This is a genomic window from Paenibacillus sp. AK002 (genome assembly GCF_053903045.1).
This window is the reverse complement of the sequence record NZ_CP096377.1, coordinates 3531095-3588765: the sequence shown is the minus strand read 5'-3', so window position 1 is coordinate 3588765 and position 57671 is coordinate 3531095. Positions and strand designations below refer to the sequence as shown.

42 protein-coding genes and 3 pseudogenes (1 of these 45 cut by a window edge) are annotated in these 57671 nt (G+C 45.7%); 37 read left to right on the top strand and 8 right to left on the bottom strand.

What is annotated here, in order from left to right:
• Positions 1–302: 302 nt before the first annotated feature.
• The 4 genes from M1D70_RS15750 to M1D70_RS15735 all read left to right on the top strand — a co-directional run bounded on the left by M1D70_RS15750 (position 303) and on the right by M1D70_RS15735 (position 3063).
• Complete coding sequence (locus M1D70_RS15750; RefSeq protein WP_036673026.1) at positions 303–509, top strand: DUF6366 family protein; 207 nt, start codon at positions 303–305, stop codon at positions 507–509.
• A 408-nt stretch (positions 510–917) separates the two neighbouring features.
• Positions 918–1106 carry a luciferase domain-containing protein gene (locus M1D70_RS15745; RefSeq protein ID WP_456287246.1) on the top strand — a complete coding sequence of 63 codons (189 nt, stop codon included), beginning with the start codon at positions 918–920 and terminating at the stop codon, positions 1104–1106.
• Positions 1103–1474 (top strand): VOC family protein, encoded by a 372-nt coding sequence (locus tag M1D70_RS15740; RefSeq protein ID WP_009593881.1) that lies wholly within the window; start codon positions 1103–1105, stop codon positions 1472–1474. Before M1D70_RS15745 ends, M1D70_RS15740 begins: the two co-directional genes overlap by 4 nt.
• A gap of 506 nt (positions 1475–1980) precedes the next feature.
• Positions 1981–3063: a nucleotidyltransferase domain-containing protein gene (locus M1D70_RS15735; RefSeq protein ID WP_456287245.1), complete on the top strand. Its 1083-nt coding sequence runs from the start codon at positions 1981–1983 to the stop codon at positions 3061–3063.
• Positions 3064–3230: 167 nt separating this feature from the next.
• Here the strand turns inward: M1D70_RS15735 and M1D70_RS15730 are convergent, their stop codons facing one another.
• Positions 3231–4100 carry an AraC family transcriptional regulator gene (locus M1D70_RS15730; protein WP_456287243.1) on the bottom strand — a complete coding sequence of 290 codons (870 nt, stop codon included), beginning with the start codon at positions 4098–4100 and terminating at the stop codon, positions 3231–3233.
• A 159-nt stretch (positions 4101–4259) separates the two neighbouring features.
• On the opposite strand from M1D70_RS15730, the gene M1D70_RS15725 reads away from it, so the two are divergent.
• The 11 genes from M1D70_RS15725 to M1D70_RS15675 all read left to right on the top strand — a co-directional run bounded on the left by M1D70_RS15725 (position 4260) and on the right by M1D70_RS15675 (position 18890).
• Positions 4260–5420, top strand: a complete 1161-nt coding sequence (locus tag M1D70_RS15725) for a Gfo/Idh/MocA family protein (RefSeq protein ID WP_456287242.1) — start codon at positions 4260–4262, stop codon at positions 5418–5420.
• A gap of 22 nt (positions 5421–5442) precedes the next feature.
• Entirely contained in the window at positions 5443–6516 is a 1074-nt protein-coding gene (locus M1D70_RS15720) for a Gfo/Idh/MocA family protein (protein ID WP_456290448.1), read from the top strand.
• Positions 6517–6687: 171 nt separating this feature from the next.
• The gene (locus M1D70_RS15715; RefSeq protein ID WP_456287241.1) at positions 6688–8085 is read left to right on the top strand and encodes a catalase; all 1398 of its coding nucleotides are present in this window, start codon (positions 6688–6690) and stop codon (positions 8083–8085) included.
• Between the two features lie 556 nt (positions 8086–8641).
• Positions 8642–9247, top strand: a complete 606-nt coding sequence (locus tag M1D70_RS15710; protein ID WP_009593856.1) for a hypothetical protein — start codon at positions 8642–8644, stop codon at positions 9245–9247.
• A 22-nt stretch (positions 9248–9269) separates the two neighbouring features.
• Positions 9270–9674 carry a hypothetical protein gene (locus tag M1D70_RS15705; protein WP_456287240.1) on the top strand — a complete coding sequence of 135 codons (405 nt, stop codon included), beginning with the start codon at positions 9270–9272 and terminating at the stop codon, positions 9672–9674.
• Positions 9675–9762: 88 nt separating this feature from the next.
• Positions 9763–11754, top strand: coding sequence for a DUF2207 domain-containing protein (locus tag M1D70_RS15700; RefSeq protein WP_456287239.1), 1992 nt, complete (start codon positions 9763–9765; stop codon positions 11752–11754).
• Between the two features lie 307 nt (positions 11755–12061).
• On the top strand, positions 12062–13402 hold the full coding sequence (locus M1D70_RS15695) for an erythromycin esterase family protein (RefSeq protein WP_456287238.1): 1341 nt from the start codon (positions 12062–12064) through the stop codon (positions 13400–13402).
• 506 nt (positions 13403–13908) lie between these two features.
• Positions 13909–14496 carry a sensor domain-containing protein gene (locus tag M1D70_RS15690; RefSeq protein ID WP_456287237.1) on the top strand — a complete coding sequence of 196 codons (588 nt, stop codon included), beginning with the start codon at positions 13909–13911 and terminating at the stop codon, positions 14494–14496.
• A 120-nt stretch (positions 14497–14616) separates the two neighbouring features.
• Complete coding sequence (locus M1D70_RS15685) at positions 14617–16407, top strand: response regulator (RefSeq protein WP_456287236.1); 1791 nt, start codon at positions 14617–14619, stop codon at positions 16405–16407.
• A 511-nt stretch (positions 16408–16918) separates the two neighbouring features.
• Positions 16919–17845, top strand: a complete 927-nt coding sequence (locus M1D70_RS15680) for a copper amine oxidase N-terminal domain-containing protein (RefSeq protein WP_456287235.1) — start codon at positions 16919–16921, stop codon at positions 17843–17845.
• A 379-nt stretch (positions 17846–18224) separates the two neighbouring features.
• A complete protein-coding gene (locus M1D70_RS15675; RefSeq protein ID WP_456287234.1) occupies positions 18225–18890 on the top strand; it encodes a carboxylesterase family protein in 666 nt (221 codons plus the stop codon).
• A gap of 394 nt (positions 18891–19284) precedes the next feature.
• Here the strand turns inward: M1D70_RS15675 and M1D70_RS15670 are convergent, their stop codons facing one another.
• Positions 19285–20136 carry an aldo/keto reductase gene (locus M1D70_RS15670; RefSeq protein ID WP_456287233.1) on the bottom strand — a complete coding sequence of 284 codons (852 nt, stop codon included), beginning with the start codon at positions 20134–20136 and terminating at the stop codon, positions 19285–19287.
• Positions 20137–20307: 171 nt separating this feature from the next.
• On the opposite strand from M1D70_RS15670, the gene M1D70_RS15665 reads away from it, so the two are divergent.
• The 5 genes and pseudogenes from M1D70_RS15665 to M1D70_RS15645 all read left to right on the top strand — a co-directional run.
• Positions 20308–20757, top strand: a complete 450-nt coding sequence (locus M1D70_RS15665) for a MerR family transcriptional regulator (RefSeq protein WP_456287232.1) — start codon at positions 20308–20310, stop codon at positions 20755–20757.
• Positions 20758–20918: 161 nt separating this feature from the next.
• Positions 20919–21008 (top strand): annotated as a pseudogene (locus M1D70_RS15660) (ATP-binding cassette domain-containing protein); the annotation flags it as partial.
• A gap of 139 nt (positions 21009–21147) precedes the next feature.
• Positions 21148–21312: a hypothetical protein gene (locus M1D70_RS15655; RefSeq protein ID WP_456287231.1), complete on the top strand. Its 165-nt coding sequence runs from the start codon at positions 21148–21150 to the stop codon at positions 21310–21312.
• A gap of 139 nt (positions 21313–21451) precedes the next feature.
• Entirely contained in the window at positions 21452–22279 is an 828-nt protein-coding gene (locus tag M1D70_RS15650) for a copper amine oxidase N-terminal domain-containing protein (protein WP_456287230.1), read from the top strand.
• A gap of 152 nt (positions 22280–22431) precedes the next feature.
• A pseudogene (locus M1D70_RS15645) lies at positions 22432–22566 on the top strand (DUF2277 domain-containing protein); the annotation flags it as partial.
• 644 nt (positions 22567–23210) lie between these two features.
• Here the strand turns inward: M1D70_RS15645 and M1D70_RS15640 are convergent.
• Complete coding sequence (locus M1D70_RS15640) at positions 23211–24077, bottom strand: sigma-70 family RNA polymerase sigma factor (RefSeq protein WP_009593864.1); 867 nt, start codon at positions 24075–24077, stop codon at positions 23211–23213.
• A 385-nt stretch (positions 24078–24462) separates the two neighbouring features.
• Between M1D70_RS15640 and M1D70_RS15635 the strand changes: the two genes are divergently transcribed.
• The 4 genes from M1D70_RS15635 (at position 24463) to M1D70_RS15620 (ending at position 28012) form a co-directional block, all read left to right on the top strand.
• A complete protein-coding gene (locus M1D70_RS15635; RefSeq protein ID WP_456287229.1) occupies positions 24463–24747 on the top strand; it encodes a carboxymuconolactone decarboxylase family protein in 285 nt (94 codons plus the stop codon).
• 17 nt (positions 24748–24764) lie between these two features.
• On the top strand, positions 24765–25406 hold the full coding sequence (locus tag M1D70_RS15630; protein ID WP_456287227.1) for an NAD(P)H-dependent oxidoreductase: 642 nt from the start codon (positions 24765–24767) through the stop codon (positions 25404–25406).
• A gap of 734 nt (positions 25407–26140) precedes the next feature.
• Positions 26141–26764: a hypothetical protein gene (locus tag M1D70_RS15625; RefSeq protein ID WP_036673017.1), complete on the top strand. Its 624-nt coding sequence runs from the start codon at positions 26141–26143 to the stop codon at positions 26762–26764.
• 378 nt (positions 26765–27142) lie between these two features.
• Entirely contained in the window at positions 27143–28012 is an 870-nt protein-coding gene (locus M1D70_RS15620; RefSeq protein WP_009593862.1) for a deoxyribonuclease IV, read from the top strand.
• A 1017-nt stretch (positions 28013–29029) separates the two neighbouring features.
• Here M1D70_RS15620 and M1D70_RS15615 read toward each other — a convergent pair.
• The 3 genes from M1D70_RS15615 to M1D70_RS15605 form a co-directional block, all read right to left on the bottom strand.
• Positions 29030–29740 carry an ABC transporter permease gene (locus M1D70_RS15615; protein WP_009593890.1) on the bottom strand — a complete coding sequence of 237 codons (711 nt, stop codon included), beginning with the start codon at positions 29738–29740 and terminating at the stop codon, positions 29030–29032.
• Positions 29737–30663, bottom strand: a complete 927-nt coding sequence (locus tag M1D70_RS15610; protein WP_456287226.1) for an ABC transporter ATP-binding protein — start codon at positions 30661–30663, stop codon at positions 29737–29739. Before M1D70_RS15610 ends, M1D70_RS15615 begins: the two co-directional genes overlap by 4 nt.
• 99 nt (positions 30664–30762) lie before the next feature.
• Positions 30763–32331: an FAD-dependent monooxygenase gene (locus M1D70_RS15605; protein WP_456287225.1), complete on the bottom strand. Its 1569-nt coding sequence runs from the start codon at positions 32329–32331 to the stop codon at positions 30763–30765.
• A 121-nt stretch (positions 32332–32452) separates the two neighbouring features.
• On the opposite strand from M1D70_RS15605, the gene M1D70_RS15600 reads away from it, so the two are divergent.
• From M1D70_RS15600 to M1D70_RS15585, 4 genes are all read left to right on the top strand, one after another.
• Positions 32453–33112, top strand: a complete 660-nt coding sequence (locus M1D70_RS15600; protein WP_456287224.1) for a TetR/AcrR family transcriptional regulator — start codon at positions 32453–32455, stop codon at positions 33110–33112.
• Positions 33113–33555: 443 nt separating this feature from the next.
• Positions 33556–34116, top strand: a complete 561-nt coding sequence (locus M1D70_RS15595; protein ID WP_456287223.1) for a helix-turn-helix domain-containing protein — start codon at positions 33556–33558, stop codon at positions 34114–34116.
• Between the two features lie 209 nt (positions 34117–34325).
• Positions 34326–35558, top strand: a complete 1233-nt coding sequence (locus tag M1D70_RS15590) for a CynX/NimT family MFS transporter (protein WP_456287222.1) — start codon at positions 34326–34328, stop codon at positions 35556–35558.
• A gap of 5 nt (positions 35559–35563) precedes the next feature.
• Positions 35564–35995 (top strand): universal stress protein, encoded by a 432-nt coding sequence (locus M1D70_RS15585; protein ID WP_456287221.1) that lies wholly within the window; start codon positions 35564–35566, stop codon positions 35993–35995.
• A gap of 478 nt (positions 35996–36473) precedes the next feature.
• On the opposite strand, the gene M1D70_RS15580 is transcribed toward M1D70_RS15585, so the two are convergent.
• Entirely contained in the window at positions 36474–37070 is a 597-nt protein-coding gene (locus M1D70_RS15580) for a TetR family transcriptional regulator (RefSeq protein ID WP_009593888.1), read from the bottom strand.
• A gap of 186 nt (positions 37071–37256) precedes the next feature.
• Here M1D70_RS15580 and M1D70_RS15575 point away from each other — a divergent pair, with 186 nt between their 5' ends.
• The 9 genes and pseudogenes from M1D70_RS15575 to M1D70_RS15535 all read left to right on the top strand — a co-directional run bounded on the left by M1D70_RS15575 (position 37257) and on the right by M1D70_RS15535 (position 56821).
• Positions 37257–38075 carry an SDR family NAD(P)-dependent oxidoreductase gene (locus tag M1D70_RS15575; protein WP_139084038.1) on the top strand — a complete coding sequence of 273 codons (819 nt, stop codon included), beginning with the start codon at positions 37257–37259 and terminating at the stop codon, positions 38073–38075.
• A gap of 614 nt (positions 38076–38689) precedes the next feature.
• Positions 38690–39967 (top strand): MFS transporter, encoded by a 1278-nt coding sequence (locus M1D70_RS15570; RefSeq protein WP_009593847.1) that lies wholly within the window; start codon positions 38690–38692, stop codon positions 39965–39967.
• 354 nt (positions 39968–40321) lie between these two features.
• Positions 40322–40916, top strand: a pseudogene (locus tag M1D70_RS15565) (histidine phosphatase family protein).
• A 303-nt stretch (positions 40917–41219) separates the two neighbouring features.
• Positions 41220–42272 (top strand): ArsR/SmtB family transcription factor, encoded by a 1053-nt coding sequence (locus M1D70_RS15560; protein ID WP_009593883.1) that lies wholly within the window; start codon positions 41220–41222, stop codon positions 42270–42272.
• Positions 42273–42382: 110 nt separating this feature from the next.
• Positions 42383–44125: an ABC transporter ATP-binding protein gene (locus tag M1D70_RS15555; protein ID WP_456287220.1), complete on the top strand. Its 1743-nt coding sequence runs from the start codon at positions 42383–42385 to the stop codon at positions 44123–44125.
• Between the two features lie 329 nt (positions 44126–44454).
• Complete coding sequence (locus tag M1D70_RS15550) at positions 44455–45093, top strand: L,D-transpeptidase family protein (RefSeq protein WP_456287219.1); 639 nt, start codon at positions 44455–44457, stop codon at positions 45091–45093.
• 655 nt (positions 45094–45748) lie between these two features.
• Positions 45749–46915, top strand: coding sequence for an epoxide hydrolase family protein (locus tag M1D70_RS15545; protein ID WP_456287218.1), 1167 nt, complete (start codon positions 45749–45751; stop codon positions 46913–46915).
• A 1472-nt stretch (positions 46916–48387) separates the two neighbouring features.
• Positions 48388–52593, top strand: a complete 4206-nt coding sequence (locus tag M1D70_RS15540) for an S-layer homology domain-containing protein (RefSeq protein WP_456287217.1) — start codon at positions 48388–48390, stop codon at positions 52591–52593.
• Between the two features lie 34 nt (positions 52594–52627).
• Complete coding sequence (locus M1D70_RS15535; RefSeq protein WP_456287216.1) at positions 52628–56821, top strand: DUF4855 domain-containing protein; 4194 nt, start codon at positions 52628–52630, stop codon at positions 56819–56821.
• A 209-nt stretch (positions 56822–57030) separates the two neighbouring features.
• On the opposite strand, the gene M1D70_RS15530 is transcribed toward M1D70_RS15535, so the two are convergent.
• On the bottom strand, positions 57031–57671 hold the 3' portion of the coding sequence (locus M1D70_RS15530; protein ID WP_456287215.1) for an aminoglycoside N(3)-acetyltransferase. Its footprint extends 166 nt past the window's final position; the window shows 641 of its 807 coding nt (coding positions 167–807); its start codon lies beyond the right edge, outside the window; it ends in the stop codon at positions 57031–57033.

Sequence of the window (57671 nt, the reverse complement as noted above, 5' to 3'; positions counted from 1 at the left end):
CTGCGAAGATTGCAAAGACAGGATCGAGCTTGAAGCACGACTACAGTTAGGGAGACGACTGTTGACCGGCAGAGATTAGGTTTCAAGACAAAAATGACAAGAGCATGAGCCGATTACCGATTAGATATGTATCCAACCATGTTTCATGCAATTGCTTTAAGCAAAACGGGCAGTATAGTTTAAGATCCATTCAACATTCAATCAAATCCCATTAAATAACATAATTATGTTATAATTATAATACTCCATCAATTTGGTGATATTGGATATCTAATTTAAATTTTTTATCTAGGGGGCAAATAATGAGAAATGATTATGAAACTCCTGAAAAAACAAGAGAAAGACTAAGACAAGAAGAACTGGAAAACAATCCATTTGGTCATATGAATCACGGAAATGGTAGGTCTCAGTATGGTTTAGTCGATTTAGTAGGTAGTTTAGGTTGGAAAGGCACTGTAGTATTAATCATTGTTATTATTGTTGGTCTTATAATTGCCCAATATTTTTAAGTAAGAGAATTTTATTAATGGTTTTTGTTTTTTGAGAAAGCCTGTCTATGAATGCTCAGACTTCTTTTTCTTAATAGGATCGAGTCATCATCTTATGTTTGTACTTCTTATGTGAGTAAACCAATAAGTTTTAGCCCGCAGTACTGAATACTGGGAAGACTAGAAGCTGGCTTATTTGCCAGCTTTTTTGGTTTACTACTATGGTGGAATTTTACATAAAAACAGTTGCAATAGCATTCTATATGGAATCTGAGCGAGTAGTAGGAGATGAAAGAATGAGTGGGAACGGAGGGGCAGGCTTGAGCGAAGAGCTGTTGACATGGTCTGGCGTTACTATGCCTCTCATCGATTCGGGGGGGTAGAATTTCAGTTGAACGGCAATGAAATTGGGCATCTTCACGGCAACCGTTGTTTGACCTGTTCATCCCGAAAACGGAACGTGATCGATGGATTGAAGAAGGGAAGGCAAGGCCGCATCATATGTATCCCGATTCGGGCTGGGTATCCGTTTATTTAATTACCGTGCAAGATGTTGCACATGCCATTGAAATCGCACGTTCTAAATATGATCAAATAAAATTAGGAGGATGTAAATGATGATAGCAAATCCGTTCATTGTAGTGGAGAATTGCAAAGACGAAATCAAGTATTATCAAAGCGTGTTTGGTGGTGAGATTGCCATTCTTCGCAAGCAAGGGGAAGAGGTGCTTAACGCGGACCTGCATGTAGAGGGGGTAACCCTTAAGTTTGCTGATACTCAAGCGGCAAAGCCGGTAATGAAAGGCGATTATGTGAGAGTTTTCTTAAGAATCGAGACGGAGGAAGCGTTCCAAAGGATCTACGGAGAATTTGCGGCCGAAGGGATTATTAACTCGGAAGCATATGAAGCTCCGTTTAACGGACTATTGGCTATCGTTACCGACCGAAACGGCGTGTGCTGGGTGCTGTCCTATTATCGAACATAATGCTGAGAAGTCGAGATGCGGAGTCGTCCTATTGGGCGACTCGTAGACTCTTTAAGAACAGTAACAAGTATTGTTTCCTGTCGAGGGACAAGAACATGGTCCCGTAGAAAGTCGCTAAATTAGCGGCTTTTTTTGTTTTATCGGTACAAGTTCTTGTCCCGAGTCCAGGACATGAACTTGTACCGATTGCCAAAAGGACAAGAACATGAGCCGATTACCGATTAGATAAGAATCCAACTATGTTTCCATGCAATTTCATTAAGCTAAAGTGGAGGGTGGTTAAGATCAAGCTCGGCGAACCGTATCACACATAGAGGCAATTTCTCTGAAATTATTAATAAAAAGAACTACTGTAATCCGCTAAATCGTCATATCGACGGTTTAGCGGTTTTGTGCAAAGATGAATTAAATCAACTTATACATAGCAACCGCACCTCTAAATCGGTAGACTCTAATTGAGGTTGTTGTGATGAAGGACGGCCGGCTCATACGAAGGGGTGTAACGAATGAACGAAATCATAAAGAAGAAGCTGCTGGACAAAAATGAACTGCTGATCAACATGGTGATCGAACGCGCAAGAAGAGATTTTCTAGACGATATCGCAATTATTGGGCTTACAGGTTCGTTTAGCACCGGGGACTTTCACGAAAAGAGCGATCTTGATTTAATTATCATAAATAATACAGAAAGAGGATGGGGAATATCCGATTGCTTCATCTTAGAGGACGTTGGCTATGACATCTATTGCACACCATGGGATACAAGAATACACGCACAATCCATTTTAGAGAGTCCCAACGTATCGAGCCTAACCGAGCTCAAAATTCTCTATTATGGAAAGCCTGAGGATTTGGAGAAATTGAACGACTTTAGGCAAAAAGCTCTTGATGCGCTTGCGGAGCCGATAGGAGAAGCGTGTCTTAATCGAGCAAAAAAATGGATCGATCTGGCTAAGCAAGCGTACAGCGATACGATGCTGGGTGATAATATCGGTTCAGTGAGACATGCATCTGCCGACGTTCTGTACAATCTGGTCAATGCCTTGGTCAGTATGAATAACACGTGCATCAAACGAGGAATCAAGCGTTATTTAGAAGAAATACGCTCGTATCGCTATGTTCCAGATGATCTCGAATCCTTATACATGTCAGTCATCGAAGCTCATACCATTGAAGATATCCGAATTGCCACATTTAATATGTTGAACAGCGTTACGAGGTTACATACAAAGATGTGTGATAACTTCATTGTTAAACCCGCTCCGACTTTTGATAATCTGAGGGGAACTTACGAAGAATTGTGGTGCAACTACCGCAATAAAATCTTGAACAGTGTTAAAACGAACGATGCCTCTTATGCCTTTCTTTCGGCCTTTGGAGCACAAGGATATCTTGATGAAATGGCTGCGGAGAAAGGAACCAAGAAATTTGATCTCATGCAGTACTTTGATGCAAGTGATTTACCAGTAATGAAAGAGAAGTTCCTTGAAATGATGGATGAATATGTAGACGAATATGGTAAGGTCGGTAGAGAAGTCGAACGTTTTACAACCTTCGAGCAATTATATGACCATTATATCAATCATTGATCTTATATCTCTTAAATCCCAGTTCGTAATAAGTCCGGCGGAAACGTGACTGTTGACAATCTATCCAATAAAATGGGATTTTTGAGTGTTACTATCTTCGATCATGCTTGACACGGCCTTCCTTTCTTATATATGGTCCATATAATTATCAGGCGCATTCCCGTTATTTAAGTACTCGTCCATTTTTTTCGATATTGATGCGGCGTGATTCCCATTTGCGTCTTAAAGAATTTGCAAAAATAAGAGCTATTCGTTAATCCGATCTCCTCCGCAATAAGCGAGATCGGTTTTTTTGTCGTTGTTAGGAGCTGTATGGATTGATGAATCCTTCGGGCTGCTATGTATTCCGTGATGCTGATCCCTGTCGCTTCTTTAAAGAGATGTGACAAATGGTAGGGAGATAGATGCAGCGACTTCGCCATATCGTCCAATCGGAAAGGAATCGTATAATTCGTTTCAATCCAGGTTAAGATGTGCTCCACCCGATGATTTTTACGGGTTTGGTAAGTTGAACTCCGTTCTCTCCGCTTATCCCAGATTGGTTTCAAGGAGCGAAAAAGTGCAACAAGAAACAGCGAAATTTCTTCATATTTTTCCGTGTTGGACAGCGTCGGGAATCGATCGTTCATGCTCTTGTATGCACCGTCCAGGTAAGGGTCGTCGACCTCATATAAACAAGGGAAAGGAAGATTGCCTAGATAAATATAATTGTAAAATTCATGGAGAGCGGGCCACTGTTTAAAATATGCCTCAAACACGGTCGGTTCAAAAATCGCAATCGAACGTTCGAAGCATTGATGATCGTCGTATTCAAGCTTTAGGTGGTGGAGTTGACAGGGCTGAAATATACAAAGCATGCCCGGCTTAATCTCATAGCTGTTGTTGTTAACGATCATGGTTCCCCTTCCTTGATGAATGAGCAACACTTCAAGGCCAAGATGGGAATGGAAAGTCTCTTTATGCTCGTAATTTTCGCTTTTACGTCTATAGGCAAAGTACAAGGGAGAGATACTGTAGTTGCTTGCAACCAATGACAACTTGTTTGCCTCCTTCTTCCTCGTCTTCGTACATGCATTGAATATACCATACAATCCGCAATCTAGCGTTATTTTTCCCCCATAGCCAAACACATTTACAAGGCTGCACCGGATATAATTTTTATATAAAAAATAAAGTGGGGAGGCAAAAAATAACGTATGTTAACGGTTGCGATTATAGGTACGGGTGCAATTTCGCCCAGTCATATCGAAGCCTATCTGCAGTTTAAGGACCGCTGTAAAATTGTTGCCTTATGCGATCTTTACCCAGAGAAGGCTGAAGTGAGGCGGGAGCAGTACGGACTGGAAGCTAAAATCGTACACGATTATAAGGAACTGCTTCAAGACGGAATCGATCTCGTGTCCATTTGTATGCCCCCGTACGTTCATGCGCAGGTTGCGGTCGATTTCCTGAATGCAGGAAGCCATGTCATTGTAGAGAAACCTATGGCAGCGTCGCTTAAGGAATGTGATGACATGATTGAAGCGGCACGGAAAAACGGCAAGGTGTTGTCCGTGATCGCCCAGAATCGATTCAGAAATCCGATTATGAAGCTGAAACAAGTGCTGGATAGCGGTCTGGCCGGCAAGATTCTGCATGCCCAAGTGGATTCTTACTGGTGGCGGGGCCATTGTTATTACGATTTATGGTGGCGCGGCACTTGGGAGAAGGAGGGGGGGGGCCCTACGCTGAATCATGCCGTACATCATATCGATGGATTGCTGTGGATGCTTGGTCGTCCTAGCCACATACAAGCTTACATGGCTAACGTCGCGCACGACAATGCCGAGGTTGAGGATTTATCCATCGCGATGATGAAATATCCGAATGGAGCTTTGGGACAGCTAACCAGCTCGGTCGTCCACCACGGAGAAGAACAGCAATACATCTTCCAAGGAAAGTATGCACGGATTTCTGCCCCGTGGCGGGTAACGGCTTCCACTTCCTTGCCGAACGGCTTCCCTGAACGCGATTTGGAACTGGAAGAAAAAATTCAGAAATACTATGACGAAATGCCGGATTTGCCGTACGAAGGTCATACTGGTCAGATCGACAATGTGTTGAGCGCGATCGAGCATGGAACGCCCGTGCTCATCGACGGAGAAGACGGTCGCAGCACTTTGGAGTTGATCATGAGCATCTACAAATCCGCAAGCATGGGAGAGAACGTGCAGCTCCCGCTACAAAAGAATGATCCCTTCTATACGCAAGAGGGTGCTCAACAAAACGTTCCTTATTTTTACCAAAAGGGCAAGAGCATTGAGAATTTTGAGGATGGGAAGATCACGACAGGAAGCAATTATGGCGAAAAAAAATGATATGGGTGGGAGGCTTATCATGATGCAGAAAAGCGACGGAATGAACTATGCCCCGAAGGGGAAGCCCAGTCCGGTGGTGAAGCCGGGCGAATTTATCATCGCCGCTGTTGCGCTCGACCATGGACATATTTACGGTATGGTGAACGGGTTGATCGAAGCGGGAGCAACGTTAAAGTGGGTATATGACCGCGACCCTGCCAAAGCCGAGGCATTTGCGCGGACCTTTCCTCAAGTCAAAATAGCTTCATCCGAAGACGAGATATTCTCCGATGATGACGTTCACCTGATCGCAGGGGCGGCTGTTACATCGGAACGCTGCGCGCTCGGACTTAGGGCCATGGATGCAGGTAAAGATTATTTTACGGATAAAGCGCCGTTTACGACGCTTACGCAACTGGAATCGGCCAGAGCAAAAGTTCGCGAAACCGGAAGAAAGTATATGGTGTACTACAGCGAAAGGCTGCATGTGGAATCGGCGGTTTATGCCGGACAGCTTATCCAGCAAGGCGCGATTGGCCGAATAGTCCAAGTGACAGGGTTCGGTCCGCACCGCCTGAATGCACCTTCCCGGCCGGAATGGTTCTTCCAAAGGGAACGCTACGGAGGAATCCTGTGCGATATCGGCAGTCACCAAGTTGAACAATTCCTCTTTTATGCCGGCTGCGAGAAGGCGGAGGTGCTCCACAGCAAAGTCGGTAATTACCATAGTCTTGAATACCCGGAGCTTGAGGATTTCGGCGACGCTACGCTGTTAGGGGATAACGGAGCCACGCATTATTTCCGAGTTGACTGGCTCACACCGGACGGGTTAGGTACTTGGGGGGACGGTCGTACGCTCATTTTGGGTACGGAAGGATACATCGAGTTAAGAAAGTATATCGATATCGCTCGCGACCGAGCCAGCGATCATGTTTATCTAGTCAACAAAGAAGGAGAGTATCATTTTCAAGTGTCCGGTAAGGTTGGATATCCCTTCTTCGGCGAACTGATTCTCGACTGCTTGAATCGAACTGAGAACGCCATGACCCAAGCGCACGCTTTTATGGCGGCAGAACTGTGTCTGAAAGCGCAACAGAAAGCTATGCGGATAACGTAGTGGAAGCATCTGCATTATTACATTTCAAGACTATGTGTTTACATGATTTCTCTCCTGTGTGATGGAATGCACATTTACTCATTTCGATTCAATATACAATTTGACATGCTGTCATACCCATACATAGCCATGCATATATATCCCCGAGAATGTAGGTATGGGAGGCGGATCATGGACGGTAACAAAGCTAACAATCAGGCAAACGGTCGAAGCTGGCAGAGAGACAATGCTCAATCACAATGGAGCGTTATGCAGTCGCCGGAACACCATTCGCAGACGGTGGGTGAACGGGGACCGATTCTGGAACAGGACAGCATGCTGCATGAAACACTTGAAACCTTTGTCCACGAAAAGATATTAGAGCGTCCGGTCCACGTGAAGGGGTTTGGTGCCATGGGTTATTTTGAAACCCTTCACTCGATGGCCGCTTATACGAACCTGTGCTTCTTGCAGCAGCCGGGACAACGGGTACCCGTTACAGTTCGTTTCTCACTTGCAGTCAGCAATAAAGGGACACCAGATACATCCCGCAACGTGCGTGGATTCTCGACGAAATTTTATACCGAGCATGGCGTATTCGACCTGCTCTGTAATCATATCCCTGTGTTCCTCGTACGAGACCCGATCCGGTTCCCTGAATCAATTCATGCTTTCCTGCCATCACCAGTTAACAATCTCATCGATCCGAATCGATTCTGGGGTTTCATTGCTACAGCGCCAGAGGCAACCCATTTCGTTGTACGTCTGTACTCGGACGAAGGGACGGTCAAGAGCTTCCGCCATACGCCAGGACACAGTGTTAACACCTATGTTTGGAAAAACGCACAGAACGTTCGCTTCTACGTCAAATATCGCTGGATTCCGTTGGCTGGAGAGCAATATATCGATGCGCAAGAAGCAGCTCGTTTGGCCTGCGAGAACCCGGATTATTCGGGTAAAGATCTGTATGACACGATTGCCAAAGGCACACCAGTCCAATACGGGCTGTATGTGCAGTTGATGAACCCACAGGATGAGGCGATGCTGTCGTTCGATCCGCTGGATGACACGAAAGTGTGGGATGTGAATCTTTTCCCTCCGTTGCCAGTGGGTCGACTCGTATTGGATACGAACCCTACTAATTATCAGGAGCAGATCGAGAAGCTGGCATTCTCCCCGTCAAATCTTCTGGATGGTGCCGAGCTGTCCGATGATAAAATGCTGCAAGGTCGCAGCAATATTTATTGGGATTCACAGCGGCATCGCCTTGGATCGAATTTCCGCAAAATTCCGATTAACCATCAAGCAAACTGGTCACCGACTGAACAGGTAACGAGCGGGGCAGGTCGCTATGTAGCCGGACGGCTCGTTCGATCCGATATTCCGAAAGCCGATAATTTCACGCAAGCGGGACAATTCTACCAATCGCTCACACAAGTTCAGCAGGATCATCTTGTTCAGAACCTCGCTGGTGACTTATCGGCGGTTTCTCATGAGATTCAGAGGGTTGTGTTAGGCTATTTATTCCAGGCAGATGCAACATTAGCCGATAGGGTAGCTCGTCAGATCGCCGCACCGAAGAAGGGATGATTCACGCAATTACGTGAAGGAGAATGAGGTCAACCAATTCATTCGGCTGCCTTTTTGGATCATAGCTATAGGTATAAGTGCCAAATAAAGAAATCATGTCGAGGGACAAAAACATGGTCCCATAGAAAGTCGCTAAAATAGCGGCTTTTTTGTTTTATCGGTACAAGTTCTTGTCCCGAGTCGAGGACAAGAACTTGTGCCGATTGCCGTAATGGACAAGAACATGAGCCGATAACCATTTAGATAAATGTCTAACTGGTTTCCATGCCAATTCATTAAGCTAACGGGCAGTTTTGCGTAATGGGTGGCCATTATTATCAGACAGATGGGGAATGTTTCCTTTATAATATTAGGTGACACTCCATTGCACTAACGAGACATGTTAGTGCAATTTAACACAAGGAGATCAAGATGAGTGATTGGCTATTTTTATCCTCAATTTAATCCAATGGGTCAGTGAATATTTAACTAGGTTTAAGAAGTTAAAAGGATAAGGGTGAATGATGTGCCAATAGGGTAAAGCCAGAGAAGAGAAGGAAATGGTGGAGGGATTCAAATGATAAACATAATTGAAGAGCTTAAGAAGATGTCCCAAAAAAGAGGGTATGAAAATAAAGACGATTTTCAACAGCTGCTGGAAAGATGTAAGGATATAACGTTGTCAAATGAAGATGTTGAATTTTTAATAGAACTGTATTTTAAGGCTAAAAATTTGTACATTCGCAACACAATATTGAAAGCACTTGTGTTCTGTGAAGATATTGATTTAAAGGAATTCTTCTTAAAAGCGTTTAAAAAAGAGCGCTACCTGGATATGAGATTGACTGCAATTCGAGGCTATGCAAAGTATGCAACTGAGAAAGAAGTAGAGAAACTGATGACTAAATTCATAGAAATTCTGATGAAGCGTCCTGAAAGCACGCCTTATAACTATCAAGAATATGAACTGCTTCGTTCTGCTTTTGGGCTGCCGTATTTAGTAAATCAATATGGATATGCTTGTTTTGTCCAGGCATATGAGCAGGAAGAAAAACAATATAATGCCATGCCAGATGCTTTCAAAGGTCATTTTACTTTAAATGAAAGAGGGGATATTGTCCAACTTCGCTCATTAGGAGAAAGCAAGAAGACGCTTGATGATTTTTGGAGCAGAGGTAATTGAAGTTTGAAAGGAAGTGACACTAATGATAAAACAACAACTGTTATTTAAATTCAACAGATTCTCAGCAAATGAAGTTTTGAAAGCATGGGAAAACGCGGATAAATCAAAAGATGTAATACTATTAGAATCCGCCCATTCGGATTGGTCAATAGAAGTAGACGGTATCCAAAATATCTCTCATCAAATGTTTGAACACTTTCTATCTAAATTGGATGTATTTGATAATGGAGTGCAGCTTTATTGTAAAGAGGTCTATGAAAACAGTAATTTTAAAATAGAACATTTTATCGTGTCATTGCAGTGGATTTCATTACATGAAAACTCAATTACACTGGGATATTGGGGAGATTATGTAAACGTAGAGTTAAGATCCATCATAGAGTGTGACAATGGAATCTGGAAGCAGATAGACATCTATTATCAATAGAAGCATGATGCTTATCTCAACGTGATCAGCTGCCTTCTTGTTCAACAAATGGACAGTGAGACCCTGGTATATTAACGGGAGGTTTACTTTGAAAATAAGGATTAAACATGTGATGCTTTTGGCAGTTAGTATTGTTTGGGTTGTTATCTTAGTCGGGTGTGGCAACGACAATGAGTTAACGATTGATCAAGTAGACGTTATGGCCAAGGTAATGGCGGACGGGGATTTATATGTGGAAGAGCTATTCACTTACACAGTACAAGGAGAGTATGAAAGAATTCCTAGATATATGGATAATTTCGGGGGAGCGAATATTGAATTTTTTGAAGCTTACGTACCACCGAATGACCGAGAGCTCGGTAATCTTGGTTATGTTAATTTGGAGCGTTATCCGGTCTTTTTAAGAACTAAATCAGGTTCTTATTACATCGAATTACAAGTTAAAGATGAAACGAGGCAGATCTATTATCGCTATAGGCTTGATCGAGAAGCTGTGAAATATGACGATCGTGGAGAGCTGGATTGGACCGTACTCAAAGATAACAGGTTTGATCATCACAACGTAACCGTTAGGGTATATACAGAACAGCCTGCAAAAGAGAATTTAACTGGATTTGCTTACGATCGCTCAAGAGGCAGCTTGACAGAAGTAAACAATCGTTGGATCAGGTACGAAAACACGCTATTACCTGAAGGGGATAGTGCGAGGCTGAAGGTGTATTTCCCCCCAGAGGTGCTGACGGAGAGGGAAACAGAAGAGCCCTCAGCCTCACTCTCGGAACGACTATTAGATGAACAGAAGCTTCAGCAAAGATTCGAAAAGCGTGAACATTTACTGAATGCGGGTCAACATATCAGCCGCTGGCTGACCTATGCAGCCATAGCAGGTATCGTTTATTATGCCCTTTCGCTGCGAAGGATCTCATCCTGGTGGAGTGGTAGGCGGATCAGCTTCGAAGATCTCTCAGCGATGGATCCAATCGATATGATTTACCTTTTCCGGAAAGGAAAGCTCCGACTTGCAGATGGGCTGGCCGGTGTATTTTCGCTGCGCCGTAAAGGCATGGTGAGTGTTTCCTTAGTGCCATCAGGTATGCGATTCCAGGAAGATTCGAGAGCGCCGAAGAGGCTTCCCGAGTTTACATTCAAGGGTAATCGTACAGCCCTGAAAAAACCAGACCGTTACTTGCTTGGTTGGCTGTCTCACGGTACGACTGTCCTGAACCTGGATAAATTTTCTGGCCCTACGAAAACAGAGCGCAGGAATAAAGCGACTATGGGTAAGTACATAAAGCGCATGAGAAGTCTTAAAAAGGGACTGAACCGCTGGCAGGAGCTTGTGGAGACTGAGAATAGCAAAGGGATCATCTACAAGGAATACGCGGCGAGAAAAGTCATCATACCGGCTCTAGCTCTCATACATCTGGTTTTGCTCATTTATCTGTACATTGCAGACGTAACAACTTGGGGATGGGTAGGAGTATTGGCCATTATTTTGGGCGGCGGACTCTTGTTGGCTTCTTTTCGCTGGCGCCTCAAAAGATACATCATCATCTTTTTGGTCGTTTGCTTTTTCGTTGCAGCTCCAATTTTGTATGGTCCCTTGGTAGACGAATACTTGAACTTCGTAATTCTTTCGTTTTTACTTGTTGGGTTTTTACCCCGAGGAGCATTAGATCGGCGTTCGGCAGCTTACCGAAGCGCTATAAAGCGGTATCGACGAAAGCTGGCTAGAGGCGGACATGACGTAGGAAGGGCTGGTAATAACATCAAATGGCTGGAAAAGATGAGGGAAGATGCGCTATTACTTGGTGTAGGAGAACGTTTTATGAGGAATGTAAGCAAAGAAAACCCGGATTTTACTTTCTCAGAGGCTTCTTCTCTGTTTGATAACGATGTGGATACCGCTATCGATTATGTCTTTAATCGTTCTTGGAAGGGAATACCTGGGAGGACATCTTACGGGAGAACTTGGAGCAGTAATAGTGACAGTGGAGCAGACGGGGGGAGCTCATACGACTACAGTAGTGACGGTGGCAGTGATGGAGGTTCGGGAGATGGCGGTGGGGGAGGAGATTGACTAAGTTAGTAAAAATTGTCGGGTGACAAAAACATAGTAACATTAGAAGCCGCTGATTATGCGGCTTTTTATATTTAGGTTATCAAGTTCTTGTCAAAATGCAATGACAAGAACGTTGTTACATTTCCGATTTGATTTCATTGTGGCAGCAGAAGTCTTTTTATTAAGTTAAGGGGGAAGGGCGTGTCATATGACATTTTGACACTGTTGTACATAACAACGAGTGCAGTAGGATACAGAAGAGAGTTCTGGGAACTAGAATATATCTCATCAAACCAAATCACATAGTATTTAAGGAGAGGATTTTATGAAAAAGAAAATGGGTATCGCAATTGCTGCTTCGATGATCACACTGGCTGGTTTTACAGGAAATATTCATGCAGCTTCGAAAGTAGGTGCTTCTCTTATAGCTCACTACAACTCAAATCAAAATGCCGAGCAGATAAACTGGTTAGAAAAGCATGCCATGCCATTAAAGTCAACGGATCCAACAGCATCTCTTCAGGATTTAAGACCGCTTAAGGATATGATCGGATCAGCTACAATTGTTGGTTTAGGCGAAGCGACGCATGGAGCTCACGAAGTTTTTACCATGAAACATCGCATTGTTAATTATTTGACAGCTGAAATGGGCTTTAAGGCCTTAGTGTTAGAAGAGGGATGGGACAGAGCATTGGGACTCGATCGCTATGTTCTTACGGGTAAAGGGGACCCAAGCCAATATCTAAATCCTGTATTTAACACGAACGAAATCATAGATCTGCTTCAATGGATACGCCAATATAATGCTGATCCAAAGCATAAATCCAAAATACGGATCATCGGAATGGATATCCAAACCGTAAACGAGAGTGTTTATAACAATATCCTAGCGTATGTAAAGAAATACGATCCAAAACTTGTCTCTCGCTTCGAACAAAAGATGAAAGGCCTTATTCCTGTAACCAAGGATTTAGATACCTTTGGCGGTCTTAAGAAAGAAATGAAAGCACGGTATGTTTCGGATGCGAAACAAATCAGCGCTTTATTAGAGCAAAATAAAAATAAACTGAATGGAAAATCCCCAGAGTTCGCATGGATCAAACAAAATGCCCGTATTATCGAGCAATTTACGACAATGACAGCCGCATATCCTGATAACCTGGAAGACTTTTATTTGAAACACGATATTGCCATGTATGAAAATGCAAAATGGACAGAAGAACATATAGGAAAAACAATCGTGTGGGGCCATAATGGGCACATATCGAAAACAAACATGATCCCTTTCGTATACCCTAAAGTAGCTGGGCAGCATTTAGCAGAACATTATGGAAAACGGTATGTATCCATTGGAACATCCGTCTATGAGGGACGTTACAATGTTTACAACAGTAACCAAGAATACGGACCCTATGGAACATTAAAATTAGATGACCCGAATAGTTTCAACTATACCTTTGGACAAGTAAAATACGACCAGTTTTTTGTTGATTTACGTAAGGCAAGCGGAGTGACTAAAACTTGGCTAAACGAGCAACATCCCATTTTTGCCGGAGTAACAACGGTAGGTCCAGATATCCCAACAACTGTTGATTTATCATTAGGTAAAACATTTGACATCCTCGTTCAAATTCAAAAAGTGAAGCCATCTCAATTGAATCAATAAAATTCTAATTATGTATGCTTAAAAGTCGCTTAGTTGCGGCTTTTTTGTTTTAACGATATATGTTTGTCAAATGGCGTCAAGGATCCATCTTGAATATATGGCTCCATGAAATGGACTGCTGATATGGCATAGTGCTTTATTACTTTTTTCCTTGTAAGATAAGAATGCTTGGGGATTGTACATATTATTTTAGGTTAAAGTGTGACTTAAAGAAAAGTGAAGTATGTGGGGAAGATACGGATTTATTCTGGTTAATTGAAATCTCGAAAAAGGTGCAGGTAAGCGTAGCGTAATAGCATCGTATAAGAAAAGACATAATGAGTTGTTTGTACCTGTATTACTGGCAAACAGGGGTCATCCTGAGTTTGAACAATTCTACTGTGCAGTTGGTCATGACCGTAGCTCACACTCCGTTCATTTTATGTCATATGACATTTTGACACTGGCAGATTTGACATCAAGAGCAGTAGGATACGTTTACTACTTGCAAAGGATGTGAGCTCTTGATGGCAAGAACCGTCGCCTGTTTTGTTCAAAACGGCTATTTCCTGCTGTTTGCTTTCGTCACCGGATTGTTTTACTTCTGCTTTTATCTGGTTGCCATTATTCTGGGTTTGAGTCTTTCGTTTACTGTCGTGGGCGTTCCTCTCCTGGCTAACCTTTTGCGAACGACAACTGCCTTCCTGCAATTCGAACGAGTACAAACCAAGATCTATATGGATATCACGACCGAGCCTTGTATTAAAGCCGTCAACCCGAAAGTGTCCAACTGGCTCCAAGCGAAAAAGGAATTGCTGAACCGACGCAACTGGATCACTATTGGCTGGCTGATGTTGAAGTTTCCGGTAGGGATTTTAAGTCTGATCAGTGCGGCCTTACTCTATGTGGCGCCGCCTGTATTGATTGCGGTCCCGTTCCTCTATTCGTTTATCGACCTTTCCTTTATGGGCGCAACGGTAGACACGTTTGCCAAAGCTATGATGGTATCGGGCACAGGGGTCGTACTGATGATGATGAGCTACTGGCTTGCGGACCGCTTGGCACGCTGGATAGGCGGCTACACGCGTCTAATGATCAAGCATGTGAACCGGTAGACGAATGCCCGGCCTCCCCTCATAAGTCGGCAGAGTAGAGTGTACTCTATAGCAGTTTACTTTATAATAGTTACGTAATGTCATACTGAAAGTCTTTAGGGGATGATGGTTTTGTTCGATATGGTCAAGCAATGGTACTGGTACGACTGGCTCATGTTCATAATCCGCCTGATAACCAGCATTTCTCTCGCGTTTACGACAATAAGTCTGCAACAATATTTCACGCTGCCGATTATGGTCCTTGTACTATGGCAGTTGATTGCTTTTTCCGTTCCATGGCTTTGCTTGCAGCTCGATTATAAATACTACCTGTTTACCGAAATCGTGATCTCGGGCGGGTTGTGTTTGTATCTGGCTTCATTTTTTCCGCAAGCCTACATAGCATTCCTGCTGTATGCATTTTTTATTGCTGCCCACAGCGCGCATAGGGCCTATCTCTGGTCAGGGCCTGTATCGATATTGCTCCTGCCCGCCATAATCAAGCAGCTTGCAGAGCAGAGTGAATACTTGGTCATGGCCGTTCACATCGGGATGGCGTATATCTTCGGGTTCTCCTTTCATTTACTCGTGCTCAACCATCGTCAAGGCGAAACGATTCGCGAGCAAAATGCGGTGTTGGAGCAGTACCTGTCCCAAATCGAGCGTATCACGCTTGCCGAAGAACGGAGCCGGCTGTCCAAAGAGCTTCATGATACCGTCGGTCATGCCTACACTTCGCTCATTATGGGACTGGAAACGTTGCGTCCTCAGATGGCAACGGATACGGGAACCGAAAGTCTCGATTCCCTATTGAACCTGGCCCGCCAAAATATGGAGGAGGTCAGAGGCTACGTGCATCAAATCGAATCGCCGCATGAGGCGCTCCCGCTGCTTCAATCTTTGAGGAAGCTGGCGGTGGAGTTTCAGGAACATGCCAAGGTGCGGGTTACTTTTCATGCCTACGGGGAGGAATACCCTGTAATGAAGCAAGCGAAGACAGCACTCTACCGCTGCCTGCAAGAGTCGTTGACGAATGCCGTGCGCCATGGACACTCGACAGAGATTAAGGTTTCCATGCAATTCGAGCCCCAGCAGACGAGACTGGAAATTCATGATAACGGCCGCGGGATGGAGCATGGAAGGGAGGGCTTTGGCCTCAGCGCCATGAAGGAGCGGGCGATGGCTTTGCAAGGTCATGTGGCCGTCTATACGGAGCGGGGAAAAGGCACTCTCGTTACCTGCACGCTACCCAGACAAACGGAGCTTAAGGATGAAGTCATCCGCCTGTTGGTCGTCGATGACCACTCCGTAATCCGTGAAAGCTTGCGGACATTGCTGGAAGAGCAGCAGGATTTTCAGGTTGTCGGGACGGCAGAGGATGGCGAGCAAGCGATCGAGCTGTGCAGGCAGGTTAGGCCGCAGCTGGTGCTTATGGATGTTGAAATGCCGAATGTGGATGGAATCTCCGCATCCCGTGCGATAAAAGAATCGTGGCCCCACATCCGGATTCTGATTCTCACCACGTTCGAGGATACCAAACAGGCTCTGGAGGCAATGCGAAGCGGGGTGGATGGATACCTATTGAAGTCCATGCAGCCGTTAGAGCTGGCTGAAACGATTCGCACCGTCCACCGCGGGGGCACGCTGATCGATCAGGGCATGTCGCACAAATTATTTGCCCAACTGGAAGCGGACAATGGCGGTGATGATCCTTCGTCAATCAAAGTGTCCTCGGCCTATGATTTAACGCCGCGGGAGCTTGAAATTTTACAGTTCGTGTCCGAAGGGCTGCGATATAAAAGCATTGCTTCCAAATTGTATTTATCCGATGGTACGGTTCGAAACTATGCGTCATCGGTTTATATGAAGCTGGGGGTTCGCAACCGGGAGGAAGCGGTGCAAAAAGCCAGGGAGGCTGGGCTTCTGGAATAACCCCAAGTTATGTATCCTGGTGGCGGGTGTCGATCATAGGGAGTGATTTACTCCTTATGATCGACACCCGTCATTTCAATTTTTAAAGGCCATTTTTACTTTAACATGAGCGATAAGCGATTAGATAAACATCTAACTATGTTTCCATGTAATTCATTAAGCTAACGGGGCAGTTTAGTTCCAATATGTGGTATTATCTATTTATTAACTTAATGACCGCGTTACTTTAATATCAGTACGGATGGGGGCGTGAAACATTAAACAGAAAAAACTTGTTGGATTGTTCGCATCAATATTTCTCATTGTCTATGGTATATGGAAACTTAATCATTTTTTCGAACCAAAAGTTGGTCCAGTAGGTAACGGTCTTAGTGATACTGATGTGAAAATAGTGTGGATATTGTTTGGGATATCAATGATTTTAGGTGTTGGTGGAGTGATATATTTTTCATATTCTATTTTTAAAAGAAATGATTAATATAAGGACTGTAAAATATAGGAGGTTTTAGCGATGAAGAAATTGGTATTACTTTCTTTTGCTGTTCTATGTTCTTCGCTTTTGTTACTTCCAACCAATGAGGCAGCCGCAGCAGTAAAAAGTCCAAAAGGAACACAAGTTGTTGTGAATAATATTGACTTAGATTCAAAAGATATTCTCATTATGAACAATCAGGTATTTTTTAGTCTGACTTCACTCAAAGGTTTAGGTGGCTTAACGTTTGCCTGGAATAATACTACTAAGCAAGTGACAGTGAAGGGGGGCGACACAAACTTGCAGTTGACTATGAATAATAAAGTAGCACAAAAAAATGGAACTTCAGTTTCATTAAGTACTGCTCCATTTATTCAAAACGGTAAAACAATGATTCCCTTACGTTTTGTTGCAGAAGCGTTGGACGGTTCGGTAACTTGGAATCAAAAGACCCAAACGGCGTTTGTTTCAAAACCAAGCACGAAACTGCTGACTGACTTTAAGAGTAGTGCATTAAGCACGGCCAGAAATGCTGCAATCAATCTTCCTAGAGTTTCACAGCTCACGGAGGACTTTGAACCATTTATGGAAGCATCCAGTCTTCAGTATTATTTTCCGGAAAACACCAATGACCGATTCATCGAGGTCAATAATAATGTAATCCGCTATTATAAAATTACGAAGAACACAGCTTACCTTAAGTGGCAAGCATTCATTAGCGAAAAGACCACTACGCAAAATAACCTTTATTTCATAAACCGCGCCTTTTCAAAAGAGAATGGTTCCCTACCAAATTTTAAAGATACGACATTCGCCAACTTTCGCTGGATGCCTCATATTACTTCTACTGGATATGGTTTAATCACTAAGGAGAATTGGAATGATGTTGTTTTTAAACAAGCCGAACTGCCTCAAGTAAATCTAAAAGAAAACTATATTATTGTTGACATTCCAGAAGAAAAATAATTAGAAGTTGTCATAAAAAGGAGTTTGCAGTTGACGCAATTATTATCGTAACGCCGCATGTCAGTATCGGTCCTTTTCGGCTAGGGATGTGCAGGGAAGAGGTGGAGCAGGCTTTCCAAAATATGGGGCGTCGGAGAGCTGATGATGGCATACCCGGTTATCCTAGCTTTTTAGAAAGATGGTATCGCAGTGACCGATGAAATCGGTTGGAGCAGCTCCTATTTTTCGTTAGTAAACAATCTATACAATTCAGAATTATATTTAGGTGACACTCCATTGAACTAACGGGCGGTTTAATGCAACTGAAGGAATTTCGGGAAATATGGGGAATTCTATTTTTACCCCCTATGGGAGATATTAGTAAAGTGAGGGAGATACGATGAGTCAAACCGTAAATAAATTTGAAAAAGAAATAACAAAAAGAGTACGGATGAAATACCTCTTACATTTACCAGATCATCATGAAAAAGAATCCTCAATTAAGTGGCCTTTAATCTTATTTCTTCACGGGGCAGGTGAACGTGGAGATGATCTGGAGTTGGTAAAAGCACATGGAATTCCTATGATAGCAGAACGCGATCCTTCTTTTCCATTCATTACGATTTCTCCTCAATGCCTGGAGGATTCTTTTTGGAATGCTGAACAAGACGGATTGATGGCATTAGTAGATGAGATCATTGCAAACTATAACGTAGATCCAGATCGGATATACTTGACGGGGCTAAGCATGGGTGGTTATGGGACGTGGCACTTAGCAGCAGAATATCCAGGAAGGTTCGCAGCAATCGCTCCAATATGTGGTGGAGGTAACCCCAACCGGGTACATGAACTAATAGGAACACCCACCTGGGCATTCCATGGCGCTAAGGATGATATAGTGCCCATTGCGGAATCAAAAAAAATGGTAGACGCACTTCGCGAAAACGGTGGAAATGTCTCTTTCACCATTTATCCTGAGTCGAATCATGACTCCTGGACAGAAACATACAATAATCCGGAACTATATAGCTGGTTTCTAGGTCATTCTTTAATGATAAGGAAATGAAGTTGTTTTACACTAACGGGACACGTTAATTTAAAATAGCATGGAGCAGTTCGCCTGTTGGCAGCTGCTCCTTTTTTTAGCTAACGGGCAGGGTGATTGAAGATCAAGCACGTTGAACCTTACCATAAGTAGGGCAAAATTTTTGACCTGAAACGCACAAGGGAACAGGCAAGGAATTCAGAGTGGAGAGAAAGATTTAGAGGGAGTTAATTTCCTCATGAAAAAGTCATTTGATCTGATGCTTTTTGTTGCATCATAAGTGATATCAGAATGCGGCTTTTACCGACCTCTCATTTACGTACGTTAAGCGAGCGATTAGGATAAGCAAGCGAATGAGTTTAAAGGACAGGAGCTCCGGTCCTGTCCTTACTTAATGGAGAAGCCGGACCAAGATTTACAGTTCGACTCTCCAGTTGCCCATCATCTTGGCGACTCCCGGATCGCGGTACGATAAGAATAGGCTCTCTCGAGTATCGAGAGTGGAAATGTGTTCCATATCGACCGCGCCCAACTCAAAATCAAAAATGTTGAAATTTTCGACGATCCGCTCTTTTCGTACTGACTTTGGAATGACAACCACTTCTCGTTGAACAAGCCATCGCAATACGATTTGGGCGACGGATTTGTTGTGTTTTTCCGCGATCGAGGTCAGCACTTCGTTGCCGAACATATTGTTTCGTCCTTCAGCGAACGGCGCCCACGACTGATGTTGCACGCCCTGCTCCTTTACGAAAGCAGCGCTCTCTGTCTGCTGGTAGAATGGGTGCGTTTCAATCTGGTTGACGGCGGGCACAATTTCGTTATGCACAATGAGGTCCATCAGACGATCGGGCATGAAGTTGCTAACCCCGATGGCCTTGATTTTGCCGTCACGATACAGTTCTTCCATCGCGCGCCATGTGCCGTAGTAATCGCCGAACGGCTGGTGAATCAGGTACAAATCGAGATAGTCAATCTGCAGCTTCTTCAGGGATTTTGCAAATGCAAGCTTGGCACTCTCGTAGCCGGCATCCTGAACCCAAATCTTGGTCGTAATGAACAGCTCCTCACGCGGTACGCCACTGCGCTTGATCGCGCGTCCGACCGCTTCCTCGTTAAGGTAACCGGCGGCGGTGTCGATCAAGCGGTAACCGACCGACAGCGCTTCGTACACCGCGTTTTCGCACTCATCAGCATCGGGAATCTGGTAGACACCGAAGCCTAGGATCGGCATTTTCACACCGTTGTTCAAAGTTACAGTTTGCATTGCGATTCCTCCAATTGTTCAAATGTATAACAGCAACCGGCGCGTATCCCCAACATCGGGGACTGGAGCGGGAATTCCGATTACGACACAGTTGCGTTACAATAAGCATAGTACCTTCGTGTTACACGAAGGCAAGAGGCTCTTATTCTTTTTATCCAAGGGGGATTCCACATGTATACGGTCAAAGAAGCCGCTCAGATCACGGGGCTCACTGAGCACGCCGTGCGCTTTTATACGGATAAAGGTCTGGTGCCAAGCGTACAGCGCAATGAGAATAATATTCGATTATTCGACGAAGAATCGATCAACTGGCTGCATGGCATCAAATGCCTCAAGCAATCCGGGATGCCGATCGATGTCATAAAAATGTATATCGATTTATGTCTCGAGGGGGATTCTACCATTCCACAACGCTATAGACTCATGATGGAGCATAAAGAAGCAGCGCTCGCTAAGCTCGAAGAAGCCAAACAGCACGTTGCCCATTTGGAAGAGAAGACAGCACTGTATCAGGCCATTCTGGAGAACCGCTCTCCAGACACGATGAATCCCGCCCACTGGGGCAGAATTCAGCATATGCATGGGGACGTGTTTTACTCGCGCTCTGCTCGTAAGGCGTGAGATCGTTATGACGCCTATTTTATTGGTAGGTATTGACAAATTCACTTCCTACGGATTAATTGTGAATGCACGATACACACAATTTTTCGGGGAGGGGGATGTATGAATTGCTTGCATTAGCAATTTGAAACGTATATAAGAGTTACCCCAATTTTCAACTTATAAATGTATCGTTTCAATTGGAGAAAGGCTACATTATGGGTTTTATTGGTGCGAACGGCGCAGGGAAGACAGACGCAATGAAGAAACTTGGTGGTTATTCCATGGAAACAAGACAAGATCAACACATCAAGAAAACAGGCAGTCTGGGATTGTCGGTCAACCATGCGCTTGGCCGAAGCGGTATTTATGGATTGAAAAGGTAGGAAAGGGTAGAGCTGGTATATCCGAATGCCAATACAAATGTACTATATCCCTGAGCAGTCCTGCCGACTCTGCTGGCAGACCCTGAGCCGGGAAGCCATCTGCTTCTATCGGCGGTATGCGGGGAGACGGCAGGCAGCAGAGCTGCCCATTCTCCGGAAGAAGCTTTGCGTGAACTTGGCATCGCGATAACACAAGGCGGAATTTCTATCTCTCGCAAGGGAGAGGCGGAAATAGGTATTCCGTTCATTTTGGGCAACTTTTTCATGGAATAGGACGTCTAAATGAATAGGACTGGAACAAATTAGGGCTGATTTGAGGGGGAGAGCATTTGAAAAAGTTATTGATTAGCATATCGACGGTCATGATCTTTTTTCTTGCGAACGTCATTCCAACACAAGCATCAGGCAATGAAATAATCGAGCATGGTATTCTAAAGAACAATCGAGTGCTGATCCCTATACGGGCAGTATCTCAGAACTTGGGTATCGATGTGAAATGGAACCAATTTCAAAAAACAGCTCAATTGACCAAAGGCGAGACCGTAATCACACTTGCGGTTCAATTCAAAAGGGCCTTAGTAAACCACGACCGCGTTGATTTTGATGCTCCGGTTGAGCTCATCCAAAACACAACTTATGTACCTTTAAGGTTCGTTAGCCAAACCATGGGAGCAGATGTGAAGTGGGATCAGAAAACCAAAGAAGCCACCGTTATCCTCGATGGCAAGCAAGTCGTCGTTAAGTTGATGAAGCCGAAGTATCAAGTACCTACCAACCAACGACTAAGTGATTCTCGTATTGCGCGGTTATCGGAGAAATTGAACGAGGCATCTGATCTATCGAAAGTGAAACAGGTTCGCACTTACTTCAAACCTTTTTTTACGGATCGTCTAATTCAGCAAATCATAGAGCAGGAAGGGCTTCACTTTAAAGAAATGAATTTTGATATGAATACGGCAACGGTAAACTATGCAAGCAATACTAGCGCGATCCTTATTCAATCCTATATTCCAGGAAATATATTAACGGGCGAGCTGCATTATGTTTTTGATCGGGAAGCGCACATTATTTATGCTAATGGAGCTTGGAAGGTGGACAAGGTAAGCGATCATTTGAGACAGATCCCTAATATGAGCCTGGAACCCGATCATCAGTAGTGATATCTAACCCAATCATGCCCAGCTCAATGGATAGAGAATCTGACTTAGTCATTATCCATGTAAACGAAAGAAGCTGCAATATGAGAGGTTGAAGAACTACTGGAATGAACAAACTATGTAATACTGGATACAACAAGGTGCGTTCATTTCAAGCGGTGCAAGAGTTTACCGTCGTTGCACGGCAGCTGCTGGATTCTCTGGTGACTCAAGCCGAACCCCGCAATCGAGAGGTCGAGATCGCTCGGGCCCGGACACGAGCCGCTAAGCGATTCGGGGAATCCTAAGCGGGTATAGACGGAATCGCATTAGAGGTGCCTAAGTTTTTTGGGAACTCGATCGTTTTGACTCCTGAACGTATAAACGCTGTCGAAATATTGAAACTCCGCCTAAAGCTTCATTGTTTCCACGGACAAAAGAAGACGTTCAACATAAAAATGCCAGACGGGGGTTAATTGTTACCATTCGGGATCTCTCAAGTATTGTATGGGTGGAGAATGTTATCAAGTTCTAGTCATCCGACTAGCCCTGTCGGGGGACAAGATCATACTCCCATAGAAAGTCGCTAATTTAGCGGCTTTTTTGTTTTATCGGTATAAGTTCTTGTCCCGAGTCACCTTTATGGTTGTGTCAGGTGAACCGATTCCAGATGGTAAGGAAGTTGATGAAATTAGATTATTCCCCATAGACGAACTACCATCACCTGTCAAATTTCACTGAATAAAGGATAAAAGATGCAGTCCAGTTCCAAGGTAAGGTCTTTACGAGACAAAATATCCGTACGTAATTATGTAAAAGACGATACAAACGGACATTAAAAAGAAAATGGCACCCTTTGGGTGCCGCTTGAGCGTGTTATGGTTTTAATAACTGTTATATTTTATCCGGGTGATTATGTCTTTAACACCGTCGAAGACGTTGAGTTTAAGGCTCAATTACTCAACACCGCCAGATCAAGCTGGCGTACGCGTTTTGGATCGGAGATTAGGTCGACCTCGGCAATCTTCCCGTGACTTATCGTAAATTTGAGTACATAAAGCAATTTTCCTTGAGGGGCCGCAATGATTCCTACGGTTCCATTCACCAAGGCTAGTTGGGCTGCTTTCTGTGCACGTCCCGATACTTGTTTGGCTAAAGCGATCGCTCCTCGCGTTACTCTTGAAGATTCAGTTTGACGATCGTCACGAAGTATAACGTCCGGATCAAGCGCAGCTATTAGCGTATCGAAATCGCCTGCATGCGCAGCAGCAAGAAAAGCTTGAACAACTTTGCGTTGATGAGCAATGTCGACTTCCGATGCTTTCACCCCTCGAACCCGGTGACGAGCCCTGCTCGCAAGCTGCCTTGTCGCGGCTTCCGATTTTCCTACAATAGGAGCAATTTCATTAAAAGGCATGGCGAAAACATCGTGCAGCACGAACGTAATGCGTTCCGCAGGTTTCAAATTATCGAGCACGACTAATAGTGCAACACCGATAGAATCAGCTAATATGGCCTCTTGTTCAGGGTCGCTTATATTCTCTTGGCTGTTGAAAGAATCGGGCAAATGAGCTTCGATCGATTCTTCGCGCCTAGATTTACGCAATCGTAACATATCGAGACATACACGCGAAACAACGGTGGTCAACCATCCCCCTAAGTTCTCAATGCCTCTTGCATCCACACGACTAAGACGCAACCAAGACTCCTGTACCGCGTCTTCCGCCTCGCTTAATGATCCAAGCATTCGATAAGCAACAACCTGAAGGTTCTTCCGATGCGTTTCGAATGTATTTGCCAACCAATCCTGTTCGCTCATCCTCAAACTCCCTCGTACAAAAATAATAAACCACTATAAGTACTGACGAATGAAAGCTGAACAATGTGACAAGACGTCGCATTCAACTGATTTTTACGTTTCTCAAGAAATATTGTCACACATCCCCAGGTCAGATCCGTCAGCATATTGGAGAGCCAAAACCGGTTCTACTCTTAATTAAAGGAGTGTTTCATTTGAAATCAAGAATAGATAGTCCTGCCACGATCGTACCCGATGCGACTCAAGCCTTACAAGCCCTTGGCAAAGCCCTATTTGAATCCGCAGAGCAAACAGGTATTCCCAAGCGCACGCTTTTTCTCGCATATCTTCGGCAAACCCAATTAATGGGGATAGTGTATGCGTCGAACTTCATTCGCGTAATGCATTGGCGACAGGTGAATCTGCAGAGCGACTTTTGGCCGTGTCGGCATGGCGTGAGACGCAATACTTCAATGACTCCGAGCGTTCTACACTTGCGCTCAGTGAAGCTGTTACCCGACTCAATGACCGAGTGGACCCAGTGTCGGATGAGATCTTTAACGAGGCAGCCCGACACTTCGATGTGCAGGCATTGGCCACGCTGATCGCCGGGATTGCTACGGCCAATCTCTGGAATAGACTAAACGTCTCTACAAGGCAGATCGTAACAGTTTCCGAGGGCAAATATTGAAGGAGGGTATTGTCATCATGGCAACAGTTTTGTATATTACGGCAAATCCACACGATCATGAAAAATCATACAGCATGTTAGTAGGTAATGAGTTTGTACAGGCTTATCGATCTGCCAATTTGAATGATGAGGTAATTCATCTTGATCTATATAAAATGGATATACCACAACTTGATACTGATGTTTTTAACGGATGGGACAAACTGAAGGCGGGCACTACATTTGAAAAATTGACGGAAGCAGAGAAAACGAAGCTGAGCCGAATCAATGAATTGGCTGATCAATTTGTTGCTGCAGATAAATATGTATTTGTTACTCCAGTTTGGAATTATTCGTATCCACCCGTTATGAAGTCATACATTGACTCCATTTGTATAGCGGGCAAGACCTTCGAATATTTACCAGATACTGGCCGAATCGGCTTGTTGAGTGATAAAAAAGCCGTCCATATCCAAGCTAGCGGTAGCTTCTTGTCACCAGGCTCAGATGATGCAGATCTAGAAATGGGTCATCGCCACCTGAAAGTCATTATGGATTTCGTGGGGATTCCTAGTTTTGAGGGGATTTTTGTTGAGGGAATGGCTGCAAAAACCGATCAGGAACCCGAGATTAAAGTAAAGGCGATACAACAAGCGCGCGAAATCGCTTTAAATTTCTAAGTTTGCCTCAATTATATCATTAAGCAGACAGCAGGAATTGATACATTCTCATCGATAGAAAGCATAGCTTACCTTTGAGGAAATCGAACTCTTATCCTCAAGAAAAGTTCATACTAGAGGAACAAGTTACGAACAAATAATACTCGGATATAGTTCAGTTTACTTTAAAAGCTAATTTTGACGGATACAAAGTGATTAGTTTTCTTGCTGATAAACCTTGGTATGCTTCTCTTGTTCGAAGAAGAGGACGGAAGTCGCATGGCGATGGGCACGTTAGCTACCAATTGCCGCTATTTTTGTCGTGAGGCTCATGAGAATGAAGCGGGAAACGACATACTAGGCGAGACAGTGGAACGATCAAACCTTGGTTGATTGACTCATTCTAAGGTGGAAGTTTGAAGTCGATGAGGCGCCTTAAATAAACGGGATACGATAGCAGAGGAGCTTGCTGCGATGTGGCTCCTCTTTTCTTATAGATGTAACGGGCAGTTTATCGTGAAAGGATCTCGATATGGATTTTGATAACATCAGATTCTAATAATGGAGATATGGAAGAGGAAGATTCACGATTCGCAGGAATTCATAATAAAGAATGCATGTAAGAAGTAGGGACAAGGAGTTGCGAGTTAGGTCTTACTGTATAATCATAGTTCTATATTACTACTTTCTGTCTGTCCTATTGGACCTAGATCTGTTATTATAAAACAAATAACGGAAAAGGCGAGGACATCAGCATGGCTAAAAAATTGAATATCTTTTTATCTTTTCTAATATCTATTATCATCGCGTTCAGCTGCGGTGTGTATTTCTCGGAAGACTTGGGTTATAGTCGGAGTGAACCAACTATAGTTAAAGCTGGGCAAACAGTGGATGCCGAAAACGAACCTTCCAACGGAAATGGCGAAAAAGGCGCAACGATTTCCACGGCTCAGAATCAAGGAGGTAACGAAACGGCCAACGACGAACCCGAAGCTACCCGAGTGACAGCGGAAAATCGTTTCAGTGACCCAAGAGAGTTCAGATACAGTGTCAATTCAGCGGACGGTATCACGCTGACGTGGCTCGTCGATAATTTGACCGGCAAAACGATCAACTACTATACCGTGAAGGTCAGCACATTTAATCCCGTAGGAGACCCTTCGTATGATGAGCACTCCGGAAAGAACTCATTCAATCTTCAATATGTCGGTCCGGTCATACCGGGGTTAGAACTCGGTGTGTTTGAGCTCTTCACGTATCAAGGTGCTTTGGATTCAATACGTATCGACGAAGTTGACCTGGAATACGCGGACGGCACCAAAGAAACCGTCGTCTACAATCGCACGACTAAGGACGATAGCGGGCTCAATAATAGATAGGAAAGTTTATTGCCACTTGCATAGTATTTTTGTTAGAGGAAAGATCATACATATCCATTTAAGTCCGCGTTTTACGCGGCTTTTTTTATGGTTTGAATTTTGTTGTATCTACAGAATCCTATGAAAGTCAAGAAGGGGGAATGTTATCAAGTTCTTGTCATCCGTCTACATAGTTAAATCATATAGAAAGAGACCGATAGGGTTACAAACATCGGCATGGTAGGTAAATTACCTTTGATGAGGAACGATAGTTGAATAAAATACCACGGCATCCTCGAGACGAATTTCGCCATTCAAAATACCAATGGTCAAAAATCAGATGAATAAATTCCTTCTACCAGTAAAAACTAATCATATTCACGGGGGGGGGGGATAAAGATGCTTATCGGTAGTCATGTATCCATGGGAGGAAAGGAGATGCTTCTTAAAGCCAGTAAAGAAGCAGCTTCCTATGGTGCAAATACATTCTTAGTCTACACCGGTGCTCCACAAAATACGAAAAGAAAACCAATCTCTGATTACAATATTTCAGAGGGTCATTTACATATGAAAATGCATGGAATCAGCAATATCATTGTTCATGCCCCCTTTTTGGTCAATCTGGCCAATTCAGTAAATAACCAGGTATTCAGCCACAGCATAGCCTTTATGCACGATGAAATAGAACGAACAAGAGCATTAGGTTCCAAACAGATTGTTATGCATCCCGGATCGCATGTTGGTGTGGGGTTAGAGAAAGGACTTAATAAGATAATTGAAGGTCTTAATGAAGTTCTAACACGAGATGATAAGGTTCAAGTCTCGTTAGAGACGATGGCTGGAAAAGGAACGGAATGTGGCTATCGCTTTGAGGAGCTGGCACGTATTATAGACGGAGTAACATATAATGAGAGTCTCTCAATTTGTCTTGACACTTGCCACATTCATGACGCTGGGTACGATATTATCAATGACTTTGATGGCGTTCTTGATCAGTTTGATCGCATAATTGGGTTAGAACGATTAAAAGTACTCCACATTAATGATTCCAAGAATGAGCGCGGATCTCGTAAGGATAGGCATGAGAATATCGGTCATGGATTTATAGGTTTGCGTTCTTTGGACTATATTGTCCATCATCCTCAGCTATCTGAATTGCCCAAACTTCTTGAAACCCCATCTATCGGACCAATTAAATACAAGAACCCTCCCTATAAACATGAAATCGCCTTGCTAAGAAGAGAAATAACAGAACCAATCAAGAAGTAGATTCCAAACATTACACATTCATATCATTTCCAATTCATCGTTCATTTACATAATTACAACAAATTTCATGTATGCGAAATATTGATTTCTATTTTGAGGTGGATATTATGGAGGTCACATGTCTTAGGGGGTGGGAATAGTTACTGAAGGCCTAATGTCATCCGTCACATATTCGGACGACATGAATTCTCCAAGGAAACTTAATTCTGCACAAATAGTTGCGATATGAAAACTTAGTATAGCTATACTTTTGTTAAGAGCAGGGAGATGTAAACAATGTTGTCGGGGGACAAGAACATAGTCCCATATAAAGTCGCTAAAAATACGATAGGTATCAAAAGAACAACGGTGAAAGGAAGGGGAACGATGATTATGACACAAAAGAAATGCTGTTAATTGTACAATCACAACTTGGGTCTCGCCAACAAAACGCGGAAAACGTACGCTAAGCGAAAATATCCTCAAACAAGCCGGAAATTCCGTACGCTAAGGAATCCGGCTTATGTGCAATGGATACGGGAAATCAACTTCTAGTGTAATACCGGCGATATATTTCTCTGCGCTGCTCACCTCGCAGCTGGGCATATATTAGAGTGGTGAACGCTCTTTCGTAGCCAAGCATCTGCCATTCCTGAGCTCCGGCCATCTTGACCGCGATACGACGATCATTTCTTGGGCGGATCTACTGCCGACCCTATGTCTGCGCGGAAGGAGCTGCAGCGGTCCAGAAAACTTTTATTGGGGGACCGCCAACATTTTAACGAAAATATACGTTAAGTTTTTAAACATGACCGGTTGTCGTTATTTATTCCTTAAAAGTGAAAAAGTGTAAACTTAGATTTAGAGTCTAGCCGTATACGTTTCGGATGATTAATTCTAATTTTGAACGGATGCGCCCCGTTTACACCCAGGCTTAGTTCGGTGAAAATATGAAGCGATTCTAAGAGTTAGAAGGCACATTGAGCGTGCATCATTTTCTTCCAAATGTATTTCTATGCAGAAGTATTTTCTAGTAAATCATCGTTGCTCCCTGTTTTGCAAGCATTTAACCGTCCCAATGAAGCCTGCCAGGCCAATTATAAATACCAGAAAATAACTGATTCCTGCCAAGGGAAATGATGCGACGCCGTTTTCCTCCAAATGCAAAGCAGGTACAGACCAGGGCAGATACGTGCCAATGGTAGTAGACCCGAATACCAATGCCAACATCAAAGTTGTAAAAGCAAAGCCGATCGGCACAAGATAACCGCGCGATATACAGGCCAATAGGGCAAGAGGGGCACTTAATAATAGGTGGAGAGAGCCAATGATAAGTATTAGGAATAAATAATGTTGTACAATCGCAAACGAAAAGCCAGGAAGTCCAATAGCAAAACCAAGTACTAAGGCATAAGCAAAGCTAATCAACATCATAACAAAACACCAGAAAATAATTGCGACATATTTGGCAATCGCTATTTTACCGCGCGATATGGGCAAAACGAGCAAATCTTTGAGCGTCCGCTCAGAATACTCACGGCCAAATGTCCAGCTTGTCACCAATCCAAACCCCAGCAGCCCAAACACGGATGCATACAAAAACGCAGTCCGTTCAAAAAAAGAAGGCCAATCGGGCTGCCCCAAGAACAACGTAATGACAAACAATATAAACAGAAGCGTGCCCCATAAAACAAAGGATCGACGCAATTTGTAAATTTCAACGCTACAGGCTGTCAACAATGGTCTCATTTTCGTTTTCCCTCCTGGGCTCCGATTACTTTGAGAAAATAATGTTCCAAATTCTCTTCTTCAACGTTAAGCATGGTGAGCGGCACTTCGTGATTAGCAAGCAATTTCGCAATATGTTCGGGATGCTTCACGGCATGATCATCCGGTAGTGCAAGGCAGTTATTCGAAGTCGAATGTACCGCATACCCGGAGTCTGAAAGAATAGCTTGAGCCTTCCGAGTATCCTTCGCCCCGATCATCAACTGCTTTCGGCGAATGGTTTCAAAGTCTTTTGTTGTCAGTTCTTCAAGCAATACGCCTTTGTGAATAATGCCGATTCGAGAAGCCATTTTGGACATTTCCTCAAGGATATGGCTCGAGATAAACACGGTAACCCCTTGTTGAGAAGCTAGAGCTTTCAGCATTACCCTTATCTCGACAATTCCGGCTGGATCAAGCGCATTGGTTGGCTCATCAAGAATCAGAACGTCCGGCTTATGAATTAACGCTTTGGCCAATCCAAGTTTCTGCGCGTTACCAAGTGACAAATCTCTTGCCTTACTATCCGCATATTGGGTCAGATTCAATTGCTCCATAATTTCGTTAACTGCCCTCGGAACCGGTAATCCTCGCAACCTGGCCATCAAACTCAAGTTTTCCCTAACCGTAAAGTTAGGGTAGGCATAAGGAACTTCCACCATATAACCTACTCGTCTCGACAAATTGGGATTCCCATTCTCCCAGCGCTGACCAAACAAATACACTTCTCCGGAAGAAGGCTTACTCATTCCAAGAAGAGCTCGAATGGTTGTCGTTTTTCCTGCGCCATTCAACCCCAGGAATCCATAGATTTCACCTTTTTTAACGGAAATCGAAACGCGATCTACAATGACTTTATTTCCGTATTGCTTTGTCAGGTTAACGGTTCGAATAATTTCTTCCATAAAAAACAGTCCTTCCCGTATCATCAATTTAACTCAGTTCATTAATAGTGCCAGCGGTCACCTGAGATGTTGTAAAAGAACGCCGACGGTTTTTCCAAATCAGTTTTCGCGATAAATGAAATTCAAGTAATTCAAGATCGATACGGTATCATCAATGGAGGTACGCAGTGCGATGTAACCGTCGGGACGAATCAATACGAGTTCTTCGCTTGCCACATCGTAAATTCGATAGGCATTCCCTGCTGCGTCGATTATGCCTTCCGCTCCCTCCACATGCGATGGCAGGATGCAATGCACATGGAGTTCGTCGTAGGTGAAGTTCTCCAAAGAAAGATGATCTGTGCGGTTTACAAAAGCCAAAAGCGTCCAGTGTGGGCCGCGCAACAGGTCAAATACATTTCCTGCAAACCCTGAACCTTGCAGACCCTCGGCATTAGGAGCACGATCCCCGGGCAATGAACGGGTAACATTCAGTTGAACAGACGGGTGGGTAAGAGAACTTGACCGATAGGAAATGAGAAGTCCGCTCGTCAGATCGTCGGATATGGTGCTCAAGGATTGGGATAACGCTCCGCGTTCAGTGGCCGTCTCTACGACCCCACCCATTTTTTTCGTGCTGTCCTCGAGCACGGCTTGAGCTACGGGGCGGCGCTCCTCATCGTACGTGTCGAGCAAGGCGGTGTCAGCTCCGCGAACGACGGCTTCCAGCTTCCATCCGAGGTTGTATGCGTCCTGCATCCCCGTATTCATGCCTTGACCGCCGGCCGGCGAATGAACATGAGCGGCATCGCCGGCAAGGAAAACCCGGCCGTTACGGTAACATTCAACCATGCGGACGTTGATCCGATAGATGGACAGCCAGGAGGCATCCGTAAGCCGAACACGTCCGGCTCCTGCGCGACGGTCAAACATGGCTTGATACACCTCTAGCGTCGGCTGCTCTGGTTCTTCGATGTCTGCCGGAATGGTAGCCTGCAGCTGCCAAATGTCGGATCTTGGTATCGGCGTCACCCCGACCATCCCCTCTGGAGAGGTCCAGATATGGATACGGTCACGATCCAGCCCTTCCAATCGTACATCGCCAAGATACCACCGCTCATGTTCGTGTGTTTCTCCAACCAGCGGCAAATGGATAAACCTGCGGATATTGCTTTTGCCCCCGTCAGCGCCGACTACATAACGAGCGCGAATTTGCTCTTCTCCTTGCGGTGTATTCACGGTTACCGTTACACCATCCAAATCCTGAACAAGCCATACAGCTTCTAAGCCTAACTCGATTTGGCCGCCAAGCACCGCATAGCGGTCGCGCAATGCTTTTTCCACATCAAATTGAGCAATCCAGACCGGATCACGATAGGGTGTCTCGAGTTCAGCGCTGGCTGCAACGGTAATCGCCGGCTTATCCACACTCCTGCCATCTGCGGTATAATAACGAACAGGCAAATCCACGACACCTGTGTCAATAATGTAACGAACGGCCTCCAAATCATCGACGACCTCTAGCGAGCGGGGCTGGATTGCTTTGGCGCGAGACGCTACGTTATATAAGGCGCTTCGTTCAATAATACGATGGTCGACGTTTCGACGGGCAAGGTCGCAGGCAAGTGTAAGCCCTGTTGGTCCGGCCCCGACAATGAGAACATCAACAAAAGACTGCACGGTTTTCATGGATAAAATCCTCCTTGATCATTGATTTTGATACGTTGCATTGATTATACTACACCGTACAGTGTAGTTTGTAAAGTGGAACTCATTTTTGATAGTATACCTGTAGGGGGGAAACGTAAGCATGGATAATACGGAAAACAAAAAAATCCGCAAAGGCTCTTCAGACAAACGAGCTAAAATTATTGCAGCGGCACGAGAACTGTTTCTATCAGATGGGTTTGATCGCTCCAGCGTCGATGCGGTCGCAGCTAAAGCGGGGGTTTCCAAAAGGACCGTTTATGATTATTATGGCGACAAACAGAACTTGCTGCTTGCTGTTGTGGAAGAAACCAGTCGGGCGGTTCTGGACATGATCAAGCAAGGGATATCAGACTACCTCTGGGAATTCGAGGATCTGGAGCAGGCGCTCGTCTTATTCTGCGAACAATTCGTAGCTTCTGCGAACGGTTCGTCCGATTACAGCGCTCTGATTCGCCTGGTTACAATGGAAGCCGCCAACCTGCCAGCCTCGTTTTTAGAAAAGCTGGATAACGCAACGGAAGAGGGGATTATCAGGAGGTTTACCGAGTTTGGACAAAACGGACTGCTCGATGTACCAGACCCTGTAATGGCTACAAAGCACTTCGCTGCCTTAACGTTTTTATTGGTATTTGATCAACCGATAAAAGCAGGCAATTTGGAGGAGGAACAAACCAAACGTATCATCTCCGAAGGCGTACGCGTCTTTCTTTGCGCTTATGGAAAACGCACCGTTCAAAACGAAAATCAACTATCAAACTGATTGCGATTTTGCTTAACGATAAAAGACTGGTGGAGCCACAATTTAACGTAAATAAACGCTAAGGACGTGTTGGCATTTCAAAACTGATGACCGATAATGTTCAGAAAATGTTGGCGGATCCAATATAAAAACAGAGCGAAGTCCTATTTGGAGGGATCGCTCTGTTTTTTATACCCGATAGCGTGGGACGATACAGATCTCGACTGTCGCCGGCGTTTTAAAGAAAGTGGAGGCAGCCGTGACTATCCTAATTAGGCTACAGGAATTCCGACAAAACTAACCCTCAACTTTTATCGGGATTTTATTAAATATTGAACTTGTGAACAATTTAGGTGCGTTAGGGAAGTATGGAAATCCACTGGGCTTACACGTGGTATCGTATGGAAATGACTCTAGATAAACAATATACTAGCTATATAGTTTTTTGTTGAGGTGAATATCAAATGGATGAAATCGATGAATCAAAACAAATTGTATTACAAATCGGCGGTGCATTGAAAAAGTACAGAAAAGAAAAAAACATGACCTTAGACGACTTATCGGAATTAACGGGCGTAAGCAAACTTACTCTGGGAAATATCGAACGTGGCGAAACAAATCCAACTTTGGCAATTATATGGAAAATTTCAAAAGGCATATCTTTACCGCTATTGGCTTTGTTCAAATCAGAGAACCCTGTTAGTTTGTATCGAGCAGGCGAAGGATTACGGTTTTCTAATGATGAAAAAAATTGGATCATCGAACCAATCTTTAAAAGCAACGATATTGAAATGTGTCGGGCATACTTACAGCCAAATAGCTCGTATTACCCAGAAGGTCATCATGAGAATACAACTGAAATTGCGACAGTAATGGCTGGTTCCATTGAGATACAAGTCAATGGAGAGATTTACACATTGAATCAATATGATACGATCAGTTTTCGTGCGGACTGTCCTCACTCTTATACCAATCATACGAAAAGCGAAACAGTGCTCCATATATCCTTAAAATATGGTTTCTAAAAGTCGATAAATTCTACTTTTTAAATACAACTCCGAATCCCTTAACGGGAATTCAGAGTTGTATTTTTATTGTTTAGATGTATTTTAGTATATTAAAAAATATTTATTGTTTATTTTAATATATTATAATATACTTTTGTTGTTCGCGCGGATGTTATTCTCATATAGAAACAAATAATTAGTATGATTTCAGGAAGGAGAAAAGAAGAATGCCGAAAAAACATAATAAAAAATTCGTGCAATCCTCAATAGGACTGATCATTCTCGGCATTATTGTTATTGCAGCTAATTTACGTACTCCCTTAACCTCAGTCGGTCCTTTAGTGAGTCTTATAAGGGATGACGTTCATATTTCAAATACATTAGCAGGCCTGATCACAACGGTACCCTTGCTCGCCTTTGCTTTATTATCGTCTCTAGTACCAAAATTAGGACGAAGATATGGGGTTGAGCGTATCATTTTGATTGCTCTAATCTTTCTGACTGCTGGTATAGTAATACGTTCATTATCTGGCGCACTTAATCTGTTTATTGGGACAGCTGTTCTTGGATTCGCAATTGCCGTATGCAATGTATTATTGCCAAGTATAATCAAAAGGGATTTCCCAAATAAAATTGGCTCCATGACGGGTGTTTACTCCATTTCAATGAATTTATGTGGAGCAATCGCATCGGGAATCAGTGTACCGCTAGCCGTGAACGCAGGTCTAAAATGGCAGGGAGCATTGGGAATATGGGGGATTCTAAGCTTTGTTTCGATCCTCTGTTGGATACCCCAATTAAGAAATCAAACAAAACAAACAGCCACGACGAGTCAAAGGATGGTCAGCTACGATGTGAATGTTTGGCGATCCCCGCTTGCCTGGCAGGTAACCTTGTTTATGGGTATACAGTCCATGGTTTTCTATGTGTTGATCGCTTGGTTGCCTGAAATTTTAAAGCAGCAAGGAATTGACTCCAACCAATCAGGATGGTACCTCTCGATCATGCAGTTAGCCATGCTTCCATTTACCTTTATTGTCCCCGTAATTGCTGGGCGCATGTCTAACCAACGTTTGTTAGTGGTCATTACAACCATTTTGCTTCTGTCGGGAACGCTCGGACTTCTTTACGGGAGCTCCCATATCATTCTGTTGTGGATCATCTTACTCGGAATTGGTGGAGGCTTCGCCTTTAGTTTGTCCATGATGTTATTCGGGTTACGTACTGAAAATGCGCATCAAGCAGCGGAACTGTCTGGCATGGCCCAATCGATCGGATATCTTCTTGCCGCAATCGGTCCAGCCCTTATAGGATATCTGCATGATGCGACAAATAGTTGGAACCTGCCGCTTTTCATTCTGCTAGGGGCTTCGGTCTTACTCTTTTTAGTAGGTATAGGAGCAGCAAGTAATCGTTTTGTAGGTAGCCGAAATAGTTACCAGCTGCCACGGAAAGGATGATCACTATGTTTGACAAAATTATGGTGGCCATTGATAAAGGTGAAATAACGAACAAACTCCTTGATGCAACCGTTGAAATAGCCCATAATAAACAAACTCAAATTACCTTGGTAAATGTCAGCCAGGATTATGTGTCGAACGGAATGACATATGTACCAGAGAATTTTTTGGAAGACATACTGAACGAAATGGAAAAAGCGAGTTTGGAGCAGTTGCACCAAGCCAAATCTAAATTAAAGTCTGCGGGGATTAACCCGAAAACTGTTCATCTTAAGGGAGATCCTGGGTATGAAATATTGAATTATGCAAGGGAAACCGAGCAGCAACTTATTATTATCGGAAGCCGTGGGCTAAGGGGCGTAAGAGGAATGATGCTTGGAAGTGTCAGCCACAAGGTTTCGCAGTTATCAAGTTGCCCAGTCCTCATTGTACATTAACTCCTTCGGGAACTGCTGAGATGATGCATTGTTATACTGGCGGGGGAGTGTTTATAGTATGAATCATACAGCGGCATTCTAGGATATTTGTGTCCTACAATGCCGCTGTTTCTATATCTCTTAGTTGCTCAAATGCTGACGCTAAAGATGACGGGAGGGAGGACCTGTCACACACGGTGCTCCACAACGATCACCACCGTAATGGCTGAAAGGTGATAAGGCCATAGACATCTGTCGAGGGACAAGAACGTGGTCCCATTGAAAGTCGCTTTTATAGCGGCTTTTTTGTTTTATCGGTCACAGAAAATCTAAGAGGGAAAAGGGCAAGTTACTGTACCGATTACCGATTAGATAAGTATCTAACTATGTTTCCATGCAAGCAGTTTAGTTGAAGATTAGTCACGGAGAACAATACCATACGCGCCGGCAAAAAATAGGGGGTGTGGATAGACTTAAATATCCTTTTGGACTACCTCGACTACTCTTGTGAGTCTTGCAGATTAAGCGTACGCAAGTTCGACATCAGGAAGGGCAGCACATGCTCGATGAATTGTTCCACCGGCTCTTCCTGCCGTTGACTCCACTTCACAACCACCCCATAAATTGACCAACTGATCATCGTTGCTACCCATTCCATTCTACGCTGCTCTTCCGCCGGTAGATCTTTGACATGCGCCATGCAAGAGATGATGACATTGTAAAGTTGTTGCTTGGCATTGTCCTCCATCGCCTGCGAAAGGGTTCGCCGTGCATTCAGCTGCTTCGTCGTTTCAATCTGCCACTCACAGACTGCCAGCATCAGATTGCGCAACAGCTCTGTGCCCTGCATTTGCGTACCGGGAGGAATCCGTGTTGATAGAATCTCCGTAAATGCGCTGGTCATGGTTAACTCAAGCAATTCATATTTATCTTGATAATGGTTATAAAAGGTGGCTCGGTTCAGTTCAGCACGATCCATAATATCCTGAATCGAGAGGTCTTCGAAGTCCATTTCTACAAGCAAATCCGTAAATGCTTTCTGAATATATTTCCTCGTTCGCTTTGCACGAGGATCATTCGGGTTCACTATACCCATCCCTCACCATCTCCTTGTCTCGCGACCTGTAGCCGGGAAGAATACAATTTGGATCTATTGTTGTCTACACAACAGATCTGCTCTTTTGCTGATTGATTCGCATTGGAGATTACTATTAATATGGTAATTGACAACTGTTGTCTAGTCAACATTAATAGCTTAATTCATATGTGGGAGAGTGGGAAGGTGAAGGACTTATTCGTAGCAGGAGGTACTTCCGGGATGGGCAAAGGGCTCGCCATTTACTATTTACGCCAGGGCAGCAGAGTGACGGTGACAGGCAGCAACCGTCTCCGGGGTAAGGAATTTCTAGACGAGGCTGCACGACTTGGCGCCGCAGAACGGGCATCCTTTATTCAAGCTGATCTATTATCATTGTCTGAGAACCGCCGGGTCATTCAAGAGGTTCAACAACACCATGCATCGCTTGACGGACTGGTGCTTACAGCGATGCAACAATTTCCTAAACGGAAATTGACTCCGGATGGTTTTGAAAGCACTTTTGCGCTCTATTATGTCAGCCGATTTATTCTGAGTTATGGTTTAACGGAATTGTTGGAGAGGGGGATCAATCCGGTCATTGTAAGCATCGGAGGCACTGGAATGACGAAGGGAGCCGTTCACTACGATGACCTTACACTTCAACAGGGGTATGGTCTGCTGAAGGCGACTCTGCAGGGAGGACGGGCGAATGATCTGCTGGGGGTTGCGTATGCTGAGAACCACAAGACCGGGAAGACACGTTTCATACTTAACCATCCCGGATATACCCATAGCGGTACGAATCATTTGGCCCAGCCTTTCAAGGGAATATTGCGCGTTATGGGCAAGCTCTTCGCACAGCCGGTGGAGAGGAGTATTCAACCGATCATTAAGCTGATGGATAATCCTCCATCCCAGCCCCTCATCGCCTGGGACCGAACCAAGCCCGTTGATCTCGATCTCCCGACGCTTAGCAAGAAGGACGCACTAAAATTATATCAGTTGACCAAGCATATTCTTTAACATTTGGCCGAAATTGATGTTGGATAGGCCGCTATTGATATCTATTTGAAATACAAAGAATGAATGATGAATTGACAGGTGAATAATTGCAACAGTCAGACCTTACATATTAGGTCTGACTGTTTTTTTCTGTGTAAAGCGAATAGCCGAAAAGGGTAACCATCCGACAAATATAAATAATACTGACATGTCGGGGGACAAGAACATAGTCACATTGAAAGTCGCTAAAATAGCGGCTTTTCAGTTTTATCGGTACAAGTTCTTGTCCAGAGTCGAGGACAAGAACTTGTACCGATTGCCGATCAGACAAGAATCTAATTATTTTTCCATGCAATTTCATCAAGCTAAAGGGCAGGACGGTTTAAATAGATAGCAGAAAGAGGATGCCGGAATTATGGCATCCTTTTGTTCTACATGAGTTACGAATCTTTATGAAATATTTTGTGTAAACCGTTCGAGAACTTGCTGCTGCTTACTTATATTTTGTTTTTTCCTGTTTCTTGTTGTAAAACCTATTTAATTACCGTAATCTTATTTTTATTGAAATTTTTTTTTGAATAACTCTTATTATTAGTTTAATAAGGTAACTTGTTGAAAATGGAGAAAAACCTTTCATGAAGTCATCAGATTTGACCCGTCCTTTTTATTTCCTGTGGACGACCCAAACCGCGGCGAATGCAGCTGATGTGCTTTACATTATGGCGCTTACGGTGCTGGTCCTTGATCGGACCGACTCTCTCGTATCTGCGGCACTGATGCCGCTGATGCGCAGTGGGGCTCAAATGCTGAGTAGCCTGATTGCGCCTCTGCTGATCAATCGTTTCAAGTTGTCCAATCTTCTTTTATTGTCGCAAGTGGGGCAATTCCTGCTGTTCGTTTGCCTAGCCGTTTATTTACAGCTTAGCGGAGAGGCTTCATCGCTTGTTTTGGTATTTTCACTCGTATTTGTGATGTCCTTTCTCGACGGATGGACAAACCCGGCCCGAAATGCACTTATACCACGTCTAGTAATGCGTGAGCAAGGTCTGCTTAAAGCCAACGGACTGATTAGCGTCAGCGATCAGATTGTGCAATTCGCAGGCTGGGGATTAAGTGGCATCGTCGTTGCATTTATGGGAGCTAGCCCTACGTTGTTGCTGACGGCTGTTATTTATGGTTTTGCCGCGGTATTTACGCTGGGCGTCAAAGAACCTACGGAATTGGAACTTGGAGACAAGGAATTGGATGCGCCCACTGACAAAATATTGGCACTTGGCACATCCAGATGGCATACTCTAACCGAAGGCTGGAAAATGATATGGAAAACGCCTCGCCTGCGGGTGCTTACCTTTATGGACATCATCGACATGCTTGGCGCTTCGATTTGGGTAGGCGCCTTTACCCTTGCTTTCGTTCAAGTTGCACTTGGACAAGGCGAAGAATGGTGGGGATTTATTAATGCCGCTTATTTTGCAGGGACCATAGGTGGTGGGCTGCTGGTACTGGCACTAGCACGGGCCATAGGTAACCGCTATCTAGCGGTGATGATGATCGGCATGGCCGGTTATGGGGTTCTGACCGCACTTTACGCGCTCAATACAGAGCCCTACGTTGCGCTTATTTTCGTTATGTTGATGGGGCCTTTCGCGGAGCTCTCCGTTATTAACCGGCGCACCTTAATTCAGCACAGCGTAGCCAAACTTTTGCTGCCCAAGGTGTTATCTGCCCAAGCTTCACTTATGCATCTAGTATTTTGCATTTCGCTGCTAGGCATGGCTTCGCTTGCCGAATACATCGGGATTGTGAACCTCTACCTGTTCGCGGCCGGCCTGACCATGCTAGCGCTCTTGGTAGGCTTGTTGAGTCACCGGGCTTTCCGGGACAGAGCCGCTCATGGCAGAACAATCGGTTAAGTCCGAGGAGATGAACCTTGAAACCGCACAAGCTTAAAGGAAGCATAAACTTGCCATGAGTATTTAGAAGCATAAAGTGCATTTAGGCAGACTTATAGTTTATTTCACAATCATGGGTGACTTAACCAAGCATAAGTCTGCTTAAAGTCATAATCGGAATAAAATTGTGTCGAGAGCTTCAATAGGACATTGAAAGGTAATTCATACAGACAGCTGGCTAATTAGTCAGCTGTCTTTTTTCAACATATAGGCAGGATAGCGTAATATTTTCTCTCTATCCTAGTATCCACTATATGGTAAAATAGCGAGTGGTTTGGGTTTGTGAATTAATTTATTGAAGGGAGCGTATTACATATGCAAATTATTTTGATTCGTCATGGTGAATCTGAAGCTGATATATTGAGAGTTCATGAAGGTAGAGCCGATTTTTCACTAACTGAATTAGGTCGGAAACAAGTAAGATTGATGGCTGATAAAGTAAAAACACAATTTCCTCCCGATTTCATTTGGGGAAGCACCTTAAAAAGGGCAAAAGAAACTGCATCTACACTTGCTGAAACGATTGGGTGTGACATCCAATTTGAAGATGACTTAATGGAACATAATAATGGGATATTGGCAGGCTTATCCTTTGAAGAAGCAAAAAAATTTCCCACCCCCAAAGAACTGCATTGAACGAGTCGATAATGGGGAATCAGCAATCGAATTTCGAATGAGGATAGAAAGCATTTTTTCAAAAATAATAACATCCCCAAAATATGAAAGGATTGCTATCGTAGCACACGGAGGTGTGATAAATTGTCTACTTCGTTCATTTTTTAAGATGCCTGTTGAAAAGGAGTTTTGGTTTAATAGTGGTGATACTGCAATTCATCTTATTGAAATAGCTGCAACGCAACGTATTGTACATTTCCTTAACGATATCTCTCATCTAGATGCATTGAAGTAAGTGAGACAATTCAACCAACGGGAAACGTTGGTTCAAGAAGACAAGAAGGCTGCCGTAAACGATATCGGCTCCCTCTGTTGAGCTAACGACCAATCGGGAAGGGTACTGAAGCTTGCAAAAGAGGTGAATGGTGGATAAAGCCGTTGCTCCTCATCTAGTGAGTCCATTTCGTTTCCCTGACATAATCTAAACAACAATAAATCCCCACAGGTTATTTGACCTGCAGGGGAACTTGAATACCGAATTCCATGCATATATAATATATTAGATATTGGCCGAATCTTAAATGTACCTGGAGGTGCCATGAATCTTAATTTTCAATTCGAACTAGATCCGGTTTTTGAAACGCTAGGTCTTCTGTATCACAGTAGACATGCCGATAAGGTCAAAGAAGCAAGCATTAGTGAACTCAATAAATTCGGTGTGGATGGAGAAATATTTTATAATAAGCATTTGAAATCGTTTGACCAATTCATTCGAGCCTTTTTAAAACATAGGGAATGGGATGAACAAGCTGAGTTTTTCTTTGGTGATGATGACGACCAATTTTTCCATATGCTCGTTCGCGTCGTATGCGAGAATCCAAATTGGATGACCGCACCCAATATGATGCGTGAAGAGGCAGTCCGACTCGAGATGCTAGAGCTGATTGCCAGAGATGAGGAAGTCCATGCGGCTTTACCTGAGAATCTCCGGCTTGAAAACATACAAACACTAGATGAGATCATTTCCTTCTTGGACAAAACTCCTTTCGATGAAAAAATGAAGTGGAAGCTAATGATCCTGGTAAACGATCCCCTCGAGCGGATTCAGACGCTGACGGCTATTGTGAATCGTCACCTAGCGGCATTTGAACGGGCGCGGCTGGAGATTCAGAAACCGCTGGACAAACTTATACAAAAGCATCGACAGACTGTGCAAAAGCAAGAGGGGGGCCACTTTTTTAAATTTGTTGAGGTATTCGAATACCAAAAAGCCTGTGTATATCCAACCTTGATCATGCCGTTGAGTCAGATCTTGTACAGGGATTATTGTTATTACGGCCTTTTGGTCGATGCACTGCCGATTCAGAATACAAAGAATGACGGCTCCGAGGACTTGCTTCTTCTCAGACTAAAGGCGATGGGGGACAAGAGTAAATTACAAATTCTGGCTTCCCTCAAAACCAGTCCGAAATACAATCTCGAAATCGCCGAACATCTGGGGTTGACGGCTGCTACTATGTCCCACCACATGAATGTACTGCTCGCTTGTGGATTGGTCGCGATCGAAAAGAAGAACGGAAAAGTGTATTACCACCTTGACCAAGAAAAAATTAAGAGTTTCCTTGGTGATTTAGAGCAGTTTCTGCTCTGACCCGTTGTGCTGTCTTTAGACATCTCCCTCATAGAAGAGGGAGATTTTTTTGTTCTGCAATTAGATATTTATCTAATACATTTGACAAATATTTTATGTGTGTTATATCCTTGTATTATAAATTAGAAAGTTATCTAACTTTTGGGGGAGTAGCTATGAGAGAAGCTTTATTAAAGAATAAGGGGCTGATCACGCTTACCGTGTGCTTTAGCCTCATTGTCTCGTCAGGAAGCGTGTTTGTCGCTATATTACTGCAGAGAATCATTGATGCCGCTGTAAAAGGCGACATGGGGCTTTTTCAACAAACTTTGATCGTCTCCATCATTTATGTACCTTTGCTGGGCCTTTTTGGGTATCTGTATTCCATCTGCAGCAAGGCATTGATTCGGGGCTGGACGGTAACTCTACGGGAAAGAGTATTTCGGGGGATTCTAAGAAGAAATTTTGAAGAATTCTCGAATACCAATACGTCTGACTATCTGTCCGCCCTGTCCAACGATATCAAGCTAATCGAAGAAAACTATGTCCAGCCTCTTTTGATCACGCTGCAGAACATCATCATTTTTGTCGCATCCCTCCTCATCATGCTTTTTCTCAGTCCGCTGGTTACTGGGATTCTGGTCGGCTGCATGATATTGATGTTCACGGTTCCTTCCCTTTTCGGTAAGGCCCTGCAAAAGAGACAAATAGCCGTTTCCTCACAAATGTCTGTATTCACTTCAAGGCTTAAAGATATGCTTTCCGGCTACGAGGTCATTAAGTCTTACTCCATGGGCAACCATGTGGAAAAGAAATTCGCGCAAGAGAACGAAACCGCCGCCAACACCAAATTTTCGGCTGACCGCACGCTTGCCCTTAATGAAGGCGTGTCCGAAATTCTCGGCAGCTTAACCCAATTTGCCGTCGTCTTCATCGCCGCCTTCTTGATCCTTACAGGCAAACTGTCAGCAGGAAGTCTTGTCGCTCTTGTTCAACTAAGTAACGGGTTTGTTGGCCCTGTCATGATGATCATGCAGAATATGCCAAGAATTCAGGGTGTCAAGCCGGTAGTGAAGCGAATCGATGCTCTGGCTGATTATGAGGAAGCCTCTTTCAAAGGGGAGATCGAACCCAGATTCCACGACAAACTGCAGGCTGCCGGGTTAGGCTTTGCCTATAAGGAGGGGAGGAGCGTGCTTTCAAATATTGATCTGATCGTGCTTAAGGGTAAAAAATATGCGCTCGTCGGACCAAGCGGCTGTGGCAAGTCCACGCTGGTCAAGCTGCTATCAGGCTGCTATGCGGGCTACCATGGAACGATTACATATGACGGTATCGAGCTCAAACAGCTGGATAGGAACCGCTTACAGAAATTGACATCGACCATCCATCAGCAGGTGTACATGTTTGATACAGACATACGGGAGAATATTTGCTTATATGAGGCTTTTTCAGAGAAAGAGATCCAGTCTGCCGTTCAAATGAGCGGGATTGACAAATTGATTGCGCAACTGCCGAACGGGTTGTCGTCTGCCGTCGGAGAAAACGGCTCCAACTTTTCCGGAGGTCAACGCCAAAGAATAGCTGTTGCGCGGGCGCTGATTCGAAACATGCCGATTCTAATTCTTGACGAGGGCACCTCGGCTGTGGATATGCAGACTGCTTATGAAATCGAAAAGAGGCTGCTGGATGTCCCGGACCTAACATTGATCACGATCACCCATAACATGAATCCAGACTTACTAAGTTTATATGATCAGATCATATACATGGAAGAAGGACACATAGTTGAAATGGGCAGTCTCGAGGAACTGCTTGAACGGGGTGAGGGGTTCCGCCGATTCTTCACTTTGGAAAAATCCGTAGCAGAATAATCCGAAACTACCTAACTTTTAATTGAACCGACATAATGCCCTACATGCTTGCACCTACACATCAGAGTTCCCGGATAACTATCGATGTGGCTAGCTGAATGAATTGCCACAGTACCCCTGAAATGTCATCGAGAAATCAGGATCTCAAGAATACTCAGGATTCATTAAAATGTAATAATTTAACTTTAGGAATAGGAAGGAGGAAATCAACAAAAATGAACTGTATATAATCGCGCTATTGATTAAATAATAAAAATGTTTGATCAATATGAAATTAACTTACATGGTGAAAATACATGATACCAACTAATCCAAAATTTATTCTAATCATGTTGACAATGCTAGGAGTATTTCATTCAACTACTCCTGTCTTGCCGATTATACATGACCAAAGCAATCTTGAGATTGCAATTTACCCTGAGCGTCACAAATTACTTGTACGAGAACATGGACAAATAATTAAGACCTACTCTGTAGCAGTCGGTAATCCTTCAACACCGACTCCAGTTGGAGATTTTAGAGTTGAATATAAAGGTACCAATTGGGGACCCTCATTTGGTCCACGTTGGATAGGATTGAATGTACCGTGGGGCAATTTTGGAATTCACGGTACGAATAAGCCCTATTCAATTGGTCAACACCTTAGCCATGGTTGTATCCGAATGCATAACAAGGATGTCATTGAACTGTACGAATTAATTCCGATTGGAACCAAAGTAACGATATACGGTCATGTACTTGGAGAAGACAATCAAAACCCGAGGGATTTAGCTGAAGGGGATGTTGGTGGAGATGTGCAGCTTATTCAATCCCGACTAAAAAGTGCAGGATATTACAATGGGGAATGCGACGGGAAGTTCCGCTTCAATACAACCGAGTCACTTAAGAAATATCAGAGTGATCATCACCTTATTCCAAATGGTGTTGTTTCTAGTAAAGAATATGAAGAGTTAGGTTTGGTTGAATAGATGAGAATCCTAGGCAAACCGACCGGAGTATCATTCCTTGTGGAAAGTAAGAAAATGGACACTTATGTTTTGGTCGAACCCCCGCGGGCTGTTCTTCCTGCATTTCTAGGGATATGACGAACCTGAAAAATTGACCCGAGATCTGAAAGAGGCAGTGGATAAAAAACGAATCATGTGAAAAACAATAGAGCTCGTGAACAAAAAGCCGCCGAGAGGCGGCTTTATTGCTTTATTCGAATAAGAATTAGCGACCTAATCTGTGATGTTAGTTTTTCAGACTAGATATACTCGGGTTCGTTGCTTTACAAAGTCCGCTTATTCCGTGGCTTCTTTTTTAATATGAGAGGTTGAAGAACTACTGGAATGAACAAATAACGGGTAACGATAGCTCATTGAAGACATAAAGAGGCAGCCGGCTTTTGGGTCGGCTGCTTTTTCTCAACCAACGGGCAGGATATTTCCAATATGTGGTGTATATGATTTAATGCCCATAGTGCCCCATAGTTTAACGCGTTAGCATGAGGAGCAGATGTAATTGAATTCAATTCGCTTTGTAAAAGGGTTATTAACCCATGAACCCTGACATAATGTAGTCAGAGTTCATGGATTATTATAAGTATATCAGCAAAACAAACATTTAAAGGAGGAAGTTCACATGACAAATACAAGACCTATTATTTCCGAGGAAAGCACAGAAATTCAGCCGTTCCGTATCTCCGTAGCGCAAGACGATCTAGAGGACCTTCGGTATCGTTTATCTCGGACTCGTTGGCCGGAAAAGTTAGGTGAAGCGGGCTGGAAATATGGGGTATCGCTGGATTATGTGAAAGAATTAGCACTCTATTGGGAGAAAGAATACGATTGGCGTAAATTCGAAGCTCGCCTGAATGAGTATCCTCAATTCACTACGAATATCGATGGTGCCAACATTCATTTTTTACATGTTCGTTCGCCAGAACCAGACGCATTTCCACTACTGCTTACCCATGCATGGCCTAGCTCGATTGTCGAGTTCTTGGAACTCATCGGTCCGCTTAGCGATCCGCGCAATCACGGTGGCGATCCGGCTCAAGCGTTTCACCTAGTCATTCCTTCCGTTCCTGGATTTGGGTTTTCAGGGCCAATTCTTGAATCGGGATGGGATATCGCTCGTATTTCAAAAGCATGGGATGTCTTAATGAAGCGTTTGGGATATAAGGAATACGGTACCCACGGCAGCGATTGCGGTGCACTTGTATCCAGAGAACTCGGCATTCTGAAGCCGGAGGGTCTTCGTGGCATTCATGTACTGCAGCTGTTTTCGTTCCCTTCCGGAGATCCGGCAGAGATGGCTGACTTAACGGAAGAAGATCAGCGAAAACTTCAATTCCTTGCCAATTTCCATGAACGGGCAGGCTTTAATTCGATTCAATCCACACGCCCGCAAACACTCTCCTATGGGCTAACAGACTCGCCGTCAGGTCAGCTTGCTTGGATTGCCGATTTATTTTGTGGCTTTGGTGACCATGTGGATTTTATCGACAGGGATGCATTTCTGACGAACGTCACCTTGTATTGGTTGACCAATACGGCGGAATCATCTTCTCGCTTGTATTATGAGAACGCGCACAGCCAAAGTCAGGAGCCGCAGGGACCGAATACGACACCGACAGCAGTGGCCGTGTTCGGAGATGATTTCAAATCTATAAGACGCTTTGCTGAACGTGACAACACGAATATTGTGCAATGGTCAGAATTTGAGCGCGGAACCCACTTTGCCGCAATGGATGCACCGGATCTTCTAATCCCTGATATTCAGTCTTTTTTTCGGAGATTCCGTTGACACTATTTAATATGGTTATACAAGATAGGAGCTATTCCACGTGAGTAAGCTGAACAAGAGCAAATCCAAGACGCAGTATCGATCAAAAACCCAGTAAATTTATGGTAATCCCGACTAGAATCGCTCGCTAGTACGCATAGCGCGTCAGACCCTGCACCTAGACGCTTCCCGTAACGCATTGCAATTACGTCCCTTGCTGCAGCCCGGAGGCTGCAGCGGGAGTGGTTCGGAATAGGGTACCGTTAGTGCAAATCACTCGGCGGGGCATATGGGAAAAAGGTTTACCATATGTCGGAGGACAAGAACAAAGCCCCATTGAGAGTCGCTAATTTAGCGGCTTTTTTGATTTATTGGTACAAGTTTTTGTCCCTATTCGAAGACAAGAACTTGTACCGATTGCCGATTAGATAAGCGTCTAACTATATTTCCACGCAATTTCATTAAGGCAACGGGCAGGATTACTCTCCAATCTGAATTGATCGAAGAATCGCTTGTGAAATGTGAAAGATACATTAAATAAGACCTTTAAGATAATTGTGAAAACCTAGACAGGAAAAGGCTTCAGCAGTTTTAATCGGATCTCATCGGAAAGCAGTTCTATCGCTGGCAGCGATGAGGTCAGGGGTTCGATCCCCCTAAGCTCCACCAAAATGCCGATAAACCCTTACGTAAAAGTTTTTTTTTTTGTTTCTCTCTGTACGTTTCGGTTTTTGCGTACGTAACATTTTTGGCTTGTGTCCTCACTTCTTGAAAAATAGATTTTTTAGTCGTGGCCACACAATTGGCCACACTAAGATATTTTTTTGGCTGCGTTACGACTTTTTCGAAAGCGAGCATGCTCCGCAGACCATTATGTTTCCTTAAAGCAAAGCAACCGCCCTGTCCTCTGTCGAAGGCAGGGCGGTTCAATTTGTTCTGTTCCGAATACTCCGATGAAAGGCGGTCAGAATCTTGAAGGCGAATTATTGAATCGTCGTTGACGATTCAGAATTAGAATCGAACAAGCTGCTCGAATGCGTTTCTTTATGCGCCTTAAACCCGAATTATATAAAGGAATATTTCAAACTGACGGAATCTATAGAAGGATTCGATATTCCATAACATGAAGAAAAGCCACTTCTATTTAACGAGACTCGAATAGTACTAATGTCCGAGTTTAGTGGAAGCGCACCAGTTATGATCGAAATACTGGCATGCTTAGCCTTGATTCACCGTAGAAGGCCAAATGTCCACATTTGTATATAGAATGTAAACACATGTATATCGATGCTTCATTGCCCTCTACTTATAATGAAGTTGCCGCAGCAAATAGCATGGAAGGTCATGCGGGTTGCTTGTGGTAATTCGTGCAAATGATAAAGGGAGGGATATTCGTGGGTTTACGGCAGAGGGTTATTTTTTTAGTTATATTTGTTACCGCTTTCATTATGGTGACCACCCTTTCGGAGAGGTCCAATGCCGCAACAGGGAATATGGCTCTAGGGAAGACGGCTTATTCGTCGTCGAACGAAGTGGATTTTTTCGGACCTGAGAAAGCGGTCGATGGGGGCACCGAACATGCAAGCCGCTGGTCTTCGGAAAGAACGGACGATCAGTGGTTTTACGTTGATCTGGGCGAGCCTGTAGAAATCGGAAGAGTAATCATCAACTGGCAGACTCCGGCGGAGCAATATCAAATTCTCGTATCCGACGATGCGGTATCCTGGCGGAGCGTATTCGCGGACAACCGCGTGCTCGTCGCATCCGGGCCGGGTGAAGATACGATCGAATTCGAGCCGACAGTGGCGCAATACGTCAAGTTTCAAGGGGAGACGCGACGTCCTATTGAGGGCGTTTATTACGGATATTCCTTCTGGGAATTCGAGGTATACAAAGGCAGACCGCAACTGCAGCCAATCATGGACGCGGTGAAAAACAGCATCGTCGTTTCCGAAGGGGACACCCTGCTGAATCTGCCCGCTGTACCGGAAGGTTATACGCTGACGCTGGTGAACACGGACAGCTTGCCGGTGATCGACGTGCAGGGCAATATTCATGCGCCGCTTGTCGATACTCAGGTTCAGCTGCTGCTGCAAATCCAGAGCGATAGCGATCCGACATATCTCTTAACGGATAATGCGCTAGTCACCGTACCCGGTCTCTACGAGCAGACGAGCGATCGGAACCCGGAGCCGCGCGTCATTCCTTCTTTGCGTGAGTGGCTGGGCGCAACCGGCGAGTTCCGCTTGTCGGACAAATCCAAAATCGTCATTCGCGCAGATGATGAAGCGGCTCTGCGGGGGACGGCTGACATTTTGCAGCAGGACTTGTTGGATTTAACGAAGTTGTCACTGACAGTTGAGGTTGGTTCTCCTCAAGAGGGAGATATCTATTTGATGCTGGATGCCGCGCAAGCGGGGTTGGGGAAAGAGGGATATGAGCTGAATATCGGCGAGTATGCTTCTGTTGCTGCGTCCGAGCAGACGGGAGTCATGTTCGGCACGAGAACGATCTTGCAGCTGCTCGGCCACGCTGCCGATCATAAGGCGATGCCTAAAGGGCAATCGCGCGATTATCCGAAATACCCAGATCGGGGCTTTATGCTCGATGTCGGCCGCAAGTTTTATACGATCGAGTTTTTGCAGGACTATGTCAAGCTGATGTCCTACTATAAGATGAACCGGTTCCAGATTCACCTGAACGATGATGTCGGCGATGTCGGTTACTTCCGTCTGGAGAGCGAGAAATTTCCGGGAGTGACGAGCAAGGACGGCTATTATACGAAGCAGCAATTCAGAGACTTGCAGCTGCTTGGGATGGAATACGGCGTAAACGTCGTGCCGGAGATTGATACGCCGGGCCACTCCGGCGCGTTCATTGCCTACGATTCCCGGTTGGGCAGCAACAATCAGCTGGATATCAATCGTCCAGAGACGCTCGACTTCATTAAAGCACTCTTTGACGAGTATCTCGACGGCAGCAATCCGACCTTCGTCGGCCCGGACGTGCACGTCGGCACGGATGAATATTTCGGCGACGACAAGGAGGCGTTCCGCAGGTACGCGGATATGCTCCTTAACCACATTAACAGCAAAGGCAAACGCGCCCGTCTATGGGGCAGTCTGTCCGCATACGACGGCACGACGCCGGTCAGCAACAATGCGACGATGGACATCTGGTATGAGCCGTACGGAAGCGCTCAGCAGGCCGTGGAGCTCGGCTACGATATTATCAATACCAATACGAATTTGCTCTACATCGTTCCGCAGCTGTACCGCAGCTATTTGAATTACGATTTTATTTACAACGAGTGGGAGCCCAACGATTGGCTGGAGACGAAGCTTCCTTATGCACATCCGCAGGTCAAAGGCGGCATGTTCGCGCTCTGGAACGATGTGTCCGTAGAGAAAGGCGTATCCATGGCGGACTCGCATCAGCGGATCTTGCCTTCCATGCAAGTGCTGGCGGAAAAGCTGTGGAGAGGCAACCGCATCGATCGGAACTTCGCAAGCTTCCAGGCGGATGCCGCAAGGTACGTGGACCCGCCGGGTGTTCATCAGTCACACAAGCTTCAAATCGACAATGAGCGGCATCTCGTGCTGGATTATACCTTCGACGAAGGCTTCGCGGACCGTTCGGGGAACGGCTTTGACGGCAACGCGGTGAATGCAGGCACAGAGAAGGGAATCTTCGGTCAAGCGTTGAGGCTAAACGGCGGGGCCAGCTACGTGGAAACGCCGCTTCGCACGCTTGGTTTCGGCTGGACGATGTCCATGTGGATAAAACCTGACGCTGACAACCCGCAAGGAGCTGTGCTGCTGGAATCTCCGGACGGACAGCTGAAATACAACATTGGGGGCAGCGGCAAAATCGCCATCACAAAAGAAAATTACGTCAGCGAATTCAATTATAAGCTGCCGACCGATCGCTGGACCCATGTCATGATGATCGGCGACGACACGGGGACCTCCATCTTCATTAACGGCAGTGAATATACGGCTACTCTCAAAGACGGCTCCAAACTGGAAACATTCGTTCTTCCGGCAGCCAAAATCGGCAGCGAAACGAATGCTTTTAAAGGCTTGATTGACGAACTCATCGTAAGGAACACCTACTTGGATCTGCTTGGTAATTTGGCTTTGCATAAGCAAGCTGAATCCTCGCAACCGGAATCCTCATCCTACACGGCGGATAAAGCGGTGGACGGCAGAGGGGATACCAGATGGTCCAGCGAATGGGTGGACGATACCTGGTTCATGGTGGATCTAGGTGAAGTGAAGAACATTGATGCTGTATCTATTTTGTGGCAAACGGCTTATGGTTCGAAGTACCGCATTCTCGTGTCCGAGGACAAGGAGAACTGGACGAACGTTGTGAAAGACAACAACGGGGAGATTAACGGAAAGCCGGGACGAGTCGTGACTACCTTCCAGAGCACGCCAGCCAGATACGTGAAGTTCGAAGGCGTGTCCAGAGCTACTATGTTCGGCTATTCCTTTGAGGAATTTGAAGTGTACGGCGAGGAATATAAGCTCGGCAATCTACGGCCGATTATCGACCTGTTGACGGCTATCGAGGCCGACAAGCTTGTGGAGGACAATTACTCTCCTGAGGGCTGGGCCCAGCTTCAGCAAGCGATTGGGCAAGCGACCGCGGCTATTCAAACCGCCCAGCTGTCTCGTCCTGAGGCCGAACAGGCGTATGCAGGGCTGAGCATTGCGCGTGATCGTCTAACAATCGAAGACGTAATGGATCTGATCGAGCTTAATGTAAACGGAAGTATCGCATCCAACCTTTACCTCCCGCAGAAAGGGCAACTCGGTACGCGCATCGTCTGGAGCAGCTCAAAACCCGACTACCTGAATGCGAATGGACAGTTGTTGAAACGTCCGTCAAGCGGGTCAGGCGACATGGAAGTCGTTCTGACCGCGACGATCAGCAAGGGAGCTGCATCCGCGGAGAAAACGTTCAAGATCAAAATCAAAGCGCTGCCTGGCTCCGGCGGCGGAGGATGGGTTCCGACTCCAGTAACTCCTGATCGGGAAGAAGGCCAAAACGGCGGTTCGAATACGGGAGGTGAAGATCCAAGCAATGGCAATCAGAACGGCAGCGGCAACGGCGGGGAGTCCGGCGGATCGACAACGGTTCGGCTGAACGATATTGCGAGCCATTGGGCAGAAGCGTCCATCAAACGGGCGGTTGAGCTTGGATTCGTAGCGGGCTACACCGACAAGACGTTCAAGCCGAATAAGACGGTCAGCAGAGACGAATTCGTCGTCATGCTCGTCAAAGCGTTGAAGCTGCAAGATGCGAACAGTTCGCTGGACTTCGCGGACGCAGGTTCGATTCAAGCCTGGGCGAAGCCGTATATTGCGCAAGCCTTGGAATCCGGCCTGATCAGCGGCTATGCGGATGGGACCTTCCGACCGAAGGTTTCGATTAGTCGAGCAGAACTGGCAGCAATGATTGTTCGTGGCTTGGGTCTGAAGACTGCAAAAGGGCATGAGCTCTCTTATGCGGACGCGGATCAAATCCCGGCTTGGGCGAAGCCGTACGTGGCAGCAGCCCAGGAGGCGGGAGTGATGAACGGTCGAGAGGACAACCGGTTCGCGCCGGCCGCCTCGGCGACGAGAGCTGAAGCCGTGACCGTTATTCTGAATATGCTTGATGCGCTTGCGGAGTTGAAGGAACAGGAGTAGAACTAATTATGCTAGAAAGGGAGCGTGAGTTTAGGTGAAAACCAGACGAAGTTTGACTGCTTTGCTGCTTGTCCCGGTCATGCTGTTATCGTTAATATCGTCTGTGAATGCGGAGGAGGCGGGCAGAGAAAGCACCGGCTTTTATAATCTGGCCCAAGGGAAAACGTACACATGGTCGGAACAGCCGGAGGGCGCTTTCCCGGATGACGGGACGAAGCTGACGGACGGCAATGCCGCCGACCCCTCGCGTGACAGCGGCAACTGGGTGGGCCACCGCAACAAAAAATCCCGTTCGGTTGTGTTTGATCTAGGCGAGCAAAAGACGGTTCAGGAGGTGAGCGCGCGTTTCCTGCACGATTGGCCGATCAACGAAACGCTTGTGCCGCTCACCGTTTCGTTCTACGCGTCGGACGATGGGGTGAGCTGGGGCGTATTGTCTCATAATGCAACTCAGTTGTTATGGGGCGATCAGACCAACATCGAGACATTTGCTTGGGACGGCAGCCCTGAAACTGGAGCTGTCAAGCGTGGCGATTATACCGAAGGACTCGTATACGCTCGGTACGTGAAAGTGGTGTTCTCCATGCATCCGAGGGCATGGAGCATGATCGACGAGGTGACGATTACCGGTGCGGATGGCTTGATCGTTGGAGCGCAGCCGGTACAGCCTGAGCCTTACGCCCTCCTGCAGCCTGGAGATGCTACTGGCGGGATTCAAAATCTGGGCTTGCTGTATAACGGACACTACGCGGACGGCACAGGAAATTGGACGAAGGAACGGGCTATCCCTAATATCAGCTATGTGAACGAGCAGGGAGAGCCTGTCGATTGGCTGTTCGATGGCGTGCTGTATCTGGGCTTGACATCGGATAACGGCAGAGGCTTCGGAGCGGCGGAAGCGGCCGGCAAAGCCAGAAAACAGGAATGGGAATGGTATTTGGATAAAACGTTTAACGCTGGCGGCGATATGAGCGCGTTGAACGAGGCGACGGTCGAGGCAGGCGTGAAGCTTAGCGAGCCCGACCATAAGACGAAGGTTGTTCTGATGATTCCAGAACCGGGCGAGTATCAGTCCGACTTCGGTAGCATTAACGGCGAGGAATTGAACTTCGATGTAGGTGCGGTCGGCGATGCCGCATCGCTGGATAACAGGGCCAAAGCGATTCAGTGGTGGGTCGATGAAGTGCAAGCCAGATGGACGGCTGCGGGCTACTCGAACCTGGAGCTCGTCGGCATGTATTGGCTGGAGGAACAAATCAGCACGCATGCGACCGGGCCGGAGATGGTCAAGAGAGCGAGCGACATCGTTCATAACGCAGGCCTGAAGCTGTTCTGGATTCCTCATTTTATGGCCTATAAGGCATTCATGTGGAAGGATGTCGGCATTGATGCCGTATCTCTGCAGCCGAACTATTTCTTCGAGAAACTGGACCCATCGCGTCTGGAGGATACAGCGGATATGGCGAAGCGGTACGGCATGTCGCTGGAGCTGGAATTCGACGACCGGATGATCAACGACGCCGTCTTCCGCGAGCGGTTCATCGAGTACTTGAACAGCGGCGTGGATACCGGTCTGATGCAGCATGGATATAAAGCTTACTATCAAGGCAACAACGCTGTATACAACGCGGCGAAAAGCACAGACCCCGCTACCCGCGTGCTTTACGATTGGCTATACCAATTCTCTAAAGGCACTTATCAGAAGCAAGACGCTGCTCCGCCTGATGTTGTAGCGCTCATGAACGGGCAGCCGATCTCGGAGCATACGATCGTGTCTGATACGACACAGGCTGCCTTCACCTGGACCATTCCGGGAGATGGCGGGAGCGGGATCGTTAAAGTTACGGCCAAGTATGACGGCAAGCCTTATACGGAAGGAACTGTTATAGATCTGACGGGTAAGCCGGGCAAGCATGTGTTGGAGCTGACGGTGGCTGCTGCCAAATCCAAGACGGTTAATTTCGTAATAGAAGCTCGTTTGGGCGCTGAAGGCCTATTGGCTCTTGTTGATAAGTACGCGGACAACAAGCAGCTTAGCAATGCCGATACGGTACGCGCTATGCGCAGCGCCTTGATCATGATGGAGCGTACGCAAGAGAGCGACCCTGAGCAAGCCAGGGACTATTTGCTGGCATTCAATGCGAAGCTGGAAGAAGCTAAAGGCCTTGAGTTCGTAACGGAAGGCGCTTATACGGCGCTGAAGGAAGGCGTGTATTACGAGGCTGGCAGCATCGCACAAGACAAAGAAGCAGAGGCATCCTCGACGGAGGCCGCAGGTCTGGAGCCTGCGAAGGCGCTCGACGGCGCACCGGCCACGCGTTGGGCGAGCGAAGTGCGCGATACGGCTTGGTTCCAGGTTGATCTGGACAGCCAGCAAACCTTCGATACGATCCGCATCGATTGGGAATATGCGCGCGCGGACCAATACCGTCTGAGCATCTCGGATGATAAGCAGACGTGGGAGCCTTTGAAAGTCGGCAACAATGGCGTGGTGAAAGCTGCCGACGGCAAGAACACCCTGGTATTCCCTGCGACGACGGCAAGATACATCAAGTTTGAAGGATTGAATCGGGCAACGTTTTACGGTTACTCCTTCTATGAATTCGGCGTGTACGATCTTGCCCCGCAGCAAGAGCTAAAGACGTTGGACGGCATACAAGCCGCTGTGGACGCTTCCACGAAGAAAGTCACGATTGACGGTTTGGTCATGAACGGCAAGAAAGAACATGTGTATGTGAAAGTGCTTGACCCAAAAGGCAACATTCAATATACCGGTCAGACGGGCACTGAGGATGACGGAAGCTTCCGCATCACCCTTACGTTGACCGGAGAAGAGCAAGGGAAGTATACGGTCGAGCTGGAAACGGATGACATGACGACTCCCGAGCTGGTAACCTTCGAATACCGCAAGCCGCCTACGAGTGGTGGAGGCAATGGAGACAATGGAGGCAATGGTGGTGGCAGCGGTGGCGGCGAAGGAGGTAACGGTGGAGGCAGCGGCGGTGGCAGCGGTGGAGGCGGTCAGGCGCAAGATCCGTATTCATTGCAAGCGGACGGTTCAGTCAAAGCCGTGCTTGTCCCGACGATAAACGGCCAGCAAGCTGCCGCTGCGGTCGGGGCATCGGATCTGAATGCCGCCATTCAGAGGGCAGTGGCCGACAGCAAAGGCAATAAACATGTTCATGTTGAATTGAAGTCGTCGAACGCGGCTGGGAGCTATGCTTTGGAGCTTCCGGCGGCTAATCTGACGAACCAGTCTAATCTGATTCTGCATATCTCCACGCCGTACGCTCAGCTTGTTTTGACTGGCGACATGCTGGCAGGAGTCAAGGAGAATGCTGGAAAGCTGCTCGTAATCGTAAGCGATTATGCGGGCGAGTATCGCAGTAACGAAGCGGCCGGGCGGATCGGCAGCAGGCCAATCGTAGAAGTTGCATTGCAACTGGACGGTGAAGCTCTGTCTTGGAAAAATGCGAAGGCACCGATTTCGATTGCCATTCCGTATTCGCTTCAAGCGGGAGAGCAATCTGTTGATCTGCAAGCTTTCGAGCTGATGGGCGACAGCGCGGCGGCAATGAATGGCGCGTCTTATGACAAAGACAAGGATATGCTGCGATTCTCCATCGACCATGTCGGCGTCTATGCTATCGGCGGCAAGAATCCGGCAGCATTTACCGACCTTGGCAAGCATGAATGGGCGCGCGAGGCGATCGAGAAGCTGGCCGAAAGAGGCATCGTCAAAGGCACCTCGATCGAAAAGGGCACGTTCAACCCCGCAAATCAGGTAACGCGAGCTGATTTTATCTTGATGCTGGTGAACATGCTTGACCTGCGTGCCGAAAACGCCTCGACGTTCGCCGATGTGAAGCCGAATGATTATTACTACGATGCGGTGTCCATCGCCAAGCAATTGGGAATCGCTTCAGGAGTGAACGAAGTTAACTTCGCACCTCGTGATTCAATCACCCGCCAGGATGCTATGGTTATGCTGACCCGAGCGCTGCAAACGACGGGGGCAATAAAGCCGTCCGCATCCGGTGGGGCGCTTGAGGGCTTCCGTGATGTGAGCCAGATTGCGCCATATGCTGCGGACAGCGTGGCAACGATGTTCGAGTATGGGCTGGTTACGGGCTCTAACGGCTACATGAAGCCGAAGAGTACGACCAGCCGGGCTGAAGCGGCAACGTTCTTGTATCGCGTTCTTCAATTAATCGAGGAGCAGCAGTAGTAGACGGGGGAACAATTGATTTAAGCACATTCCGATTAGCGCGGCAACGCGCCCGGGATGTGCTTTTTCGAAGATACAGAATAAAACTTCGTAAACGGAGGGATGAACCGGTATGCCGCCCTTCGCGCATGGCCGACGCCGCTTCTTAGTGTCCAATGACACAAAAGCCTGCTCGGACGACAACCCGCGCACATGCCTTTTGAAGATCCTTACACCCGGTTACGCTTCATCCATGTGGCTGCCCAGTCAACCAGCTGTCTTTGGCGGATCAACCTGACAAACGCGTCCCCTACCTGATGCACCGCGACACGGTGCTTCTGCTCGAATTCGGCGCCAAGCGGGACAAAATCCCGATCGTAAACCTCTTGCGTCGTATAGGTTACCCACCTACGCTCCTCGTCAATGATCATGGCGCTGCTTTCTTCCGTATACGTCTTTCCGGGATAATCGGCCCTGGTTTCTGCGAGATGGAGCGAGGTGTTTTTCTCATGCCCGACACCGATGAGCAGTACATAGCCATCCAGTTCGTACAGCTTGTCGAGAGGGGAGCCTTGGCCAAAAACATGACTTAAATCATGGCTTTCCGTCAAATACTCCGCATGCTTGCCGACGGCCGCGAAAGACCGCGCCGGATGGTCTGAGCGCCTTGCTCCCGGCCATGTGCGGAGCATCTCGGCAACAACGCCCATCCCGATCGCCGGAGTGATCGCCTTATCATAAGCGGGCCATTGCTCCCGGATAATCGGCCACCAAGCCTCTTCCGCATCCCAGTGAACGCCGGTCACCGGATCAAGATTTTTCCACGTTTGCGCCGGCACCATCACCGTCCCTTGCTCTCCAATGAGCGTGA

What these genes read in the sequence shown, in the direction of transcription:
- M1D70_RS15610 (WP_456287226.1), bottom strand. Translation starts at nt 30,663, where the DNA reads ATGGAAGAAATTATTCGAACCGTTAACCTGACAAAGCAATACGGAAAT.
- M1D70_RS15560 (WP_009593883.1), top strand. Translation starts at nt 41,220, where the DNA reads ATGAATCTTAATTTTCAATTCGAACTAGATCCGGTTTTTGAAACGCTA.
- M1D70_RS15655 (WP_456287231.1), top strand. Translation starts at nt 21,148, where the DNA reads ATGCCAATACAAATGTACTATATCCCTGAGCAGTCCTGCCGACTCTGC.
- M1D70_RS15545 (WP_456287218.1), top strand. Translation starts at nt 45,749, where the DNA reads ATGACAAATACAAGACCTATTATTTCCGAGGAAAGCACAGAAATTCAG.
- M1D70_RS15685 (WP_456287236.1), top strand. Translation starts at nt 14,617, where the DNA reads ATGGTCAAGCAATGGTACTGGTACGACTGGCTCATGTTCATAATCCGC.
- M1D70_RS15620 (WP_009593862.1), top strand. Translation starts at nt 27,143, where the DNA reads ATGCTTATCGGTAGTCATGTATCCATGGGAGGAAAGGAGATGCTTCTT.
- M1D70_RS15720 (WP_456290448.1), top strand. Translation starts at nt 5,443, where the DNA reads ATGCAGAAAAGCGACGGAATGAACTATGCCCCGAAGGGGAAGCCCAGT.
- M1D70_RS15640 (WP_009593864.1), bottom strand. Translation starts at nt 24,077, where the DNA reads ATGAGCGAACAGGATTGGTTGGCAAATACATTCGAAACGCATCGGAAG.
- M1D70_RS15595 (WP_456287223.1), top strand. Translation starts at nt 33,556, where the DNA reads ATGGATGAAATCGATGAATCAAAACAAATTGTATTACAAATCGGCGGT.
- M1D70_RS15715 (WP_456287241.1), top strand. Translation starts at nt 6,688, where the DNA reads ATGGACGGTAACAAAGCTAACAATCAGGCAAACGGTCGAAGCTGGCAG.
- M1D70_RS15570 (WP_009593847.1), top strand. Translation starts at nt 38,690, where the DNA reads ATGAAGTCATCAGATTTGACCCGTCCTTTTTATTTCCTGTGGACGACC.
- M1D70_RS15690 (WP_456287237.1), top strand. Translation starts at nt 13,909, where the DNA reads ATGGCAAGAACCGTCGCCTGTTTTGTTCAAAACGGCTATTTCCTGCTG.
- M1D70_RS15605 (WP_456287225.1), bottom strand. Translation starts at nt 32,331, where the DNA reads ATGAAAACCGTGCAGTCTTTTGTTGATGTTCTCATTGTCGGGGCCGGA.
- M1D70_RS15550 (WP_456287219.1), top strand. Translation starts at nt 44,455, where the DNA reads ATGTTGACAATGCTAGGAGTATTTCATTCAACTACTCCTGTCTTGCCG.
- M1D70_RS15670 (WP_456287233.1), bottom strand. Translation starts at nt 20,136, where the DNA reads ATGCAAACTGTAACTTTGAACAACGGTGTGAAAATGCCGATCCTAGGC.
- M1D70_RS15735 (WP_456287245.1), top strand. Translation starts at nt 1,981, where the DNA reads ATGAACGAAATCATAAAGAAGAAGCTGCTGGACAAAAATGAACTGCTG.
- M1D70_RS15590 (WP_456287222.1), top strand. Translation starts at nt 34,326, where the DNA reads ATGCCGAAAAAACATAATAAAAAATTCGTGCAATCCTCAATAGGACTG.
- M1D70_RS15630 (WP_456287227.1), top strand. Translation starts at nt 24,765, where the DNA reads ATGGCAACAGTTTTGTATATTACGGCAAATCCACACGATCATGAAAAA.
- M1D70_RS15665 (WP_456287232.1), top strand. Translation starts at nt 20,308, where the DNA reads ATGTATACGGTCAAAGAAGCCGCTCAGATCACGGGGCTCACTGAGCAC.
- M1D70_RS15710 (WP_009593856.1), top strand. Translation starts at nt 8,642, where the DNA reads ATGATAAACATAATTGAAGAGCTTAAGAAGATGTCCCAAAAAAGAGGG.
- M1D70_RS15705 (WP_456287240.1), top strand. Translation starts at nt 9,270, where the DNA reads ATGATAAAACAACAACTGTTATTTAAATTCAACAGATTCTCAGCAAAT.
- M1D70_RS15580 (WP_009593888.1), bottom strand. Translation starts at nt 37,070, where the DNA reads ATGGGTATAGTGAACCCGAATGATCCTCGTGCAAAGCGAACGAGGAAA.
- M1D70_RS15750 (WP_036673026.1), top strand. Translation starts at nt 303, where the DNA reads ATGAGAAATGATTATGAAACTCCTGAAAAAACAAGAGAAAGACTAAGA.
- M1D70_RS15585 (WP_456287221.1), top strand. Translation starts at nt 35,564, where the DNA reads ATGTTTGACAAAATTATGGTGGCCATTGATAAAGGTGAAATAACGAAC.
- M1D70_RS15540 (WP_456287217.1), top strand. Translation starts at nt 48,388, where the DNA reads ATGGCTCTAGGGAAGACGGCTTATTCGTCGTCGAACGAAGTGGATTTT.
- M1D70_RS15600 (WP_456287224.1), top strand. Translation starts at nt 32,453, where the DNA reads ATGGATAATACGGAAAACAAAAAAATCCGCAAAGGCTCTTCAGACAAA.
- M1D70_RS15675 (WP_456287234.1), top strand. Translation starts at nt 18,225, where the DNA reads ATGAGTCAAACCGTAAATAAATTTGAAAAAGAAATAACAAAAAGAGTA.
- M1D70_RS15625 (WP_036673017.1), top strand. Translation starts at nt 26,141, where the DNA reads ATGGCTAAAAAATTGAATATCTTTTTATCTTTTCTAATATCTATTATC.
- M1D70_RS15680 (WP_456287235.1), top strand. Translation starts at nt 16,919, where the DNA reads ATGAAGAAATTGGTATTACTTTCTTTTGCTGTTCTATGTTCTTCGCTT.
- M1D70_RS15695 (WP_456287238.1), top strand. Translation starts at nt 12,062, where the DNA reads ATGAAAAAGAAAATGGGTATCGCAATTGCTGCTTCGATGATCACACTG.
- M1D70_RS15740 (WP_009593881.1), top strand. Translation starts at nt 1,103, where the DNA reads ATGATGATAGCAAATCCGTTCATTGTAGTGGAGAATTGCAAAGACGAA.
- M1D70_RS15725 (WP_456287242.1), top strand. Translation starts at nt 4,260, where the DNA reads ATGTTAACGGTTGCGATTATAGGTACGGGTGCAATTTCGCCCAGTCAT.
- M1D70_RS15615 (WP_009593890.1), bottom strand. Translation starts at nt 29,740, where the DNA reads ATGAGACCATTGTTGACAGCCTGTAGCGTTGAAATTTACAAATTGCGT.